We start from the raw sequence: 57,251 nt of genomic DNA, 5'->3' as shown, positions 1-57,251 counted from the left end.
CAGCCCTGAGCGAGAGCCAGCGCTCGATCATCGCTCAAGACTATGAGATGACGAACGAGCGCTCCGAAGTCATGGTTCGGAAGGCGCTGCTCTACTATTTCCTGAAGCGTCTCCGTCTAGATGTCGCAGACAAGCTGGACAATCCCCACGAAGTCCCGGTCGTGGTTGCCAACCGAGCTGCCTTTGACGCCGCGCTCGCGGAGGCGATGGCATGAAGTCGAACAACTTCGAAATACTACGTGACGGCTGGCCTGAACTTGCCGGTCTAGGCGCGTTTGCAGAGTCGTATGCTCACGCTGACCCAGCAAGCGCACTCGTCAAGCTCCGCCTTTTCGCGGAGAACCTAACAAAAGATATCTATCGCGAGCTCCGCCTGCCAAAGCCGGACTTGCCGACGTTTGTTGATCTCTTGAAGAACGACGCCTTTATCGCGATCACGCCGAAGGTTGTACTCGACAAACTTCACGCGTTGCGGATGCACGGCAACAAAGCCGCTCATGGCGAGTCCGTCAGGAGCCAACACGCACTATGGCTGCTCAAGGAGGCACACGATCTGGCCCGCTGGATGTGTGTCAGATACGGGCAAGCGAAAGCAGACCAGCTTCCCGCCTTCCAGCAACCGGCCAATCCGGGCCCAGTCGAGGAAAGGGAACGGCGCCAAATCCTCGAGAAGCTGGCGGCTCAGGAAGCGCAGATGGATGCGTTGCTTTCGGAGCTCGAAGAAGAGCGCTCGAAAGCAACTGCGGCCCAGAAGGAAGCGGCAGAGCTCAAACAGCTTGCAAGCTCGGCACAGGCTGCGGCCGATGAGCTTCAGTTTAGTGAGGCAGAAACCCGGACACGGCTCATCGACAGCATGCTGGCGAGTGTCGGCTGGGATATCGCAGAGGGTGTCAAAAGCACGGCTCAGGTCGGCAAGGAAGTCGAGGTCGACGGCCAACCCACGACCACAGGCACTGGTTACGCCGACTACGTGCTTTGGGATGACAATGGGAACCCGCTTGCCGTTATCGAGGCGAAAAAGACCTCTGTCGATGCGGAACTCGGTCGTCACCAGGCGAAGCTTTACGCAGATAGCCTCCACAATAGGTTTGGTCACCGCCCGGTCATCTTCTACACGAATGGCTTCGACATCTGGATTTGGGACGATGCCCAGGACTTCCCACCACGGAAGCTCTACGGCTTCTACTCGAAAGACAGCCTTCAGCATCTGGCCAACTATCAACGCCATCAAAAGAAGCCCCTCGACACAGTCGAGATCAGCGAACAGATCGTTGATCGCCTGTATCAGCTCGAAGCGATCAAGCGGGTTTCGGAGCGGTTCTCCCAGAAGCACCGTCGGGCATTGGTGGTGCAAGCTACGGGTACAGGCAAAACACGCGTTGCGATCGCTCTAACTGACCTTCTGATAAGGGCCGGTTGGGTCAAGCGGGTCTTGTTCCTCTGTGACAGGAAGGAACTTCGAAAGCAGGCTAAGAACGCCTTCAACGATTTCCTTTCCGAGCCCACCCGGATCATCACTTCGCGCGTCAAGACGAATGCCAATGAGCGCGTCTTCCTCGCGACCTATCCCGCGATGCAAAAGGTCTTTCAGTCGTTCGACCCCGGCTTCTTCGACCTCATCATCGCTGATGAGTCCCATCGGAGCATCTACAACGTCTACGGAGACATCTTTCACTATTTCGATTGTCATCAAGTCGGGCTGACCGCGACCCCGGTCGACTTCGTCACTCGCAACACCTTCCGTCTCTTTGGATGCGAGGGACAGCTTCCGACGTCGAATTATGATCTCGAACAGGCGGTACAGGCAGGCTACCTGACCCCCTTCGAGGTCTATGAGCACACGACCCAGTTTCTCCGCGACGGCATCACCCTCGACGGCCTTTCTCCTCAGCAGATTCAGGAACTGGAAGACCAGGGAGAGGACCCGGCACAGTATGACTTCTCTTCGGAGCAGATCGACAAGGTCATCTACAATAAGGATACAAACCGCACGATCCTGAGAAACCTTATGGAAAACGGGATCAAGGATGCAACGGGGCAGATTCTTGGAAAGACCATCGTATTCGCGCGCAACCACCAACATGCGATGCTGATGCGCCAGATCTTCGACGAAATGTATCCGCAGTACGCCGGCAAATTTTGCCAGGTGATCGACAACTATGACACCCGAGCCGAGCAACTGATCGACGACTTCAAGGGTGAAGGCACCAACAACGATCTGACCATCGCGATCTCGGTCGACATGCTCGACACCGGGATCGACATACCCGAAATCGTGAACCTTGTTTTCGCAAGGCCAGTCAAATCGCCCGTAAAGTTCTGGCAAATGATCGGCCGCGGTACGCGTCTCTGTCCAGACCTCTTCGGACCAGGCCAAAACAAGAGCGTGTTTCGCATCTTCGACCATTGGGGCAACTTTGCCCGCTTCGAGATGGGCTATCGACCCGCCGAACCCACGCAGAGCAAGCCGCTTGCCCAGCTGGTCTTCGAGGAGCGGCTGAACGTTGCCGATGTCGCCCTTCAGAAGAGCGAGATCGCGGCCTTCGACACCGCCATCGGACTTGTCGAGCAAGACATTAACGCCTTGCCGGAGGAGTCGATCGCGGTTCGAGAGAAATGGAAGGAGAAGCGCGCGCTATCACGCCCCGAGGTCTTGAAGGCATTCGCCCCGGCGACCGTCGCCAGACTACGCCAAGAAATCGCACCGCTGATGCAGTGGCGGAACATCCGTGGCTTCGGCGACGCTCTTTCGCTCGATCTTCTCATTGCTCGCATGCAGATCGCGGTGCTGCGTGGCTCAGGTGAGATTGCCGACCTGAAAATCGAGCTCCTTGACCGACTGTCATCCCTCCAGATGCACCTGAACCCGGTCCGCGAGAAGGCGGAAGTCATCAAGCGCGTGAAATTGGATGCGTTCTGGCAGGATGTAACTGTCGCTGACCTTGAGGACGCGCGTCTCCAGCTTCGCGGGATTATGCATCACCGGGCGAAGGGTGGCTCGCAGGGCGTTCCTCCAAAAGTGGTCGATATCACCGAGGATGCCAGTCAGATGCATCTGGCACGTCGGTCTGCGACCCTGAAATCCGTCGACATGAAGGCCTATCAGCAGATCGTTGAGGCGGAGCTCAAGAAGCACTTCGAGACCAATCCTGTCTTGAAGAAGGTCCGTGCCGGTGAAGCCGTGTCCGACCGAGAAATCGACTCGCTCGTGTCCCTCATACTCACCCAGCATCCGGATGTGCGCCGAGAGCACCTTGAGGAGTTCTTTAGCGAGACCGCCGGGCCGCTTTACCTCGCCATCCGCATGATCGTTGGGATGGACTCCGAGGCGGTGCGGGAAAAGTTCACAACCTTTGTCCAAAAGCATCCAAAGCTGAGCGCAAAGCAGACACGCTTTCTCGCGCTCCTGCAAAACCACATCGCGCGCTACGGCACGATTGAGGTTGAACGGCTCTATGACGATCCCTTCACCGTGGTCGATGCCGACGGACCGGACGGCGTGTTCGAGGACGAAGCCGACATTGCCGATCTCATCAACATCGTGCGCTCCTTCGGCACCGAGGTCGAAGAGCGCGAAGACGAAAACCCGAACGAAAGGAAACAATAATGATCACGGGTGATCTCAAGCGGCGTGTCGACGCGCTCTGGACGGAATTCTGGCAGGGCGGGATCACTAACCCGCTGACGGTAATCGAGCAGATCACGTTCCTGATGTACGCGCGCCTCCTCGACATCAACGAGGCGCGGGACGAGAACCGCCAGAAGCGGAGCGGTAAGCCGTTCACGCGCCGCTTCAAGGAGGACGAGCAGCACCTGCGCTGGTCGCAGTTCCGTCACCTGGGCTCCGACCAGATGCTGCCACTTGTGCGCGACCAGGTCTTCCCACATTTCCGCAGCACGGTCGCCAGCGGCACGGCATTCGCCGAGTTCATGAAGGACGCACAGTTGATGATCCAGAAGCCGGGGCTTCTGGTGAAGGCAGTCAACATGATCCACGAATTGCCGCTAACCGAGGGTGACACCAAGGGCGACCTCTACGAGTACCTGCTCAGCAAGCTGACAACGGCCGGCATCAACGGCCAGTTCCGAACGCCACGCCATATCATCCGACTGATGGTCGATTTACTCGAACCGAAGCCGACAGATGTCGTGGGCGATCCGTCCTGCGGCACAGGCGGCTTCCTTGTCAGCGTCATGGAATACCTGCTCGAAACCTATACCTCGCCAGAGGCGGTGATTGAGGAGACCGATCCGGACACTGGCAATGTCGAAAAGATCTATATCGGCGACAAGCTCGGCGACGAGGACCGCGCGCATATCCGCAGCAACATGTTCCACGGCTTCGACTTCGACGCGACCATGCTGCGGATCGCGGCGATGAACCTGATGCTGCACGGGGTGGATGATCCAGATATCCACTACCAGGACACGCTCAGCACCGGCTTCACGGACAAGTATCCGAGCCAGGCGACCGAGGGCTTCGACGTGATCCTTGCAAATCCCCCCTTCAAGGGCAGCCTCGATTTCGAGGACGTGCATTCGGGGCTGCTGCGCCAGGTCAAGACGAAGAAGACCGAGCTGCTCTTTCTCGCGCTGATCCTGCGCATGCTGAACACCGGCGGCCGGTCGGCGACGATCGTGCCTGATGGGGTCCTGTTCGGCTCGTCCGGTGCACACCGTCAGCTACGTCAGCTTCTGGTCGACCAGAACCAGCTGGAGGCAGTGATCTCGCTGCCCAGCGGAGTCTTCAAACCATATGCAGGCGTTTCAACTGGAATTCTAGTATTCACAAAGGGCGGGGCGACTAGAGACGTCTTTTTTTATGATGTCCAAGCTGATGGCCTATCGCTTGATGACAAGCGGGAGCCAGTCGCCGACAATGATATCCCAGACTGCCTAGATCGCTGGCGCTCTCGCGATCCGCAGAAGGACAGGGACCGTAGCTCAAACGCCTTCTTTGTTTCTGCACAAGAGATTAGAGACTCCGGATACGATCTCTCCGTGAGCCGCCACAAGGAACGTACTCTTGAGGACGTGGCATATGACGAACCGGACGTCATTCTAAGCAAAATGAAAGATTTGAACACCAAAATTTCAATCGATATTGCCGAGCTTGAGGACATGCTCGGATGAACATTCAGTTGAACGCGAACCGAAGTGGATGGAAGGTTGCTGACCTAGGTGAAGTTGCTGAAGTGGTAGGTGGTAAGCCTGCACCTCAGTCGAAAGATGCTTTCAGCACTGATGGCATCCCTTTCGTTAGAATGCGGGATTTGGGCCGCTACCACCTTACCTCAAATCTTACTCAAGTTGACGACCGGATTGATCGAGCGTTTGCGGGAACAAAGCGGCTGAAGCCAATACCGAAAGGCTCTATCTTGCTTCCGAGAAGCGGATCGGTTGCGTTGAATCATCGTGCCATTCTGGGCGTTGATGCCATTATAGTTAGCCATATTTGCGCATTGGTTCCTGATCTCGATGCAATAGACAACAGGTTCCTCTACTATTATCTGCGTACGGTCACACTCGAAAAAATCACAAAGAAAACAACGGGCCTCGATGCGATCAACTTTGAGGACTTGCGGAAACTTCCTATTCCGGTCCCGCCTCTTGATGTTCAGAGAAGTATTGCTTGCATTTTGGATAAAGCGAACTCCATTCGGGAAAGGCGTCAAAGCGCGATCAGTTATGTTGATGAATTTCTCAAATCCGAATTTGTGTCCCGTTTCGGTTCACCTCAAAGTAACAGCAAAGGACTGCCCAAACGTCCGATAAAGGATATTGCTAGCGTCGTAACTGGAAATACACCACCTCGAAAGGTTTCAGAAAACTACGGTGATCAAATTGAGTGGATCAAGTCAGACAATATCAACACGCCCAGCCATTTTCTAACACAGGCCATTGAGCGGCTAAGCGAAAGAGGCAGAGAAATTGGCCGGGTAGCGCCGAAGGGTTCCACTCTTGTGACTTGTATCGCGGGGAGCCCAAGGGTTATCGGAAACGCAGCATTAGCGAACCGCGATGTAGCGTTTAATCAGCAGATTAACGCTATGATCCCACACGAACACACTGACCCATTTTTTCTGTACTGTCAGGTCTTAGTGGGAAAATCGCTAATCCAAGCCGCTTCAACGAACTCAATGAAGGGGATGGTGAGCAAGGGAAAATTCCAAGAAATCGAGTTCCTTGCGCCAGACCAAGACGAGCAAGCTGATTTTGGAAGGTTTTTCTTGAGAGCGATCAAAATGTCTCAAAACCTGCAGGCAGATTTGGAATCCTCAGAGGAACTGTTCCAGTCGCTCTCTCAACGCGCTTTCCGCGGCGAGCTTTGAGGTGCTGCAATGCGTGTGACTCGGATCGAGATCGAAAATTTCAAGGGCGTTGGTTTACGGCAGAGGATCGACCTGAAGCCGATCACATTGCTCTTCGGCCCGAACAGCGCGGGCAAAAGCACGATCCTGCAGGCGCTGCACTACCTGCGCGAAGTAATCGAGCGCAACAACCCAGATCCGGACCAGACGATCGCCGGGGGCCTCACCGACCTCGGCGGTTTCGCGAACCTGGTCCATGGACATGAAACCGGCCGGTCCATCCACATCAAGGTGCATCTCGATATCGGTGACGATCAGGGCAGTGATCGCCTGCCGCTCAATTCCGGTGGCAACCTGCCAGACCCGCAGTTCACAAGCCTGCCGGTGCAATACATCGCCGGAGAGAACACCGAGATGAAAACCTACGCCGTCCTGCAGGAGGTGGGTATTGGCATCGAGGTGGCCTGGAGCGACCTGATTCAAGGCCCTTATGTCGCCAAGCTGACGGTCGACCTGAATGGTGACGAATTTGCCGCGCTCCGCTCCCCCCCACAGGAGGGCCAAGCCGAGCTGATCGACATCAACTGGCAGCACCCGATGCTGGAAAAGCTTGTCGATCCGGACGACGAACCGGAAGACTGGGATGAGGGTTTGCCGACGGCTCTCGGATATGATCCAGAGGCCGAGAACGGCGACCCTTTCAATACGCCGCTCGGGAACGAGCTCTACGAACTTTCGCGCCAGATCGTGGCGGATGCTCAGGTCAACGACCGCGTGCGGTTTCGGGTCAAGGTCGATACCGAATTCGGTGCGTTGCCCGATCTGGACCGTCCGCTTGCGCTCGACCTGGTTGAACTCGACAAGAACCTGATCCGGATGCGCTATGCGCGCGGCGCCTCCGTTCCGCGCCTGTCGGACAGCGACGAACTGCGCGCCGCCGACGAATTGGACCTGGAGACGAATCGCCGTGCCGGGTTGAGCGCGCTTCTGGACGAGATGGTTCTCGGCCCTGTCCGGATCCTGCGCGACTATCTAAAGTCGCTGACCTACATCGGGCCGCTCCGCGACATACCCAGCCGTGGCTACCGTCCACGCCTTTCGCCTGACGAGTCCCGTTGGGCGCAGGGCCTTGCTGCCTGGGACGTCCTTCACAACCAGACCACGGAGCAACTGCTTGAGAGCGTGAATGACTGGCTCTCCTCCGATCTGAAGCTGAGGACCGGCTACCAGCTGCAACAGACCGTCTTCAAGCAAGTCCCCAGCACCAGCCGGTTCCACCAACTATTCCAGCGGGGCATCGATGAAGACGACCTTGGCGACCTGCAGGAGCTCTACGCTTCGTTGAAGACCGTCAAGGAGTTCCGGTTGCTCGATCTGAACAAAGGGGTGCTGGTTGCCCCAAGCGACGTTGGCGTGGGCATTTCTCAGATGGTGCCTGTCGTTGTCGCGTGTTTGATGGATCCTGACGGCTTGATCGCGATCGAGCAACCCGAGCTGCATATTCACCCGGCCATCCAAGTCGGACTTGGTGATCTCTTCATCGAAGCGACGCAAGGCCCACAGCCGGCAGTTGGTCCCGAGCGCAGCCTTTTGATCGAGACGCACAGCGAGCACATAATGTTGCGGTTGCTGCGTCGCGTGAGGGAGCAGACGGAGAATGAGATACCGCCAGGCGTTCTCGGTCTCACAGCCGACGATTTGTCCGTTGTCTATGTGGAGAATTCGGTTGATGGGGTCCGCTTCCGTCCTCTCCGAGTGAGTGCCGATGGTGATTTCGCAGACCGATGGCCAAATGGCTTCTTCGCGGAACGGGCCGAGGAACTGTTCTGATGCTTTCGGAATACGCGGTAGAGCCTGCAGCCATCGGTGCGGACTGGCGAACCTTTAAGGACCTGATCGACCGCTTCGGTGCCGACAAGGGGCGGCTGATTTCGCGCTTCCCGACCAAGTGGGAAAAGAAAGTCATCGAAGCCGCAAAAGAAGCTGGCGTGTCAGATATTCGAATGACTGATATCGTCGAACGACTGCGCAACTCCAAGCACAAGGTCGTTGATTTCAGCCGCGCCTATAACCACGAGGCCGACTGGATCAACAACGCCCTACGCGAACACGGCACCCGTCCGTTCAAAGCGATAATATGTGACGCCGGAAAGGCTGCTTGCGCCGAAGGGTTGGAGCCGGACGACTGCTCTGACGCGCACGCGCTTTTTGGAGTAGCCACCAGTTGTAACGTGACCAGGACCGCAGATCAGATTGCCGATGCCCTGCATACGATTACTGCGGTCTCCAAAGAGATCGACATCGTCGATCCGTATTTCGATCTCCGTCCGACGAAGGGCAATTATCTTCCTACGCTAGTCTCACTGCTTACTAGGCTCGCTCAGGATCCAGGGCAGCAAAAAGCAATCAGAATTCACTTCCGTGATCACGATACGCGCCCATCGGCCGAGGTTCTCGCACGAGACGGATCCGCGCAGGTGAGAGGCCTGCTGCCACCCGGATATCACATAGAACTCTACGCATGGTCGGAGAAACAAGGCGGGGAAGACTTTCATGACCGTTACGTTCTGACCGACCTTGGCGGGGTCATGATCGGGGCGGGCCTGTCTGCGGACGGCCCCGGGGAATCCGCTGCTTTTACATTGCTCAACTTCGAGCACGCTCAAGGGCTTCGGAGTAGATTTGCTGTTGGATCAACGGCTTACTCCCGCATCGGATCGGCTGTCCGTATCGGTGAAGATGGCAGAACTGAACTGTTTTGATCGCGAGAGTTTGATTTATGTTCTACAGATGGGATTCGCACGTCCGGTTCCGTGGGATGAACTCAACTCTCTCGCAGCATCGCTTCCATGTCTTCTAAGCTATCGACTGCAGAGCGCATCTGCGCCTCATCATCCAGGCTCACTGCCTCGGCATCCACGACCTGGCCCCCAAAATCCATCTCAATCTGGCGCTGTTCCTCGGCGATGACGGCTTGAACGACAGGCGCGGTCTTCTTTGGAACGACATCAGTTTGCCCTGACGATTGGAACTCAGCAGCCTGGCGTGCGGCCTCAACATCGGCCTCGGGCCCACTTGGCCCGTCCGGCGGCGGAGTCATCGGCATGGCACGGACACTCAGCGGCAGAGTGCCCTGCGCCCCGCCTCTCCCCGGCTTCGGAAACGGCAACTCGCCTGATTGCGCCGCGTGGATCGCCTTGAACAGCCGATCGTCAAAATATTGGATCCGCTTTGCCCGGACCGGCATTTGCGCGTCGATGACCATGACGATCTCGTCGAGCGGCAGGCGGCGCGCTTCATCTTCAGGCAACAACGAGCTTTCTTCGGTCCGGGTCGACTGGCTGCGCCCTTCAAAGGGGTTCTTGCCGATGGACTGGGAGCGGGTGATGACGGTCTTCGTGGTCTTGCCGACCGCCTTGCTCAGCTCCTCGACGGTCTTTTCATCCGAGGGCGTGAGGTAGAGCTTCACGCCCGCGTTGCCCTGAAGCGCACGGCGGGTGTTCTCGCCGTAGATTTCATCGAGGGCGGGGATCGTTTGCGTGACGACGGCCAGATGGCCACGATAAGTCCGCAGGGTCTCGATGCTCTCGACCACGATGGGCATCTTGCCCAAGCGATTGAACTCGTCGAGCATGATCATCACCGGCCACGGCTCATCCGGCCCGGGGTCCTTCTCCTGCATGGCCGAGAGGAGATCGGAGAAGAAGAGCCGGATCAGGGGTGCGAGCGGCTTCACCATCAGCGGCTGGACGACGAGATAGACCGAAAAAGGCTTCTTGCGGATCGTTCGGAAATCAAAATCCGAGACGCTTGTCGCCTCATCGATGGCCGGGTTCTGCCATTGGTCGAGCCCCGAGGTCATCAGGAGCGAAACATAAGAGGTCAGCGTATCGTTGTTGGTCGAGGCCAGCCGCGTGAAGATCAGCTTGGCGGCCCTGTTGTCCACCTCATGGCCCCGCGCGAAATACTCCTTCTGCTTGTTCCCGCCCGAGGCGGCGATGCGGTAGATCTCGCCCAAGGTGGGGCGCTTGCGCTGGAAGGCCAGCAGTCCTGCCGCCACGAAGAGATCGATCCCGCCTTTGAGGAGGCCCTGCACCCGGTCATTGTCGCTCTGCAGGAACAGCGTCGCCAAGAGCTGTAGTTCCATCTGCTGGCGCGCGGGATCTTTGAGCTCGGCGATGCGCAGCAGCGGGTTGTAGCGATGCGTGCGCTTGCCCTCCCAATCGGTGGGGGCAAAGCGATAAACCTTGTCACCTTGTGCTGCGCGATGCCGGGCCGTCCCCTCGAAACACTCGCCCTTCACATCGAGCGTCACGGCGGAGCCTTGCCAGGTCAGCAGGTTCGGAATGACAAAGCCCGTGGTCTTGCCGCGGCCCGTGGGCGCCACAATCAGCGCATGGGGGAAGACCTTGGAGCAAATGTAATTGGCGCGGGAGCCAGGCGGCCCAAGTTTGCCGAGGATGAACCCGGTCCCGGGCGCCCCGAAGAAGCCATTGGCCTTCATCTCCCGCGCACTTTGCCAATGGGTCTGGCCAAAGCGTGTGAGGGCCGAGCCTGAAAGGGCGAGGCTCAGCATCAGGCCGGCGGCGGCGAAGCTGCCGATGATCAGGTGAATAAGTTGCGCGTCCTCCGGGCGGCGATCGAGGATCGCAATGTAGTTCTGCGCGATATAAGAAAAGTCGATCTCGGCGCCGAAGCCGAGATCCTGGTAGGTCAGCACCGCCGAGGCAATGGTATAGCCCATGGCCCCGGTCACCAGTGTTACCAGCAAGACCCCCGTTGCGATCCGCGCTTTTCCCATGGAGGCGCTCAATGGACCTGACCCCGCTCGGTCTCTCCATCCACGTCTGTCGCGCGGTGTTTTTCATATTCGGTGTCGGCAAGATCATCGACCACCTGGCGCAAGGCCTCCGTGTTGGCCGTCGCGGCATCCGATTGCAGATAGACCTTGGCGACATAGAGCCGGTCGAGGCGCTCCTCGAGAACCTTCTCCAGCGCATCCGCATCGCCGGATGTGAGCCGGTCGAGTTGGCGAACGTCCAGCACCCGCGCGATCTCGTCGCGGAAGGCGTCCCGCTCCGCCTCGGTCTCGAAGGGCGCGGACAACTCCCCCGCCCGCTCATGGTCCAAGACACGCGCAATCTCGTCTGCGAGGCGGTCGGTAGGGTCAGACTGCGGCGCAGTTTCACCGCGGGTTGCGAGGATGTCGTCGCGCGTGCCAGACCCGAGCCCGTCGCGCATCTCGGTTTCGCGACGGACCTGATTGATGGCCTCAGTGTCCCGGATCTCCACAACGGCGGCATAGGTCGCGCCGAGCCCACGGGCGAGGTGGGACGGCATGTCCGGATAGCGCGCGCGCAAGTCATCCGCGACCGCATCTGCAACGGGCGTGCGGAGGTCGCGTGCCTCCATGATCCGGTCAACCTCGCGAGTGATCTCGCTGGCGCGGGCCGCATCGGTAATGCTCTCCCTGTAGGGCGCGGACCGGTCGATCACATCGCCTGGGCGTGCGAGCAGCTCCGGACGTACCTCGAGATACGCGCGCTGCTCCGCCTCGATCCGGCGTTCCGCACGTGAGACAACCTCCCAGTCCCGGTCCTCGATCTGCTGCGCTGTCAGGCCGTTTGCGCGCATCTCCTGACGGATTGTCCCTTCCATCTCCCGCACCGCGCCCTCATGATAATGGAACCGCTCGCTGACCGGTTCCGCTTCCACGACACCATCCCGGCGCAGCACGTTCTCGCGCTCCAACAGCGTGCCAAGTTCGACGTGCACATCGTTGAGAATGTCGCGCGCCTGCTCCAGATCGGCGCGGCGTTCGAGGTTCAGATCGCGCGCCTCAGCCACTTTGGAGAGATCATTGGCGATCCATTGATGCTCGAGCGCTGCATTTGAGGCGCCCGTCTCGATCCGGGCCACCACTTCCGATGTGCTGATCCCGGTGCCCCGTAGTGCCGCGTCAATGCGCGATCTCAGATCGGGCTCTGCCAGACGCTCGCGCTGGCTGGCGTCGATATTGGCTTCGGAATAGATCCCGCCCTTCGAGGGGGTCTCTGACAGCGAGCCTGAGCGCAGCCCCAAGGGCTGCATGTGCTGGACCTGCGTCTGGATCTCGATGAGGCGCTTTTCCAGCACGGGACGTTCCGCGTCAGACTTCTCGGCGATCATGCCCTGCACCCGCGCCAGCTTCTCCGCATAGAGGCTTCTCAGATCCTCGAAACTCTGATCCTCGGCCATATACACATCTCCTGTTCGGTCCACCTGCCCGCCGCGCGCCAGCACCTCGCCCGCGCGGAAGAGTGCCGCGGCAATATCCTCGCGGGCCTCCCGGGAGGCCTCCGCGGCAAGCGAATGGTAGACAGTCCTGGTGTTGGCGATCTCCGCCAGCGTCCGCGTCAGGTCGATCCCCACACGTTCCCGCTCGCGGGGCGCGCGACCCTCTTCTTTCGCCGCATAAACCTCGCTGGTGCGGGGCGGATACTGCACGACGCCGCGATCCACCCGGCGCGTGGCTTCCAGCCGCACGCCGTACTTCTCCGCCTCCTCGACCATGGCGAGGCGGAAGTCGTCATAGTTGAAGCGATGGTTGCGCCCCAGAAAAAAGAACTCGCCTTCCTGCGAGCGGCGGTTCAGCACCAGATGCGCATGCGGGTGATCGCGGTCCTCATGCACCGCGATGATGTAGTCGAAATGCCCCGCATCGGTCTGGAAGAACCGCTCGGCCACATCCGTCGCAATGTCGCGCACATCCTCGCCGCGCGTGCCGATGGGGAAGGACATGAGCATATGGGTGGTCTGTCCGAGCTTGGGTTTGAAGCCCGCATCCCACCGCTTGGCAAAGCGCTCGGTCAGGTCCTTGATGTCACCCGCCTCGAGCTTCGCCTTGCCATCCAGAAACCCGCTCGAGTCGACGATATGGGTGGACTTGGTGGTGAGGTAATCGAGCTGGTTTGCGAGCTGTGATTTGGTATGCGTACCCCCGCCCCGGATCGCCTTGAAGACCGCTGGCCGATGCCCAGCTGCCGCGCGCGTAATCTGGGTCTGCTTGGCAACATGCAGCCCCTGCATCGAGCCCCGGATGCGGCTCCAGCCATCCCGGAACACCTCGCCCGTGACGGCATGGACGGCATCATTCAGCCGCATGGGCAAACTCCCTCAGCACGGCTGTGGCCTCAAGCTGCATCGCGTCCCGACGGCGGCGCAGGAGCAGATCGATCTCGTCAGCAGAATCCAGGATGAACCGCGCCAGCCCGCGCATCTGGGCAAGGCGCAATTCGGAGAACTCGGCACGCGTGCCTCCCCCGGCCCCCTGCTCCCGCCGGTTGGCCTGCGTCATCTGCTTGGCAATCTGCGCGACCCCATTCCCGACCTCGTGCAGAGAGGCCCTGTAGCGCGCCATCTCTGCTGCCATCTGCGCGTCCGGAACGAACACCCCGCCTGCCGCCTGAATGAGCCGCCGCAACCCCTCGGCACGGCTCTCGATCCCGGCCTCAGCGAGCACCTCGTCGAGCGCCGCGAGCTCTGCAGCCGTGACTTTCACACTGACCGCTGAGACCGGAATAGCGGTATCGGTCTGGCGCTCGGCATCGGCTTTCAAGACGTAGCGCACGGCGCGCGATGTGACCTCGAAACGCTCGGCCAGCTCAGACGTCGACACACCCTCCGCGGCCTCGCGGACGATCTGCATCTTCTCGATCTCTGTCAGGCGTTTTGTTCGGGACATGCGGAAGAAAGACCCCCTATTTCCTGCCACCTTCCACCAAGGCTGCCCCTACCTTACGATAATATACCAACCTGTCAATTATATACTTACGTCGCATTCAGTCTCAGGCAGCCTTGGTGTCCGCTTCCCCCGCGGCCCGCAGGGACGCGGCTCTGCCGCCCTCACCACCGGGTGCACCACCTGTCCTAGGGGTCCCGTCCACCAGCCCCGCCCGAGGGTCTGGCCGAACGCGCATGTGTTCGGACGGAACCGCGGGCGGGCGCAAACCCCACCGACAGGGCGGACAGGCAGGGTCAAGGAGGGCCAGATTTGGGTCCCCAAATCTCTGCCGCAAAAACCGGGAGGCCCTGGCCGATAGGTTTTTGTGGATGGCCCCCTTGAGGCTGACGGGCCGGTCTGTCGCGGCCTGGTCATTCCGGGCGGAGTGCGTCCGTTGAACGCGCAGGGACCGGCATCCCTGGAACAGGGATCGGGCCGCCCCAAGATCGTCCTGGGGCGGCCCATCCTCGTCAGAGGATTTAGTCCTGGGGATCTTTCGCGCTCGGTGGGAACATCACCAGCTCCGAGACCGCGACCGGGAAGTCGAGCTTGAGGCTGAAGAACTCCGAGCCGTCCCCGTTGCGGGTGTTGCGGAACATCGCACCCACTCGCTGAAAACGGGTGCGCTCCTGGCCATCGGTATCGGTGAACTTGACGGGGACGGTGGCGACGTAGTGGTTGGTCATTTGGATTACTCCTTGTTGCGATGGGGATCACCCGGCACGGGGGCAAGAGGCCCGGTCGCAAGCGCAAATGCGGAGGGTCCGCGACTCCGCCGTGGAAGCCGTATTTGTGCTTGCCGGAGCGAAGCGCAGGGCACGATTGGGCCGACCCCGTGCGATCCACATCTATGAGCAAAAAGGAGTGATCCGGATGATCCTTGCCATCACGCCGACGCCACCATCCGCGACCGCGTCCCGCCAAGCCTGGCCGGGGAGCTAACGGAGCCCGCCCGCGTGGGTGCGATGTTCCGCGACACCATCCGAGGGTCGAGCAGGGCTTCAGCCTCAAGTGCGGCGTCTCGACCCCTTGCGTCTTGCGCTGCTGACGATGTGCTAGGTGCGCACCATCCCGCTGCCCGAACCGATGCGGATGGGCCGAATTCTGACGGGCTGGGTAGAGGGATGACGGTGCTGGACGCCGTGAGCTGCCGATCAAGTGTGACCGATCGCACGCGCCATGAGACATGACGAAAGGGCCGCGCCAAGCGCGACCCTCTCAATTCAAGTCTCCGAAGTCTTCTTCGCCGGATCGGCGACCCGCATGACCGTCAGGCCTTTGGCTTCCGCCTTCTGCCCGAGGTTCAGGGGAACCCCATTGCTGCAATCACACTCCCAACCCGTCGAGGATTAGTTTCGTCTCAGGCATCCGCTTCAGCGAGTTGCCGATGTGCTCCCGCCAGCGCGGGCCAACCTCCAGAGCAGCGGCATAGGCGCGGGACAGATCATCAGGGCGGTCCTCGGCCATCGCTTCGATCAGGAAGGCTGCTTGCTCGCGGTCCTTCGCTGATTTGAGGCTCCCTGCCCCGTCACGCCGCCGATCAGCAACGATCAGTTTGTGGATCGCATAGCGCTCTGGACGCGGGACCTGCACGAGTATGCCGGATCGATAGATCGCCGCCGCATGGATCGGTTCGGCAATCAGGAAGTTGAGATAGTTCAATCCTTGGGCGTTCACGCCCAATGCTGGCAGATCACGGATGGTCTCATCCCCGAACGCCGGTGTGAGAAACTCGACCAACTGGCCACTCCCGCCCTGGGACCATCGCCAGGTCCGACCTTGGTCAAGAGCCGGTAAGGGATCAAATTTGAGCGCCGAGAAGGTCTCGGCCAGACCGGGGTCAACCTGATCCTGCAGCGCCACGCTGAGCTTTTCGAACTGGGCGATGTCGATGTCGCCGGTGTTGGCCATACCACCAATTGGCAGACGGATACCAAGCTCGCCTTCATAGAGGCGAAATGCATTGGTTCCGACGATGGTGCCACCCAAACGGAAAGTCCCGGCTGCGGCCATGGCCGACAGGATGGAACCGGTCGCCCGATCGGTGGGCGTCATGCCTTCGGCGCGCAGGAGCCGAACAAGCCGCGACCGTTCTGCCTGCCGATCCTTGGCGGTCGCCCGCAGCTCCTCGATCCGGTCGATACGTGCATGCGTCTCGTCACTGTCCTCGCCGATATAGATGAAGCGCATTTCGGTGCCGACACGGCGCGCCGCATACCAATAGGCCTTGTCGCCGCGCTCTTTGAGCGTCGGCTTGCCTTCGACACCGGACAAGGCGTCGTCCTTCAAAAGACGTACCAGATCGGTATAGGCGCTCATTGCGATGCTGCTGAGAGGGGTCATGCCAATCATTTCCAAGTTTTGCTTGGCACGCATATACCTATCAAAAAATAAAATTGCTAGGCAAAAGGTTTTTTTGGCACCGTCACGCCGATGAGAAAAGGAAAAAGGGCCGCCCGAAGGCGACCCTCTATGTTCACGTCTCCGCGGTCTTCTTCGCCGGGTCCGCAACCCGCATGACCGTCAGACCTTTCGCTTCCGCCTTCTGCCCGAGGTTCAGCGCGACCCCATTGCCGCCGAAGAGTACAACCCCCGTCGCCGCGAACTTGTCGTCCAGCATTTCGTCATTGCACTTGAACGGTGCCGCCCGTCCATGCGCGGACCAGCGCGGATCGAAGCGCGCCTGTGCTATCCCGCGTGCCCGGGCCCACCGAGCCGCAATCATCTCCGCCCCGTGCTTGCCACCCTTGTGGCAGAGGAAAATCTCCTGATTGCGGTTCTGCTTGATCCGTTCGCGAACCTTGTCGAGCGTGTTGAAGATCACATCAACATCCGTCCAGTCGGTGGCGCCTGAGACGATCAGGGGCACCCCCTCGACTTTCGACTTCTCGGCGGTTTCACGGTCGTGCTGCTCCAGCAGCTGCCGCGCCTCGAAGACCGCCCCGGTCTCTTGCGCCCGGACGCTTGCGCGCGACCCGGCTGCCGGGATGAAGGCGTGGCCCGTTTCGACCTCGTAGCATTCCGCCGCCGCCTCGCTCATTACCTCGATGGCGCTGACAATCTCGCGCAGCTGCACAAAGCGCGCCTGCGCCTCTTCGAGCGCGGTCTCGGCGATCTCCGATCCGTCGTGGGATTTTGCCAGCGCACCGATCTTGTCGGCGGTGCGGTCGACCTCCTTGCCGAGTGCCACCTTGCGGCGCTGCAGGATCGTCGCGAGCCCATGGGCCAGCGGTTCGATCTCTGCTTCAAGCCCGGTCCCGCGCAGCTGCCCGAGCAAAGCCTCGAAGCTCTCGCGGATGATGCGGTCGGTCAGGATGTGATCCTCGGGGATCGGCAGCTGCGCGTCCTTCTCGGTCAGCCCGAAAAGTTCGATCGTCTCGTAGGTGTTTGCGGTGTCGTAAGCCATGTCTGGTCTCCAGTGTTCGGTTCCTAGGCCACCACGTGAGTGTGGGGGGCATGGCCGAATGCCTGGTTTCCGAATCTGCCCGGGTCAGGGACGGCGCAGCCGCCGGCTTGCCGGGCGCAAAAGTTTTCTGCGCGCAGCACCGGACACATGCGCGCCCTCACGCACGGGACCATCCCGCGCCACATGCCCCGCCCCCGCCGAAAAGTTTTGCGATCCTTGACGCGGGCTGATTTGGGGGCCATCCGGAGGATATGCTTCCACGCTCATGTGTGTGTGTTTTGACGGTAGGTTTGCCCGACACGAGCAGGCAAACGGCCCGACCGGACGCGGGAGACGGATGGAGCGGCGGGATCGTTTTGGCCTCGGGCCAAAACAGACCAAAGCGCAATCCGGCGGAGCGGCCGGGGAGGAACGTGCTCGCGAGGCGGGCAAACCGGGACGCCAAGCGCAACGCCGCGGTGAGGCCGCATGGCCGAATGCGCGACGGACCGAAGGGCCGTTCTCCCCTGCGACACGCGAAGCCGAGCTGGGGAGGCCGCAAGGCTTAGCCCAAGGTCAATGTGCAGGTGACTCCGCTGCCGACTATAAGGATTACTTGTCTAAGCATTCGACGTGATGGGCGGGAAGCAGACTTTCGCTGCTATCGAATTTTGAGAAGTACCTATTTGAGATATGAAGAGTTCGTCCCAAACACCGGGACAAGCATCGACAACCTTGGCTTTCTATTTGGAGCCTGTACGTCCTTTGAGTCAGGTTACCCCGACGACGGACACTCACGACACAGGTTTGTCAAATATACAATCGCCTTAAGTTGGCCTTAGCTCACCAGGATGCTCTTACCTCCGTACTCGGCCACCGCGCCCAGCATCTCTTCGATACGGATCAACTGGTTGTACTTCGCCAACCGGTCCGAGCGTGCAAGAGAGCCGGTCTTGATCTGACCACAGTTGGTCGCAACAGCGAGATCAGCTATGATAGAGTCTTCGGTCTCACCCGACCGATGCGACATGACATTGGTCATGCGGGCGCGGTGCGCCATACCGACGGCCTCGAGCGTCTCGGTCAGAGTGCCGATCTGATTCACCTTGACCAGCATCGAGTTTGCGCATCCCCGCTCGATGCCCATCGCAAGACGCGCCGGGTTGGTCACAAACAGGTCATCCCCTACGAGCTGAATCTTGTCACCCAGCCGGTCGGTCAACAACTTCCAGCCGTCCCAATCATCTTCCGAACAGCCATCCTCGATCGAGACGATAGGATAGTCGTCGCAGAGCCGCGCGAGGTAGTCGACATTCTCCTCGGATGTCAGCAACAAGCCTTCGCCATTCATGTTGTATTTGTCGTCGCGGTAGTACTCAGTCGCAGCACAATCCATGGCCAGGTAGAAGTCCTCGCCAGGCTTGTAGCCTGCATTCTCAATCGATTTGAGGATAAAATCCAGCGCATCGCGGGTCGAGCCGATCTCTGGAGCGAAGCCGCCTTCGTCGCCGAGGCCGGTCGACATGCCGGCCATCGAAAGCTCTTTTTTCAGCGTGTGGAACACTTCCGAGCCCATGCGCACGGCTTCGCGTATGTTCGCCGCCGCAACCGGCACAATCATGAATTCCTGGATGTCGATCAGATTGTCGGCATGCTCTCCCCCATTGATGATGTTCATCATGGGCACAGGCAAGACGCGTGCCGAAGTTCCGCCGACATAGCGAAAGAGCGGTTGACCGGTGGACTTGGCCGCTGCTTTGGCAACGGCCAGCGACACTCCGAGTATGGCGTTTGCGCCAAGGCGACCTTTGTTTTCGGTGCCGTCGAGTTCGCACATGGCCATGTCAATGGCCACCTGTTCGGTAGCGTCAAAGCCGACGATGGTCTCGGCGATCTCTGTGTTGACCGCCGCCACTGCCTCTAGAACTCCCTTGCCCATGTAGCGCGCCATATCACAATCGCGGCGCTCAACCGCTTCGTGCAAGCCGGTGGAGGCCCCTGATGGCACGGCAGCACGGCCAAGCGTGCCGTCGTCGAGGGTGACATCGACTTCGACAGTAGGGTTTCCCCGGCTGTCAAGGATTTCGCGTGCGTGGATGTCGATGATGGAGCTCATGGTGTTTCAGCCTTGTTCATTTTGATCAGCGGAAGGTCGCGACACGGATGTTGTTGGTGCTTCCCACTTGCCCGAAAGGGACACCTGACAAGACCACCATCTTGTCCCCGACATTCGGTGCCAGAAGGCGCTGGCATTCCGACCTGGCTGTTTCGACCATGCTGTCATAGTCCTCCGCTGTCGCCTCCAGAACCGAGCGGGCGCCCCAGACCAAAGCCATTCGGCGCGATACGGATTGGTCGCGAGTCATCACGATCAAAGGCAGTTTTGGACGTCGTGCCGCAATGCGCAGGCCTGTCAACCCTGACATGGAATAGGCCATGATGCACTTTGCGTGCAGTGCGCATGCGAGCGTTGCACCAGTATCGGCAATGGCATCGGCATCCGTCTGTGATGGCTCGCGCGAGGCTGTCATCGCCTTGGTGTAAAACGCATGACTTTCGGTTGATCGGATGATCCGGTCCATCACCTCGACGGCCTCAGACGGATAGGCTCCGGTCGCGCTCTCCGCCGACAACATCACGGCATCGGCACCATCATAGATTGCGGTGGCGACGTCTGACGCTTCGGCGCGGGTGGGCGCGGGGGAGGCTGTCATGGATTCCAGCATTTGCGTGGCCACGATCACCGGGCGGCAGGCGCGGCGGCACAGCGCGATGATTTCCTTTTGCCGCGCGGGCACGTCTTCGGGCGGGATTTCCACGCCGAGGTCGCCACGGGCAATCATGATGGCATCGGACCGGTTGATGATCGCGTCGATGCCGTCGAGCGCGGATGGCTTCTCGATCTTCGAGATCAGACCAGCCCGGCCGTCGATGATCCGGGCGATTTCATCGAGATCGGAGGATTTCTGCACGAAAGACAGCGCCACCCAGTCGACGCCGTGGGCAAGGCCGAACTCAAGATCTGCTCGGTCCTTTTCGGTTAGCACCGGCAAGTCGAGCACGCAGTCGGGCAGGTTGACCCCTTTGCGGTCGCTGACCTTGCCGCCTTCGATGACTTCGGCCTCAAGTTTGCCCGCCTGCTTGTCGGTAATTCTAAGTCGCACGCGCCCATCGTCGATGAACACCCGATGGCCCAGCTCAATAGCCGCGAATATCTCAGGGTGAGGCAAAGGCAGACATGTATCGTCTTTGGCCGTTTCAACGGGTAGAAAGCATACCTTCTCATGTCGGTCGAGAATACGAGCGCCACCGGCAATTCGCCCAAGTCTGATCTTCGGTCCCTGCAAATCCTGGAGGATCCCAATCGGCACGCCGACCTCGCTTTCCAAAGCACGGATTGCTGCGATGGTGGTCGCATGAATGTCATGTTCGCCATGGCTGAAATTCAGCCGGAAGGTATCAACCCCCTTGTTGAACAGGCTGCGTAACATGAACGGCGAGGCGCTGGCTGGCCCAACGGTTGCAACGATCTTGGCGCGTCTTTCGCGGATCATGGGATGTCCTTCGGTTAGGCCTGAGCAGGCGTCAAAGCACCACGACGGCGCGGAAATCATTCACATTGGTTAGGGTCGGCCCGGTGCGAATCAGGTCACCAGTGGCCTCGAACAGCGAATAGCTGTCGTGGTTCCTCAGATTGACAGTGCCATCCAGGCCTTTTGTTTGCGCGCGCTCCAGAAAGTCTGGGCCGATCACAGCACCAGCGGCATCTTCGGTGCCGTCGATTCCGTCGGTGTCCACCGCCAGGGCGTGAATGCCGGGATGGCCGTTCAGGGCAATCGCGAGGCTCAGCAGGAACTCGGTGTTCCGTCCGCCGCGCCCCGAGGAAGTATCGCCAATGGACACGGTTGTCTCACCCCCTGACAGCAAGACCACCGGGGCACGCGCTGGCGCAGCGTGACGGGCAACAGATTTCGCGATGCCCGCCATGGCAATGCCCAACTCGCGCGCCTCGCCTTCCAAGGCGTCCCCCAGCAGAACCGGCGTCACTCCAGCCTCTCGCGCCACCGTCGCTGCGGCCTCCAGCGACATCTGCGGTGTCGCGATCATCCTGAAATCGACCTCGAAATCAGTGGTTTTCTCGGCTTTAGCTAAAAGGATTTCACGCGCAGTCAACGGCAGGTCCGGGCCAAGCCGGTCGACCAGCTGCGAGAGGTCGTCGCCCGAAGAGGGGTCAGGCACAGTCGGTCCAGACGCAACAGCCGCAGGATCGTCGCCAGGGACATCGGAGATCGCAAGAGTCACCAATCTCGCTGGACTTGCAGCCTGAGCCAACCCGCCACCCTTGATCTTCGACAGCCTGCGCCGAACGCGGTTCATATCGTCGATGGTCAGGCCGGATTTCAGCAGCAGCTTGTTGACCGTGATCTTCTCTTCCAAGGTCAGCGGCGGTGTCGGCATCGGCATCAGCGCCGATCCGCCGCCCGAGATTAGCGCAATCACCAGATCGCCCTTTCTGGCGGCTTTTGCCGTTTGCAGAATGTCGCGTGCCGCTTCCAAGCCTGCCGCATCGGGTACGGGATGGGAGGCTTCTCGCACCGAAATGCGATCGGTGGGGACCGCGTGGCCAAAGCGGGTTACGACGATGCCCGAAAGCTCGACATCGGGCCAGGCTTTCTCCAGGGCACGCGCCATAGCCGCGGCTGACTTGCCCGCGCCGATGACGATGCAGCGACTCGTGGGCTTTTCAGGCAGGTGCCGTGCCAGAACCATCGCCGGGTCAGCTGCCGCGATGGCAGCCGTCATCATGCGGCGCAGCAGCGCCTTTACATCGTCCTCGGTCATTTGGCTGTCCTCAGATATTCTCGCCGCGGATCGCGTCGCAGACCGCATCAGTGACGTCCTGAGTGGTCGCTGTGCCGCCCACATCCGGGGTCATGATGCCTTCGGCGCACACCTTTTCCACGGCGCGCATCAGACGTTCCGCCGCAGCGGTCTCGCCCAGATGCTCCAGCATCTGGCTTGCGGTCCAGAAGGTGGCAACTGGATTGGCGATCCCCTTGCCGGTTATGTCGAAGGCCGAACCGTGGATTGGTTCGAACATTGACGGATAGCGGCGCTCGGGGTCAATGTTGCCGGTGGGCGCAACGCCGAGAGACCCCGCCAACGCGCCGGCAAGATCAGACAGAATATCTGCGTGCAGGTTGGTGGCCACAATCGTGTCGAGCGATTTCGGGTTCTTAACCATGCGAACGGTCATGGCGTCGACCAGCATTTTGTCCCAAGTCACATCCGGGAAATCCTTGGATACTTCCAGCGCAATTTCGTCCCACATCACCATGCCGTGGCGCTGTGCGTTGGACTTGGTCACGACAGTCAGGAATTTGCGAGAGCGCGACTGTGCCAGTTTGAAGGCATAGCGCATGATCCGCTCTACGCCGACGCGGGTGAAGATCGACACTTCAGTCGCCACTTCCTCCGGCATTCCCCGATGGGCGCGACCGCCTACGCCGGAATATTCGCCTTCTGAGTTTTCGCGCACGATCACCCAGTCAAGATCGCCCGGGCCAACTCCGGCCAGCGGCGAGGAAATTCCCGGCAGGATCTTAGTTGGGCGCACGTTGGCGTATTGGTCAAAGCCCTGGCAGATCGGCAGGCGCAGACCCCAGAGCGTCACGTGATCGGGCACGTCCGGCGCGCCAACCGCACCGAAAAAGATTGCGTCGAAATTTTTCAGCTGTTCGGTACCGTCCTCCGGCATCAATGCCCCGGTCTTCTTGTAGCGCTCTGAACTCCAATCGAACTCGGTAACATCGAACGCAAAACCGCCGTCACGGCGTGCCAACGCTTCCAGCGCCTGGTGCCCGGCGGCGATGACTTCGGGGCCGATACCATCGGCGGGAATGGAGGCGATCTTGTAGGTTTTCATTTCCTGGGTCCGTTCGTTGAGTTCCTGCGACTGCACTGATGCGCCATTTGCAGGGGCTGTTTGCTGGATCGTCATCTTATCTCCTCCTGTGTGACGTCAGTCCGACACTTGACATGACGCTACAGCTCTGGACTTGCCGCCCTCAATCTGCGTATGATTATATACAGATGTGAAATAGTGGCTATTGGAGCCGCGAGATTGGATACCGACCAGATCAGATGCTTCCTTGCGGTCGCGGAAACCTTGCATTTCGGGCGGGCCGCGCAATCGCTCGATATGTTGCCTGCCTCTCTGGGACGGCAAATTCGCTTACTTGAGGACAAGCTTGAAACGCGACTGTTCCTCCGGACCACGCGCAGCGTATCCCTTACCGAAGCGGGCACCAGCATTCTCGAAGAGGCTCGCGCTCTGGTCGCGCAGGCTGAGCAATTTGAAGAAAAGGTGCGCAACGTGCGCAAGTCAGAGACGCCGGTCCTGAAAGTTGGCGCCATCGATAGCGCGGCCGCAGGATTGATCCCGCAACTCTTGAAGCTGGTGCGTGAGGAGCAACCTGATCTCGAAATCCAGCTCTTCGAACAGAAGACCATCCACCTCTTGCCGAAACTGCTGAGCGGCTCGCTCGATATCGCTTTCTGTCGACCTCCGGATGTGCGCGATCAACGGCTCAACTTCCGGACGCTGTTTTTCGAAACCGCCGTAGTCGCCTTGCCAGAGAACCATCGGTTGGCTGATCAAAGCAGTATTGCGATCTCTGATCTGGCAGACGAACCTCTGATCGTGCCGGATCGCCGGTCCCGTCCACATTCGCACGATCTGACAATCAAGCTCTTTGTCGATGTCGGACTGACCGCGCGCATTGCCCAGGTGGCCGAAGAAAAGCAAACCATCGTCAACCTGGTCGCGGCGGGGACAGGCCTTGCCATCGTCCCGCGCTGGACGTCGCGGCTTCAGGTTCCCGGCGTCTCCTTCGTTCCCCTGTCCATTCCCGATGGAACGACGCGGTCAAAACTGATCCTCGCGGCGGCATGGACGCGCGGTACAAGAGATTCGGCACGCGACGCATTTCTTGCCGTGCTTGAAAGCCGTCTGCCAGAGTTGGAAGCTACGGCCTGATTATTTCATAATTGAATATAAAATTTGGCGCATAGCCCAAGGCCGCCCATCCCCGCATGATCTGTTTATTGTTGCGGCCCCCAAAATACGGGGCGCATCGGAGGACTCATCGGAGGAGGAAGTTCCATGAAATTCAAGACCATTTCCGCAGTCGCGGCACTGTGCGCCACGATCGCAATGCCCGTCGCCGCACAGGATCGCGACGGCTGGCCGAACAGCATCACCATCGGCACCGGCAGCCAGGGCGGCACCTATTTCACCTATGGCAGCGGCTTTGGCGCCATGCTCAGTGAAGTTCTGGGCCTGAACGCGGGTGTGGAAATCACCGGTGGCCCGGTTCAGAACGTGACGCTGGTGGAAACCGGCGAGCATCAGCTTGGCTTTGTCACCCTGGGCCCGGCAGACGAAGCGCGCCGCGGCGAAAGCCCGTTGATGCCCGGCGTCCCGCACGAGAATGTGCGCGCCCTGTTCCCGATGTACCAGACACCGCTTCAGGCCGCAGTGCTGGCCAGTTCTGACATCCAGAACTTCCAGGACCTCGTTGGTAAACGGATCGGGGTCGGCCCGGCGGGCGGCACCTCGGCGACCTACTGGACGCGCTATTTCAACGCCACCGACGACACCGCCAACATCTCAAACGCTGGTGGATCGGACACCGCAGGCCAGCTCAAGGATGGGCTGATCGACGCCTTTGTCTATGCCGCAGGTCTGCCCACGGGTGCCTATGCACAACTCGCCGTGGAAAACGACGTCCGCTTCCTGTCGATGGGCGACGAGACGTTGGCGACGATCAAGGAACTCGCGCCGGCGATGCAGGATTTCAAGATCCCGGCCAACACCTACGAAGATCAGCCCGAGGACCTGCGCACGGTGTCGCTCTGGAACTTTGCCATCGCGCATCAGGACATGCCGGAAAGCCTGGCCTACGAGATCACCGCGATTGCGATGGAAAACCACGACCGCATGGTTCAGAACCACGCCGCCGCCAAGGAAACGCTGGCGGAAAACGTTCTGAAGAATGCCGTCATTCCGTTCCACCCCGGTGCCGTGCGCTGGTTCGAAGAGAACGGCTACGCGATCCCGGCGGACCTCAAGTAAACGTCCTCGCGTTTGCATGACACGGGCGGTCGAGTACGCTCCTGCCCGTGTCCCTTTTCAATCCCATTTCCCGGATGGCACATCATGTCCAATGCTCAACACCAAGAAGGCCCGTCCAGCGCGGATCCGGATCTTTCGCTGATCGAACAGGAAACCGCAAAGGCAAGCGTCGATGAAGATCCGCTTGCCGGTAACCAGCGGGAATTCACCGGCACGCGTAACCTGGTGGTTGCCGCCATGTGCGTCGCCTACTCTGTCTTTCATCTCATGGTCATGAACGTCTATCCGCTCGAGACCTGGGCCTACCGCCTGAGCCATGTCGGCGGGGGGCTCTTTCTCGGCTTTCTGCTGTTCGGCGCAAGCGCGTTGTCCGAAAACACCCGGGACGAAAACCGCAACCCGGCATCGCTGGCTCTGCTGGGATTTGCCGCTGCGGGAATTGGCTATGCGCTTGTCGCTGTTGCCGCGATCTGGATCAATGGCACTCTCATGGGCGTGGCGCTGCCCCCTGCCTGGGCCATGTCCACCTTCGGAATTCCGCTGGCCGCGGGTTCGGCGCTGGCCATCCTGCATGGCTGGCTTTTCCCGCAACGGGACCGTCACGCATTTTCCGCCGGAGACATCCTGCTAGCCGTCGCCGCGCTGGTCGCGACCGCCTACCTGATCTTTTTCGCGCGCCAGTTGCAGCTGCGCGCTGGCATGCCCATGGCGCTGCCCGGAGATATGTGGGCGGCGATCACCGGCGTGATCCTTATCATCGAACTGACCCGCCGCCTTGCAGGTATGGCGCTGGTGATCATCGCGTCGATCTTTGTTGCCTATTCCTTCCTCGGCCCGTGGCTGCCGGGAATCTTCGAACACCGCGGATATGACGCTAAGCGCTTCTTCTCCTACATCTTCACCGACAACGGCATCCTTGGCGCACCCATCGCGATTTCGTCGACCTACATCATCCTCTTCGTGATCTTCGCCGCCTTCCTGCAAACCACGCGGGTCGGCGAATACTTCGTCAACCTCGCCTTTGCCGCTGCCGGTCACAAGCGCGGTGGCCCGGCAAAGGTGGCGATCTTCGCTTCAGGCCTCATGGGCATGATCAACGGCACTTCGGCCGGCAACGTGGTGGCCACCGGATCGCTGACGATCCCGATGATGAAAAAGGTGGGCTACAAGCCGCAGACCGCCGCATCGGTCGAAGCCGCAGCATCGACTGGTGGGCAGATCATGCCCCCGATAATGGGCGCAGGTGCCTTCATCATGGCCGAAATCACCGGCATTCCCTACATGGAAATCGTCTCTGCCGCGATCATTCCGGCGGCGCTTTATTTCATCTCCGTTTACTTCATGATCGATCTGGCGGCCCAGAAAGCGAACCTCAAAGGTCTCCCGCGCGATCAACTGCCCAAGCTTGGCGCGTTGATCCGCCAGATCTATCTTCTGACCCCCATCATCGTGCTGATATATGCCCTCTTCGCTGGATACTCGGTGATCCGTTGCGGAACCCTGGCGATGATTACGGCCGCCGTGGTTTCCTGGCTCACGCCGCACCGGATGGGGCCGAAGCAGCTGTTTAACGCGCTCGACAATGGCGCGCGCATGGTTCTGCAACTGGTGGCGGTCTGCGCGACCGCGGGCATCATCGTGGGTGTCATCGCCCTGACTGGTATCGGCTCCCGCTTCTCGACAGTTCTGCTGGCGCTTGCGGACCAGAGCCAGATCTTGGCGCTGTTCTTCGCCATGGTCATTTCCATCGTGCTAGGGATGGGAATGCCCACAACCGCAGCTTATGCTGTCGCAGCAAGTGTCATCGCACCGGGCGTCGTCAATCTTGGCGTAGAGCCGTTGATTGCTCACCTGTTCATTTTCTACTTCGCTGTGATGTCGGCGATCACCCCGCCTGTCGCCCTGGCGGCTTACGCCGGATCTGCGTTGGCAGGGTCCGACCCGGTAAAAACCAGCGTCGAGAGTTTCAAGATCGGCTTAGCGGCCTTTGTGGTCCCTTATATGTTCTTCTACTCCCCTGCGATGCTGCTTGAAGGCACTTGGTTCGAGATCGGCCACATCGCTATCACTGCGATTGTAGGCGTCTATCTTCTCTCCTGTGCCGTTCAGGGGTGGTTCATCGGACACGCAGGTGCTGTCGTTCGGGTTGCCCTTCTGGCAGCGGGTTTGTCAATGATCGCAGGTGGCTGGCTGACGGACGCCTTTGGCCTTGGCCTTGTTGTGCTTATTGCGGTCCTGCAGAAGCGCATTCTGACAGCGAAAGACCTCGCGCACGGCGCAGATTAGTAAAACCGAGGCGGTCGAAATGTTGACCGCCTCGACCACACAAGTTCCAGAGAAGTTAATGGGTCCAGATGATCGCGAACGTCTCTCCAGTCACCAGTAACTTACGTCACAGCTTTTTTGGGTGATGGTGGTATTGGTTAGGTTTATATATGGCGATTTCCGCATTGTTGGGTCACTGCCAAGACGCTTGAACCTAGATTCAGCTTTCCTGAAGTTTTGCTGACCTCCTTGCAGTCGCAAGACTTCAGAATTTTCGTGCAGCGCTCGATAAGACCATGTCCGCTTAGGATCGTAAACGCTCATTTCTTGCGAGGGAGTGAACTGGTGCTATGTCCGCTGACCTGGTCATTGCCCTGTTGAAAATTCTGCGCAGTTCACGAACGGCTGGTTTGGAGAAGCTGCGTTGCAGCGCTCGTCGATTATGTGAACGGCAAGTCTGGGCCGGCAACGACAGGTGGCCCGCTTCAGTCCAGATCGACGCCGCCGAGGCGCGGCGCATGGACATGCGTTTGCACAAGCAATGCAGCGGCCGCGCCGGCCAAAGCGCCGAACAGATGAGCCTCCCACGAGACGCCAGGTTGACCCGGAAGAACGCCCCAGAGAATGGAACCGTAGAGCAAACCGACCACCAGTGTCGCGCCCAGCGTGATCAGTGAGCGATCCACGAGGCCGCGCGCGACGAGGAAGCCAAACCAGCCGAAGACGAGCCCTGACGCGCCGATATGGATGGCCGAGCTTCCGAACAGCCAGACAAAACCGCCGCCGAGGCCGATCACCACGGCGTTCACCGGCAGCAAGGCTCGCGTGGTCGTTGCCACCAACAGCCCACCCATCACCAATAGCGGCGGCGTATTTGCCATAAGGTGCGCGAAACTTCCATGCAGGAGGGGCATGGCGATGACACCATCCAATCCGCTTACGTGCCGGGGGATCAGGCCGAAGGCCGGGTTCAAGCCGTAACCGATAATCCAATTGAGGAGGTGAACCGCCCAGAGCAGTGCGACAAAGGCGACAAGCGCCGCGGTGCGCCGAAAGAAGGCGCGCATGTGATCCCGGTTAATCATGTTGGCGACAGTAGACGTCCCCACAGCGCCTTCAACGGCTTTCGCGCGCTGCACAGGGTGCCACCGTTGGGAAAGGGGGTTTGAGGCGGCCAACCTCGGTACGGCTCAAGCCAAGAGAATGGCTTCGATCTTACACAGTGTTCCCCAGTCGCAGAGGCATGATTTCACGCTCGGGACGCTTCAGGGCTTCGGCGTATTTGCGGGCGTTGTCGTCAATCGTGCCGTTCCAAAGCTTCGAGACGAACGCGCGGGCGTCTTGGACCGTCATGTCCTTCAGCGAAGAGGACAGCGCCATGAAAAGCTCATCCTCGCTAATCGCAGCGGCGCGGTGCATGGCGTCCGCGTAAAATGACGGGTCGTTCAGGACCTGTTCGTTTAGCGGCATCAGCGCAAGGTTCTCTTCCGGGATCGCCATGAAGATCGTGTCCTGCAGGTCGGTCAGATACGCACGCCGCGATGTGGACACCGGCTTTCCCGCCGCCTTGGCCTCCAGAAATGCCTGCCTTGTCCTGTCGAGCTTTGCCCTTGCATGGGACATGATGACGGCGCGCTGTCGGGCGGGTAGCGCAAATCCGGTGCAGCGCTCGATATGGGCGAGGAGATCTGCAACCTCTGCCTCAACATCAAAGCTGTCAAACCATGGAACCGTCCCTGATCTAGCCGCCACGCGCCCGCCCTCAATATTGCGTTAATATATTATTGTATCGCATTTGCACCTGATCGCAAGCGGGTGGCGTCCTTCACGCCAACGGACATGGGAAAAGGGGAACCGTGGTCCCACGGCTCCCCTTTGGGTTCACCCCTCGCGTGCCAATTAGGCGACCAGCGAGAGCCCCGCGCCTGCATCCTGCGGCTGCTCACCGCTGTCGATGAACGGGAGGATCGAGAAGGTCTGCCCACCGCGCTGTTCTTCGTTCTGCACGGCGTTGACGCGCAGATCGCCATCGGGCGTGTTGATCAGCAGCGACAGGTAGTCATTGCCCGTGCGGCTGCTTTTCGCCATCCACGCCGAGCCGACGCGGATCGGTGTGCCCCGGGGCGAGCTGACCTCGATCCGGTAATCGGGGTGGGTCTCCTCGGATTTGTAGCTGTTCTCGATCAGCATGAACTCCAGATCGAACATCATGTTGGCGATGTAGCCGGTGAAGGCGTTGTCGGCGTCCATGGCGGTGAGCTCGCCCGAGATCGAGCCGGATTTCATCAGGCCGTTCGAGACCAGCGGGATGATCTCGAACGCGCCGCTCTGGGCCGCGCGCGCCTCTTTCGTCTGCACCGCGTTGACCCGGAACGGACCCAAGCCGACATCGATCTGCATCGAGATGTAGGGGTTGCCGCTGGTATTGCCGGTCTCGTTCCAGGCCGTGCCGATGCGCACCTTACGGCCCGATTTGTTGACTGCCGTCACGTCAAAATCCGGGCTGCGTTCGGACATCTTCGGGCGGTTTTCAAGCTGGATGGCGATATCGAAACGTGTCGAATGGATCATGCCGGTGTACTGAGCGGCTGCGGTCTCGACGTTGCGGGTGAGGGTTCCTGCGAACATGGGATAGTTCCTTCTTGGATTGGCCGGTGCCTGACGTTCTTGCCAGCGCATCCGGGATTGCTTTCTCGACCCCTTGAGGGATCACAAATCAGAAAGCTTGCTTTCCTTTCAGCCCCGCACACGGGTCAGAGCTGCCGTCCGAGTGGAAATGCCCCCGCGCCTCCGAGTGCAACGCGTCGCCCTGCCCGTCTGGCCTTGATTGGCAGACCGGATTTTCCGCGCCGTCCTCCAATCGCGCGATGAAAAACTCCGCCTCTTTTCCGTTCAACCGGTGCCCGCCCCGGTCGGTCAGACCGATGCAGCTACCATTCGGCACATAGGTGATGAGGTACTGACCAAGCCGGTCCTTGTGGACAATGTAGCCGGTATTGGCCCAATGCACTGTCTGGCCGGCATCGACGGCCGCCTTGATGTCATCGAGTGTCATGGGGTCCTCTTTAAGAAGAATGGTGGGGAAACGACGCAAGAAGCCCGGTTACAACCGGGCTTCCGTGCAGCATTCGTTTGGCAATCGGCCGAGAGCTGTCAGGCACCTTGCGTGGCTTGCGTCGCGCGCGCCGCCATCCAATCCTTCAGGCCAAGAACCGTTCTTCCGGCGGCGACCTCGGAGGCCCAGGCAACCCTTGGGTCGCCGCAGGGCTCATCGCCAGAATGCCGGTCGATATGGCCATTGGCCATCCATGGCTCAGGCTGGATCCGTCGCAGCCAGTCCGCCATGCTCGGAATGCGGCCCTGGCAGTCTTCACGGATATGCTGCTCGCCGATCCAGCGCACGGGGATGTCCCGACCTGCGCTATTGGTCAGGGTCAGGCCGAAGACACGTTCGGCCTCGAACAGGCCTTGGGCGTGATGGCGCAAAGCTCTGTGCGTGAAGAGCGCGAGGTGCTCTTTCGAGGCGTCAAACCAATCGTGCACAGCCTGATAGTCGGACGGCACCCCGCCGAATTTCCGGGCAGAGCTTTCAGCATGATGAAGCGGATGGGCCATCTCACAGCCCCTCGTCATAGCTGTGCGAGCATTCGACATAGCGGTCCGCGTGATCGAGGATGACGCTGTCTAGTGCTATGTCCCAGGTCAGCGTGCCATAGCCGCCCTCGTTGTTTTCGAACCCCGGGTGATGGTGATAGGCGAGCGACCAGGCAAAGTCGCCAACCTCTGTGGCAAGCGGCTCCGGCAGTTGGATCTCTGCAGGCTGCACCGTCACATCCTCGACATTGCCGGAGTCGCCATAGCCTTCGTATTCGGCAGTGACCTCGCTGATGCCAAGCGCACGTAGTTGCGCGAGTAGCTCCGTTCGGGATGCCTTCAAGGTGGTTTCACGCTCTGCGCGCCACTGAGCCGCCATTGCGGCATAGTCGATCTGGGGGTTGGTCATGGGTCTGTCCTCTTATCTGAATTTGGGGGGGCCAGGCGTGGAATTGGTCTGCGCGCGCCCGGTAAGCGCAGACCGGGCAAACCCCGATCCGCGACGCCCGGCCCAAAGCCCTCTTTGACTTTTCAGGCGGCTTGTTCTGCAGCTCTAGCGGCTCCCTGCCCAACGATCCGGGCCAGAATGCGGCCCGTGTCGATCCCGTCCCCATGCGGCAGGAACACCCGCAGCTGGAAGGCGATGATCTCGGTGAAACACCCCATTGCCTTCAGACCGTCGATCATGCCCTTGTCCGCGCCGCCCAGCTCGAGGCGCATCGCGCCCGCGACCCGGCGACGGGTCAGGGTCAGACCCCGGCCCAGATTGAGTGGCGCGGTGGTGCCGAGGGCGGCGGTCAGCATCTCCTGCGGTGTTTGCGGATTGGGGTCGAGGAAGCGGGCGCGCAGCGCGGCCGCCCCTTCCTCGCTCAGCGTACGCCCGATCATGGCGGTCGCCCCATCGGGCGTGACCCGGTAGATGCGCTCATTCGTGGTCGGAATATCCTTCCAGATCGGCAGCAAAAGCCCGGTCAGCAGGTAGAGCTTGGTCGTGGTGGTTTTCGGCAGGGACGCAGCCTCGGCATCCCAAAGCCGTGCGAACTCGGGCCTGCTGATCTCTTCCCAGGCCGAGGACTCGAACCGCGCCTCTTCGAGATAGCTCGACCCGTTTGGCCGCAACACCTTGCGCATCAGCGTGACGATATCCTCGTCATACATCTGCATGGGCCGCGCCGAGATGAGCGCCCCGCGACCGGAGGCGCGATTGACCATCGGCAGCTTGTCGGGATTGCGCGACATGGCCTCTTTGGCGCCCAGTACATGGACTGGGTCGGTGACCTCCAGTCCGATGATCCGCGTCACCGCGCCGGATTTCGGGCAGGTCCAGAGATCTTCCGTGGAGACCTGTTCTATCTTCTCGCCGCGCAGGGTTTCCACGCCGAGATCGAGCGTGCCCGCCGCGCGCGCCCGCTCAGACTGATCGGCAATCCGCCTCATGAACTCGGCAAAGAGCGCGTTCTGCATGTGGATGGGAAGGGCAAGCACCCGGTTCAGAAACCGCTGGATCGGCGGAAGCTCTTCGAGAAGCACACCGTCCTTGTCGATCAGACGCAGGGCTGTCCAGTCGGTGAAGCTCTCGTAGCTCATCGCCTCGGCGCGCCCGGCGGCAAGATCGGCGAAATACCCACGCAGCGCCGCGCGCGCGATCGGACTTTCGAGATTGTCCTCCTCGCGGAACATGCCCTGCGAGCCGGTCTCGCGCTGACCCTTGGTCAGGGCCCCCAGCTGGTCGAGGCGTTTGGCTATAGTCGACGTGAAGCGTTTCTCACCATGCACATCCGAGGTGCAGACCCGGAAGAAGGGCGCGCTGACCTGAGCCGAGCGATGCGTGCGCCCGAGCCCCTGGATGGCCGCGTCGGCGCGCCAGCCGGGCTCCAGAAGATAGTGCCGCCGCCGTTTCTGGTTCTTCGCCGTTTGGGCCGCGTGATAGGACCGGCCCGTGCCGCCTGCATCGGAGAAGATCAGGATATCCTTTTCGCCGTCCATGAAGGCTTGGGTTTCGGATGAATTGCTGCTGGCGGCGCGCTTTTCGATGAAGAGATGACCATCCTCGGCCTTGAGGGGCCGGATGGACCGCCCCGTGACTTCTGCGACGGCCTCGTCGCCAAAAGCCCAGAGGATCTGATCGAGCGCCGAGGGGATCGGAGCCAGCGTCATCAACTCCATCATGGCCGCGTCACGCAGAGCGAGCGCCTCGCGCGAGACGACCAGCGCGCCAGTTTCATCGCGGAGCGGCTCGGCCACCATATTGCCATCGATCTCCACGAGCTTTTGAGCATGGATTGGGAAGGCCTGTTCGAGGTAGCCGAGAACATAGTCGCGCGGCGTCAAGGCACCCTCGACGAGTTCATCCTCGGGATCCATCGTCTCAAGCCGGCGTTTCAGCAGACTCTCGCCCGTCGAGACCACCTGGATGACGCAAGCCTTGCCCGCCGCCAGATCGTCCTCGATGGCGCGGATAATGCTTGGAGCCTTCATGCCCATCAGGAGATGGTTGAAGAAGCGCTGTTTCGTGCTCTCGAAGCGGGACTTGGCCGAGGCGCGTGCGGTTGACGCATTGGTCTCGCCCGAGGCGTCGTTGACGCCGGTCGCCGTCAGCGCGGCTTCGAGATTGTGGTGGATGGTGCGAAACGCTCCAGCGTACGCGTCATAGACCTCGATCTGGGCCGGAGTGAGCGCGTGTTCGAGCACGTCATACTCCACCCCATCAAAACTGAGGGCACGCGCCGTGTAGAGCCCGAGCGTCTTGAGATCGCGCGCGACCACCTCCATGGCGGCGACACCGCCAGCTTCCATCGCCGACACAAAGCTCTCGCGGCTCGGGAAGGGGTATTCGGGGCCCTGCCCCCAGAGCCCCAGCCGCGCGGCATAGGCCAGGTTGTGCACGCTCGTGGCACCCGTGGCCGAGATGTAGAAGACGCGAGCGCGGGGTGCTGCCAGTTGCAGCCGCAGGCCAGCAAGGCCCTGCTGGGAGGGTTTGACCCCCCTGCCCTGATCGGACCCTGCCGCGTTCTGCATGGCATGGGCTTCATCAAAAGCCAGCACGCCTTCAAAGTCTTCGCCCATCCAGTCGAGGATCTGGCTGAGCCGCGTGGTGCCGCATTTTCCCGCCGAGCGCAGCGTGGCGTAGGTGACGAAGAGGATCCCGTCGCCCATCGGGATGGGCTGGTCCGGTTTCCATTTGGAGAGCGGCTGGATGTCGGCTGGCGAGCCGCCGAGATCGGTCCAGTCGCGGATCGCGTCCTCGATAAGCGTGGCGGATTTGGAGACCCAGATCGCCTTTCTGCGCCCGGCCAGCCAGTTGACAAGGATGAGCCCCGCGCATTCGCGGCCCTTGCCGCAACCGGTGCCGTCGCCGAGGAAATACCCGAGGCGATAGGCCCGTGCGTCCGGGTCATCATCGGCGCGCGTCAGCTTGGTCTGGTCGTCATCGATGGTAAACCGCCCTGGCAGATCGCGCCCATGGGCATCATGCGCCATGATGATGGTCTCGAGCTGCGCCTCGGAGAGATGTCCCTCCTCGATCAACCGTGCGGGCAGGCGCAAGTCATCACGGCCCGTATTTGAGGGCATGGGCGGGGCAACCGAGGCCATGGCGATGCTTTCAACGAGCGGCGTGGGATGTTCCTGCGCATCCGCAATCTCGATCCGTTGCGGACGGTAGCGCGCATAGATGTCCGAGATGGGCATGTTGTTGCGCGGGGTCTGAAGGCTCGTGAAGCTGAGCGGACGGACGGCATTGGCCCGGGGTTTGGAGGCGGCGACAGGCGCAGCAGCGGTCTTGCGCGGGACAGATGATCGAACGGTCGGCCGAGCATGAGGGATCGCCGCTGCCTGTTGTACGGTGCGCATCTCGGGCCGGGTCGCGGCCACGGCGTCGACAAAAGGAAGGGCTTCATCCAGATCCCGCACAGGGGCGCGGATCATCTCGCCGTCCTCCTGCACCTTGTCGAAGACCATGAGCTGGGTTTCGACAGAGGTGCCGAGCTTGCGATAGACCTGCCCCGGCATCGTCAGCACCAATCGTGGCGTCAGGAGACCGCAGGCGCGGGACCAATGCGCGGCATCGCGTTCGGGCGTGAACCCCGGCGGCATGATCGCCACCAGCCGCCCGCCCGGTGCCAAGCGCTTGGCAGCCGCGATAAGATGCTTGGCGGCGATGTGCTTGTCGCGGGAGCGATCAACCGAAGAGGCGAAGGGCGGGTTCATCACCACCGCGTCGGGCAAATCCGGCGTCTGCAGCAGATCGTCGATATGCTCGCCGTCATGGCCAGTCACCTCGCTGCCGAAGACCGCGCGCAGGAGGCGCTGGCGAAAGGGGTCGATCTCGTTGAGCAGAAGCGTGGCACCGGCCCGGGCGGCGAAAGCTGCCAGGGCACCGGTGCCAGCCGAGGGCTCCAGCACGGTCTCGCCCTTGCGGATCGCCGCCGCCCGCACGACCAGCGCCGCAAATGGCAGCGGCGTGGAAAACTGCTGCAGCCGGATCTGCTGCTCGGAGCGGCGGGTTTCCGTCAGAAGCCGCGAGGCAAGCAGCCTTGCAGCGGCGATGTCACCTGCCGCGCCGTCCCCACGCAGCAGCACCTGAACAGCCGCAGCCTGCATCAGGTCATATGCCATGCGCCAGTCCCAGGCACCGCCGGCATCGCTGCCATGGAACGTCTCGCGCATGATACGCGCGAGCGCTGAACTGCGCAGGGGCTGGTTGTCGACCTCCGCGCCGAGATGCGCGAGGGCAGAGGCGAGATCAGGGTGGGAGATCGAGAGAGCCGGGTTTGCCGGTTTGGGCTTGGTCATGGGGATTTTCCTTTGGATCAGGGTCTGAATTCCAAAGGACAAAAAGCCCGCTTTCGCTTTTCAGGGTGACGGGGGTCAGACCGCGCCGACCTCCAAGGCTTGGTCAGGACTTGGGTTCGACCCGCCGCTTCGCATCAATCAATGCCTGTGCGGCCTGCATCACCTGAACCTGTGAAGTTTCGGCGCGTGCATCCTCAAGCGCGGCCTTTACCTTCATGCGAAACCACGTGTCATACGAATTCGCTTCAGCGGCCACGGAAATGCTCCTCGAGCCCGATATCCAGCAGCTTGCCGAGGTCATCGGGCATGTCTGCAACGTGCACAGCAATTGGGAAACGGTGCCCCGTCAGGTCAGGCGCGCATTGCTCCTCTAGCCCGAGGTGCTGCCTATCCTTTTCCGCCTCAATCATTGTGCTTTCTCCGACCGTATTATCAGCCGATGCTACATCTTCCAGCGGGGCGTCGTAAACGATAATGCCAAAGGGTCAGAGCAAGCTGGCCCACTTACCGATCGGGCACCGCTTCAAGGGAAGTTTCGAACCGCTTGCCCGCCGCTGCAGCTTCTTTCAAGAGCGCGTCGAAATTGTCAGGTGGATTGCCATCTTCCAACATCCCTTTGAACGTCGCATAGGCATCCGTCTTGCTGCCGTAGGCGCGCAGGGTCTTGTCGTCGTTCACCCAGGCCACCACGATGACCTTCGCATCGCTGTTGAACCGATAGAACAGCCGATACTGCTGGAAGAATTTCGCCCGGAACCAGTGCTTGCGGTGATCGCCGAGTGTGCCGCCTTGCCGGAAGGCGGCGGCACCCGGATCTGCCGGTATGGCCTCGGTGACCAGCTTGAAGATGGCGGCCAGCCGTTTCGTGGAATTTTTCTTGCGCCAGGTCTTAGGATCGCGTGCCTTACGCGCCTCGACCTCTTCAATCAGCCCTTCGAGCTGATCCAGAAAGAGCGGATGCGCATAAATCGACCATCCGTTTACGACAAGGGGCGCTTGGGCGGGCACGCTATCGCCGCTCATTCATCCTCGAGCGATAGCGGCGCATCGAGATCGACGTCAACGTCTCCGACCAGTGCTGCAAGACGGTCATGCAAAGCCCCATCGAACGCCCGAATGCGGTCCGGATGCGCCTTGATATCGGCCTCGACAAAATCGAGAAAAGCTCCGAGCACGGGATCTTCCTCGTCGCCGCGCACGGGCTCGATATAGACCCTGCCACTCGGCTCGGTACAGTAGCGAATCTGGTCGCCCTTGCCCAGCTTGAGCTGCTTGCGCACACCCGCCGGCACGGTCGTCTGATATCGATCCGTGAGTTTCGAGACATCTTGTGCGAGCGCTGTCATGGCAGTCTCCTGAAAGAATGGGGGTCTTTGCTGCCTGCGATAGGTAATGCATTTGCATTGCCCTGTCAAGACAAGCCGCAGGATCTGCTGTCGCCGGGCAGGTCGATGAACCGTCCGGCGTAGGACCTAATCTCGCCCCGCCAGGAACTCCGCCAGCACAGGACTGGCCGCGCCCTTCGCGGAGCTGAGCAGCTCCGAGCCCGCAAGCGAGGCCTTCGACAGGCGTACGAGCCCACCGGTTTCCTCGATGCGGTAACAGCGGCGCTTTTGCCGACCCCGCCTGTAGTGGGTCGCGGTGACGATCTGGCAGGTGCTGCCATCGGTGAGTGTCACGGGCGTGGCGAGCCTGATCTTGTCGCCTTCCTCGTAGTCCGGGATCGCAGCCCAGTCCCGGCAACGCTGACGCCAGTCCTGGGCGTAGCTGTCTGGGTCTTTCAGCTCGGACAGCAGGGCCAATAGGCTCAGTGGCGCGCGGGATTCGACCGGTCCCGCGCTTTCCTCCATGTCCTTGTAGCCCCAGCAGCCGTCATCGTATCGGGTGAGGAAGACAGCCCCGAAGGTGATCGAGCCATCAGCATCTGTGACATAGGTCGTGTCCTCGACAGGGGTGCCGTCAAGATTGGTGACCTTTGCCGCCGCATACCAGGTTGAGCCGACCTTGCAGGCTTTCACCAGTTCGGTTTTGCGCCTGTCGCCCTCGAAGGTGCAGAGCCGGGTGATCTCCGCTCTCTCATCCGCGTAGGTTTTAACGCGGCCGTCGGTGTAGAAAAGCCATCCCATTAAGCCGCCCTCCGATCATCAATCTCCATCAGGGCATCGAGCGGCACGCGGTAGGGCTGCATGGCGTCGAAATCCTCGCAGCGTTTATGGGAATATGTCGAAGCACCAATACCCTGCCGCGCTGCGCGCTCTCGAGACATTGGTGCTGCTTCATCATCTTCGTATTCCCAAAACGCCGAATTGCCGCAGTTCTGCACGATCGCGAAGGTGTCGCAGGCATCCTTGAGGATGACACGGAAGGTGCCGCCGAGGCCCGAGGGCACCTCGTAGGTTCCGCCGATGAGGTAGTCCGAGGCGCGGCGCACGAAGACGCGGATGCTGTGGCCATCGGTGGCGAGCCGGATGGCCCCTCGCCCCCGGTCGATGAGCACCTGCACATCGTCGAGGATGTCGGTGTAGAATTGGCCGGTCAGATCACGAAAAGCCATGCGACGCTGCGCCATCCAGTCGGTATCCCGAAACGGGTTCATGCCGTCGGCGAAGGCAAAGGAGGGATCGGCCTGCTCGGTGGTGACGATGCGGGTGGTCGTGCCATCGATGCCGTTTGAGCGCAGATGCACACCATTGCCGACGATGAGGATCAGGGCGGGCCTGTCCACAGGCCCGTTCCAGTTGGGCAGGAAGGTTTTGCAGGCGCGCGCATGGGCGATCTGCGCCGCAACTGCGGAGGCAGAGAACTTGAGAATAGCCATGGGGATGTCTTTCTGTTCGGTTTGGAATGGTCGACCCGCGCGGGGAATGCCTCGCGCGGGTCGCGTGATGGCTCAGGCCGCTTGCGCGACCTCGCTGTCAGGCTCCGGGGTTTCCGCAGTGGGCTCCGCCTCATCAGAGGCGTCCCCGGCGGTCTGCATCATCGGCGGGCACCAGGCGGCCACGGCAGCGCGCTGCGCGTCCGTGAGTGTAGCGAAGGGTTCGGCGAAGAGCTTGTCGCAGAAAGCGACGATCTCTTTCTTGCTCGACGAGGCCAGCGTCATCGCCTCCTGGGCCAGACCCAGATCTTCGCCGAGGATCTTCAGGAGCCAGGCCTTCTTGAAGCGGTTGAAGAGCGCCGCATTCGGCGTCCAGTAGGCGCGGATGTCGGGCATGATCTCGATCTCGAACGCATGCATCAGGCTGTCGCGCCGCGGGTCCCGCGCGAAGCAGGACTGCGTGGTGCTGGCCGTGGCATAGGCCACGAGCTTGGCCTTCTCCCCTGCATCGAGCGCGCGAAACGCCGCGAACTGATCGGCGGGCGCGCGGGCGTCATCGAGCCACGAGAGGTCAAGCGCATCATGCACCGCCGCCACCTGCTCGAGCGAGGCGCCATCGATCTCGTCCATCTTGGCGTGGCTGCGGTATTCCTTGCGGGCCTCGACCTTGATCGCCTGCGTGACACTCATGCCGCTGGCAAGAACGTCGCTCACTAGCTTAAAGAGCGTCAGATCGAGCGTGGCCTCCGGATGCAGCGCCATCGCGGCGCCAAGGGCCATGGCCCGCTCGGTCTTGAGGTCCTCTGCCAGCGAGGCCGGGTAGGTGATTTCGTCGGCGTCCGGGGGCTCCTCCCCGGTCGGGCTAGCCGAGGAGCCGCGCGCGCCTTCCTCTTTCACGGTGTCTTCCGGGCGCACGAGGCCCACATGGAGGGTCACCTGACCGCCCGACCAGGACGCAATCACACCAGCGCGGGCGAGGTCCTCGGTGCTGTAGGCCTCCTGCAGATCGCGGGCTTCCTCTTCCAGAGCGTCCACGCGCTCGTAAAGCGCGTTGTAGGCTCCGTCCTCGAGCCCCTCATCCTCCATCTCGAGCTGCAATTTCTCAAGCTCGGCGGTGATCTCATCGATGCGCTTCTGGGTGGCCTCATCGGGCTCGATCGGGCCGGGATAGACGCGGCCATAGTCCGCCATGGTCGCGTAATCATAGCGCACCATCGCATCGGCCCAGGCAAAGCCCAGCCTCATACGGGCCTCTTCGGCAGCGGCACCGAGCTTCTCGAGCAGGATGGTCTCGACCAGCGCCGCATCCTCGAGCACGGAATGCTCTTCCAGAAGATCGGCCGCGACAGCGCCGCCCCGCGCCTCGTAATCCGCGCGCACGAAAGCCCCGATATCATCGCTGACCTGCACGCCGCGGGACTTGAGCGCCTGTCGAACGGTATAGGCCTGCAGATAGCTGCCGTCTTTCGTGAGCGCCTCGAAGACCTCGCGCTGCACCTCCTGGCTCGGGTGCTCGGCGAAGGCCTTCATCGTATCAAGCGTGATTGTCTTCGCTCGGGCCGCGGCGCGGATGTCGAGGTGGATCAGCCCGTAGCGCAACCGGCCTTTGACGGCGACGACGGTCGTACCGAAGGTCTTCGCGATCGTCTCGGGCGTCTGGCCGTCGACCTCCATCATCCGGGCGAAGGCCTCGAACTCGTCGATGGCATTCATCGGTGCCTGGGTGATGTTCTCGGCCAGCGACAGTGCCGTGGTGACGTCGCAGTCTTCCGGCACGAGGCGGCAGTCGACCTTGGCTTTCGCGGTGAACCCCTTGGTGGTCTTGTCGGCGATCAGCTCCTTCAGGGCTGCATGGCGCCGGCCACCGGCGAGGACAGCATATTTGCCGTCAAGCTTCTGGACCAAGAGCGGCTGGAGCAGGCCAAGCACAGCGATGCTGGCCTTCAGATGCGCGATGTTCTCGGGGTCATAGGTTTCCGGAGAGTTGCTGCGCACATTGGCGGGATGCGGGACCAGATCGCCGATGGCGACGGTAAGGGGAGCAAAGCTTGTGGTCATGGGATATCCTTCCAGGTGGGTGAGGTGTGGCCCGCGCCTTCATGCGCGTGACCAATCCCCGGCTTCAGGGATCACCACGACAAAAGGCCCACTCTCCCTTTGAGGGGTCAGTGGGCCTTCATTGCTTGACGTATAAGGCTTGGGGGTGTCCCCTCGCCTACCAGTCGCGCGCCAACATGATGGTCAGCACGCGGACGGTGGTGGCGGGATTGTCCGGGGTCTCAGCCCCGTAGCGGAAATCCGAATCTGCCTCATAGAGATCGATTTTCCAGAACACGGTCTCGCCCCGGATCTCGACCGCCCCAAAATCGTGCCAGCCTTCCGGGTCATTCTCAGGCTCGAAGGTGTCGAACGCACCGGTGGCCTTCACCGCCTCGGCCATGAAGCCGTCACCGGCCTCCATAAGCGAGCGGGTGACATGCATCCGGCCCTGGATGGGCTGGGCGGGCGGCACTCCAAGGCACGCGAGCTTGCGAAACGCGTCGTTCTGCGCCGCGATCACGGTCGGATCCGGACGGTCTGGCTGGGATTGAACGGTCATGGACATGGGGATCTCCTTTGAGAACTTGAAACACCCTTCTCAAAGCCCGCTTTTTCTTTTCCGCTTGGCATAAGACCCCGTCCAAACCTGCCCGAACCAAACAGTTCCGATAGTCCGCTCAGCGGGAAAACAGTGCTTTCGCTACGACTGGGTCATTGGCAGCTTCAGGGTCTATTCTAACTAAAGGCATCCAATGCCAGATGAATGAGGCCATGCTTTGGAGCGTTGGCTGGCCAAGCTGCAAAGACATCAATCGCGCGTAATTTCCAATCCGACAGAACATATTGCATTGACCCTGCTTCAACATCATCGCTGGCCAGAAAATCCGGAACGATTGCAAGTCCTAGGCCCGCGCGAGCAAAACGATAGAGCGCCTGGGCATCGTTTGCAAAGATATGCGCTTCCGGTTTGATAGTTGCTTGATTGACGCCAGTTTTACGGAATTCCAAGGGCACGTTCTGCGCAGGTGTCAATGCCAGCCAGTCCCAATCTACAAGGTCCTTGGGATCATCGGGAACCGGTCGCGATGAGAGGTATTCAGCGGACCCGACCAACTTGCGATTGACCGAAAACAGTTTGCGTGTGGTCGCGGAGTTTTGCGCCTTCGGCCCCATTCGGATTGCAATATCGAAGCCATCATCGATGAGCGCGCGCCGCGTGTCTGAGAAGTCCAGAAACAACTTGATCCGAGGGTGCGTTTTAGAAAAGGCGGCGATTTGCTCTGTGAAATGCGATTGTGACAGGACGGATGGAATTGTCATGCGAAGCTCACCGCTTGGCGCAGTTGCGGACACCGACAGATCAGCCAACTCGCCTTCGACGGCCTCCAGCATCTTTTGCGCTGCAGCCAGAAGCCTGTGGCCCTCGCGCGTCAGCGTCAGCTTGCGGGTCGAGCGATAGATCAGCGCGACGCCAAGGCTTTCTTCAAGCTGCGAGATATGGTGACTGACCACCGAGGGCGACAGCCGTAGTTCCCGCGCAGCACCACGGAATGATCCATGGTCAATCGTCTTTGCGAAGATTGCCATCTGCCGCAGTCGGTCGATCATTATGCAAGTAATCCGAATAGTTAAACTTATCTATCCTATCTTATGCTGGTATCTGGATTTGTCCATCTTGACGGGAGGAGGCCCGCAACCCCGCGCGGCACCGTCATTGACCGACCAGGAGATACATCCATGAACGCATTCAGAACAACTCTGGCAGCGACCGCGCTTGGCCTGACAGCCATCGCAACCAGTGCAGCCGCAGACGACATGGCGACCGTGCAGACCTTCTATGATCTGCTTAGCAACCCTGGTTCGGAAACGCATGTCGCGGCATTCCTTGGCGCGACGTCCGAGAGCTGGGAAAGCGTTGGCGACTATTCCGGCGAGAACGAGGGGCGCGACGGTTTCGTCGGCCAGATGGGGTTCTTCAGCCAACTCATTCCTGATCTCGACTGGTCCGTGCAGGCGATGCATCAGGATGGTGATTTCGTAACCGTGCGCAGCCGCGCGACGGGAACGCCTACAGGCCCGTTCTTCGGTGTCGATGGTGAGGGACGTAGCTTTGATATCCTGACGATCGATATCCACGAGTTGTACGACGGTGTGATTGTCCGCACCTACCACGTCGAAGACTGGGCCAGCGCACTGCAACAACTGCGCGGACAGTAAGCGTCGGCCAATTGGAGTATCAAAATGCACAGACGACAGCTTCTGGCCGCATCCGCAGCCGCAGTAACTGGGTTCACCCTCGTAGCGCCAGCGACCGCGCAGACCACCGACGACGCAACCCAAGCCTCGTTCGATACGGTCATGGCCTTCATGGGGGCCATGGGCGGTGGTGACATGGATGCCATGGGCGCGCTTATGGCCGATGACATGGTTTGGCAAAACGAAGGTGATCCCGCCTTGCCATGGATCGGCACATGGGAAGGCAAGGAGACGATCTTCGGCTTCCTTGGCACGTTCTCACGGAATGTTCAGGTGACCCAATGGGAAAATCAGGACGCCTTCGCCTCCGGCGACACCGTGGCCGTGTTCGGGCGGATGAAATTGCGGCTGACGGCCTCCGGCGCGGAAACCGACGCGTTCACCTTTGCCCTGCGAGCCAAGGTGCGTGACGGACAGGTCGTGCTCTGGAACTGGTTCGAGGACACATATGCCGTAAGCCAGGCGTTCCACGCCGCTTAAGCCAGACAATCAACGCTGCGGCCGGGACCATGAGGATATCGAGATGCCAAGCCTTTCAAACCTGCTTCTGATCTCGGCCGCAGTATCGCTGCTCACTGCAGTGGCGCCCGCCTCCGCTCAGAACGTGACTTTCCCGATGCGGGATGGCGCGCGTCCGGACACCACTGACGGCGTGCCGCACGTGCAGATCGGCGTATCGCCGGTCCCTGAGTTGTCGGAAGAAATGCTGCGTCAAGTCGCTGAATTTCCCGGGGTTGTTCTTGGGGCGACCCGCGTATCACTCCCGGGTGCGGTCGGGTTTCAACTGACGAGCGACGTGTCGATCGCGCAGCCGCAGGCCATCGTTGGCGGGCGCGAGTTTGCGCATCTTCACCCTGATGGCAGCTTGCATGCCTCGCTGCACCCAGACACAGCTCTTGCCGCGAAAGACGCCGGTTGGGCCGTGGCACATCCTTGGGCCGACCAGCGCGCGGGTTGGGAGGGGTTCGTGATGATCTATACCCCAATGACTGAAGCCGAATTGGACGTGGTGCTGCAACTGTTGCGAGGGTCGTATACCTACATCACTGGCGAGGCCTTGCCGTAAACGTAGCGATAGCAGCCATTCGCATGCCGTGCGGCATTGGTCATTGTTGGCTCATAGCTGCCATTTTCTGCTTTGCAGCAAAGCATAGTCAAGCAGCCTGCGCGCCCTCCCCCGCCCTGCCCGTCTCGGATCTGGCGATCAGGTAATCGCAGGCCCGCTGCGCGTCCGCGGCGTGCCGGAAGATCGCGCCCTTGTCCGACCGAAGGACGCGCAATTATCGCGAGGACGGCATAATGCGGAGGAAGTCCGGCAAGCCCCTTGTTTCTCGGTGCTTCCGGCATTTTTCCTCCGCATTATCTGTAGCGCCGATCAGAGTGTGTCCAGCCAGTCGAGCACGCTTTGGTCGCGCCGCCACGAGGGCGAACTACTGGTCTTCGGTTTTTCAACTCGCTCCAGCGCCTTGCGTTTGGTTTCCAGGTTGGCCTGGGCGTAGTGGTTTGTGGTCTCAAGGCTGACGTGACCAAGCCAGCTGCGGATCACCGTGACGTCGACGCCGGCGGCTACCAGATGCACGGCCGTCGCGTGCCGGAAGCTGTGCGGTGTCACATGTTTTCTCGCCAGCGTTGGCACGGTCCTTTCAGCCGCCCGGACATATTCCGCCAGCTTGAAGCGCACACCCGAGGCGCTGAGGGGGTTGCCGTAGCGGTTCACAAAGATAGGCTCATTGGCTGGCCTCGGTGTTCGTTCAAGTAGCGACCTCAGCAATACGACCGTCTCCGGCCAGAGCGGACTGATCCGCTCTTTGCGGCCTTTTCCGTACAATCGCACGCAGGCGGGTGCCTCAAACCTGATGGCCTGCGCGCAGAGATCAAGCGCTTCCTGGATGCGAGCGCCGGTGTTGTAGAGGAACGACAGCAAGGTATGGTCCCGCTGGCCGATCAACGTGGACCGGTCGGGTTGAGCCAGGATCGCCTGCACTTCTTCGGGCTCAAGGTAATCCGGCGCGCGGATCGGTGCCTTTTTCGTGGGCACATTCATGACGTCCGCGCATTGGGCCATCAGTTCCGGTTCGCGCGTCGCCACAAAGCCGAAGAAGCTGCGCAGGGCAGCGAGACGGCAGTTCCGGGTGCCGATGGTGTCACCGCGTTCGATCTCAAGATGTTGCAGGAAGGCGATGACCTCCGCCGCGGTCAATTCGCTCAGCGCTAGGCGAACAACCGGCTTGCCACGCCGGGCCGCGACAAAGCGCAGAAAGAGCCGCCAGGTATCACGATATGACTTGATGGTGTGCACAGAGGCGTTGCGTTGCTGGACCATCCAGTCAGTGAAGAACATGCGCAGCAATTGGGGGAGCGGATCAGATTTCATGATGCCACCTCCGCCGGTTCAGCATTGCCGGGCGTGGCGAAGGCCCGGAACCTCTCACTGGCTTCGTGCAACAGCTCCTGGGTCACGGTGATGTAGACCAGCGTGGAGTTGATGTCGCGATGGCCGAGATATGTTGCAAGATACGGCAGCTTTTCCTGGGGATTCACGCCTTGCCGGTACCATTCGAGGATTCGGTGAACGACGAAGGTGTGGCGTAGGTCATGGATGCGCGGCCCAGTTTTTCCCGTGGCGGGTTTGAGACCTGCCATGCGCAGAATGGCAACCAGATGATCGCTAATAGTTGCCCGAACGTAATAACGGTTATTCTGATCGTGCCAGAACAAGCCAGCGTCAAGGCTGCGAGACACGTTGGCCTTCTGCCGCGCTTCGAGAAGCGCGCGCAACGCATCTATCGCGCTCTCCGACAGCGGCAAGAGGCGGGACTTGAAGAACTTCGTTTCCCGGATCGCGATGGTCCCCGCCTGCATGTCAACGTCGCCAAGCGTCAGCCTTGCAATCTCGCCAATTCGCAATCCGGCGCAATAGGCCAGAACCAGCATCGTATAGAGATTGATCGGACGCGACGGCGCGCGCGGCGACGGGTAGGTCCGGGCGATTGCAAGCAGTTTCTGGATGTCCTCGGGACTGTAGATATGCGGACGCCGCCAGCCGCGAGCGACCTGCTTCACTGGCCGGTTGTCCGGTCGCCGTTTGGGCCGTGATGGATCGCCGTGGCACAGTGCATTGTTCAGGATACGGGCCAGTTTCTCGCATTCGGCCGGATGGTTCGCGGTCGCCTTCGTCCTTCGGTAGTGCTCAAGCAGGGTCTCCGGTGGTTGACCATCAAGATCGGGTCGTTGCTGCAAAAAGCGGTCGAACCTGCGGCAAATGACGTCGGCCGCCTCATACCGGTAGCCCCGGCGCTGCATCCGTTCGACATGGTCGCGCATCAGCCCTCCCAATGAACTCTCGAACGGTCGGGGTTGTCGCAACACCTCGAGTGCCTGATCGGGATCAGGGGCCATCAAAGCCCGTATGATGCCCGTGTCACTGCGGGCATTATAGTTACGGCGAAGGTCGGAGATCGGATTGCTGGCAATTCTTCCATCATTCGCCAGAGCATCAAGGAAACGGGCGACAATCCGGGCGCGGTTTTGCACCGTTGAATGGGCCCAGACCTCACCGCGCTCGCGCAGCCAGTATTCAAGTGCTTGCCGGTCGGTTGCGCCAAACCGCAACACCACCTGCCAGAAGCTGTTCAGCGCCTGGCGATAGTAGATTGGCGTTATCGCGTAGTGCAATGGGAGCTGAGCGATGTAGTTCTCGATGATCACATCGCCATCTTCAGGCCAGCGCGTCATTGTCTTACCTCCCGGCCCGGAAGGTCGATGGCAATTGCACGCAGGTCTTCCGTGGCAAGCTTGAGATAGGGAGCTGTCGCCTCCAGGGAACGGTGGCCCAGCACATCGCCAATGATCTTGCGCGGGGTGGATGCCCTCAGCATGCTGACTGCGCGGGCGTGACGGAAGATGTGTGGCCCTCGCTTGCCAGCAAGCTCGATCCCGGCGGCAGCGAGACGACGCTTGACCACGCCATAGAGGCCGCCCGCCTTCATCGCCTGATAGGGCGCCCGGCTTCGTACGAAGATGGTGCGCGCATCAGTATCCGGACGGCCGCCTTGCAAGTACCGCAGGATCGCTTCCCCCACGGGTTCCATCAAGGGCAGAACAGCCATGGTATTGGTCTTGGAACGCTGCACCCGCAGGGTATCGACACGCCAGTCGATATCGCCGATTTGCAACCGGCCGACCTCGCCTGAGCGAAGGCCATACTTGGAAAGGAGTTGAAGAATGGCGTGATCGCGCAAACCCAAAGGCGAGACGTCCTGCCCCGCCACCTCTAGCACATGTACGATCTGTTCGGCGGTCAGGATCGACGGAATGCCCTCGTAGGCGTAGAGAAGCGGCGCGATCACATGACCCGAGAGGTCATCCAGATGCAGCTTGCTCCGGTGTAGATGTCGCAGAAAGCCGCGCAACCGTTCGGCCACATCCTTGAGCGATTTGCGAGTCAGGCCCGGCGCCCTGATGTCCATGTAGGCATCGATGTCGCGCACGCTCAGATCGGCAAAACCGGCTTTTCCGTTTCGCTGGATGAACCATTTGCAAAAGTGGCGCGCCTCCCACATCAGCGCCGTGATCGAGGGCTCGGCCAGACCACGTTCGGCCCGCAGCCATCGCTCATACTGATCGCAGATCTCGTGGGCGAAGCGCTCCGCTTCGGTCATGGCAGGCGGCGCTGGCGGCCATTCTGACAAAGCGGAACGTAGCAAAGCGTGAATGCCCGACCGCGGAATTGATGCCCAGCTGGACCCCGGTGCGCGCCCGCGATCCAGTTGGAACTGCCGGACTGCGTGGCGCAGGTATTGTGCGACAAGGTCCGGGGTGACGTCGCGCAGGTCAATCGCGCGCTCCTCCAGATAAGCGAGGAATTGACCCGCGTAGAGGCAATAATTGTGAATGACAGTCGGGCTATAGCGCTGACGGCGCAGCATGTCGCGAAGCTTGGAAAGCTCCTCAGATTGGGATGATGACATTTGGTTCTCCTTGGTTAGTTGGGCCAACCAAGGGAACCTCCTGTCTCAAATAATGCGCAGCAAGGGCAACAGCACCCCAGCCCAACACATTGAAATCAAACGGGCTACGAAATTCCCCTCCGCATTATGCCGTCCTCGCGATAACTGCGCTAATGATGAGCTCATCATTACCGCAGCCAGTTGTGGAGATAGGCAGCATTCATCTCGAGCGTATGCGCCGTGAAGCCGAGCGTCTGACCCAGGAACACCGAGGTCAATTCCGCGACGATCTCCTCGCGCGCATAGGACGTGTTGCCAAACTTCGAGAACCCGAAATCACGGTTCAGCCGATGCGGGGCTTTCGTGGCATGGGCCAGCTCATGGGCCCAGACCCCGTAGAAATTGCGCGGGTCCTGGAACCGCGTGATGGACGGCATGTAGACCTTGTCCACGGGTGGCAAATAGTACGCCTCCGTGCCCGTGAAGACGGTCGTGATGTCGATGGCATCGAAAAACGCCTGCATGTGCGGGATTGGCTCGGACCGCGGATGCTCGGGCACGGGCTCCGGGTCCGGAAAGAAGCTGTCGGGCAAGCCCTCGATCTGGCAGGCATTGAACACGCGGTAGGATTTCTGAAAGCGGAAGATGCGGGCCTCCTCGGAGCGATCATCCCCGTCGCTGCGGTCATGCTCATATGCGCCCGCGTCTTTCCGGCTTTGACCGTAATAAACGACGACAGAGGACTTCTCGCCCTTGCGGACCTTTGCGTCCAACGCATTGGCTTGCGGCAGCGTCATCCAGAAGGGAGAGCTGTGGCCCGCCATCACGGTCCGCATCGTCAGCAGGAAGTTGTTCACCCCTTGGTAGGGTTCTCCGCCCACGCGCAGGGGACGAGAGCTGCCACCTGCGGTCCATGGCTTGCGCCACGGCAGGACGCCGCGCTCGATGATGCGGATGATTTCGTTTGTGATGACCTCGGAGGCATCGAATTCGGGCGTGCGGGATCGGGCCATGGCTGGCCTCCTTTCGAGTGTTGGTGAGAGGGAATGGTGATCAGGTTGACTGGCGGGGGCGCGGATCGTTGGCGATCCTGGCACCGAGGGCTTCGACCATGTCGATGTAGGTGGTCAGCGAGACGGACCTGCCAGGACCGCAAGGGTCAGGGTCGACCGATCCGTCCCGCGCCACGCACGGCAAGTTCGCGAAGGCGGTGACATCGGTGACGGATCGGATATCGATGAACGGCGTTCCTCGTGCGACCGCGAGGGCGGCCAAGGGAAAGCGCTCGATCGGCGCGAAGGTCGACACGGTGGTCCAACCGAGATGGAGGAATGTCCCACCCTCCCCGCAGATCACATGCGCGTTTGGCAATGACGCCGCCTGCTTCAGATAGCCGAGATCACGCAGGACGGTCTGGCGTTCGAGCCGCTGTGCCAGCGCCGTCTGGCCAGTTCGGCGCAGCTCTCTATGCCGCCACCAGGAGGCGGCGGTTGCGCGGAGCACGCGCAAGACACCTGATTGCATAGGAATGCCCTTCATCCGGAACGGCAGACCGGAACCCGGCCCGGACCCATCTGAGGGACCCCAAAGGCCCTCATCCGTCAGTCACAAAACCCGAAGAACACTTTCTCTTTTTCCGGCCCCTTTGGGCACACAACAAAACCGAAAAGCCCGGCCCTTCTGCCGAAGCCATTGATTTCATGCAGCAATTCCAGATCGGCAGGCAAGATCGGCAACGCATATCGGCAAAACCTTGCTTGAAAGTACGAAATGTGTTTATTTTTCAATTACTTTGCAAACATGGAAGATCGGCAAAAATGCTGGAAACACCCGCCAGGATCGAACCCTGCTTCTTCGAGGAGCATATTCCCACAGAACTGGCAGACCTTTCGGTCGACATCCAGAGGGAAGCCACCGGGCTGGGACAAGGGTTGCATCCTGACAGCGCAGCCGAACTTGCCGATCTCGTCCGTGTGATGAACTGCTACTACTCCAACCTGATCGAAGGACACAACACGCGCCCCCGCGACATCGAAAGGGCGCTGGCTGGTGCCGAGCTTGAGGAAGAAACCCGTCCCCTCGCCCTTGAGGCCCGGGCGCACGTCATCGTTCAACGGGCCATCGACGAGATGCATCGCAAGGGCACCCTGCCCCGCCCCACATCCGTCGAATTCCTGACTTGGGTCCATAAGAGCTTCTACGACGAGATGCCGGAAGAGTTTCGGGTCATCGAACATCCCGACGGCACACAAGAGCCCATCGTTCCGGGACGCATGCGGCAGGATGATGATCGGGAAGTTGCGGTCGGGCGCCACCTACCTCCTTCATCGTCGCGCGTCGCGGCATTCATGGACCATTTCGACAAACGATTTCAGATTGCGGCGCGGTCTTCGAGCGGACGGATCATCGCGATCGCCTCTGCACATCACCGGCTCAACTACATCCACCCTTTCCCGGATGGTAACGGCCGTGTCAGCAGACTGATGTCTCATGCCATGGCCCTCACAGCGGGGATTGGTGGCCAAGGGCTCTGGTCCGTATCACGTGGGCTGGCCCGCGGGCTAACCGATCGGGGCGAGTACAAGCGGATGATGGATCTGGCCGACAGTCCACGCCGCGGAGACCGCGACGGACGGGGGAACCTGTCAGAAGCAGCACTGAAGACGTTTAGTGAATGGTTCCTAAAGGTGACGCTCGACCAGATCACCTTCTCAGCAAGATTGTTCGATCTCGGCGGACTGGACCAACGGTATCGTCGTCTTGTTGCAGATACCATCGATGACAAGCGAGCGCCGGAACTAATCTCGGCGGTTCTTCGGCATGGCGCACTGGAACGTGGCGACGCGCAGATTGTGCTCAAGACGTCCGAGCGTACGGCACGCAACACGCTGAGTAAACTGACCGCCGCCGGATACCTGATCTCCGTCTCGCCGAAGACTCCAGTTCGGTTGGCGTTCCCGTTGGATTATCGAGAGCGGCTCCTTCCAAACCTGTTTGGAGATGGTGACCTGACTGTGTGATTTTCGTTAGTCCGCGCTCTGCGCAGGAAAGCGCGCCCAGGGAGAAAGTGGACGAATCCCCTAAGCAATTAGTTCACAGCTGTGAACCTGTCTTCTGCGCGACGAAACAAGACGCAGTTCACAGCTGTGAACTTTTCATGCAGCGTCCTTTCTCATAAGGGCCATGATCATGGGACCACAGGAGAATTCACCGAGCGCAGCCTTTGCAGACAGCGACCGCAAATACCCACCAGGTGACCGGATGTCGCCGAAGCGTTCCAACATTGCCAAGATGACCACCGATGCCTCTTCCGGGCCCATGTACTTTTTGGCCTCATCCCACGCTGAAGGAGAGACGCCCATCATAGGTCTTATTACATCGGCAACCCTTACCAGATCATGCCAGTGGCGCACAGGTCGTTCAGCATAAGTTCGGTATTCAGAGCAAGCGGCCAAAACGAGACCGAGGGGTATTCTAGGTAGATTGTTGTCGACCGAGACAGGCTCATCAGTACTACCCTCTGCAACCAGTGCTGTCGCCGGATCGGAGGCGCTGCCCTCGCCCTGCGCTTTTTCTAAGCGTGGTTCAAAATCATAAGAGTCTTTATTTGAATTCTGATAGTGCTGCTCATTTGTGACTTCATTGGTGCTCATATCTTGTGATTGCACTGGTTCCAACAGGTCCCGAATGGCGTTGAGGGCTTCGGACAACGCAGATTCCATCTGCTGCAACTCTGCAAAGTCGAGCTTGCGGCGAAGGTCACGCGCCGTCAGGACGCATAGGTCGGACGCCTGGTCCCAGATGGCGCGGTCAGGGCGCAGAGAGCGGCCGTAGTCGACGAGACCCGCTAGATCACGGCGCATGAGGCTTACAGTGGTTCTAAGCCGCTTGTAGCGCTCCTCCGCAGCACGGACAGCCTCTGCGGCTTCGCACACTTCGACGAAGCGTTGGGCGAGGGGGGCCAGATCGAAGCCGAAAGCGATCTTTTCGTCTCCATATCGGCGCGTGTAGCGTTTGCCGTTGGGACTGTCGCGACGCACGACGAAACCGGTTTGCACCAGGTTCGCCAGATGCCGCCGCATGGTCGAGCAGGGCATACCGTTCAGGCGCTCACAGATAGCCTTGTTGGACGGATGCACGACAGTTTCACTATGGTTCCCGCCAACGATCGTGGCCTGATGGAAACTTACCAATGCCTGAAGCACGCTCAAATCACGGTCGGACAAGCCGAAGGCGATACGGGCAGCGGCGAGTTCGCGAAGTGCTTCCCATTTGTTGACGCCGGAAGGGGGGAGGTCCTGTTGCACCGCTGCCTGATAGTGCAGAATGGCAGCATTTATGGGTCGCCTGAAAGGCGTTACGGGGGTGTAGTCCATTTTACATTCACGAAGACAAAGAAATCACGGTCCGCGAATCACTTAAGACTTGCGAAAAACGGCGTCCGAGACTAACTTGAAAGTGCTAAGAACAAGTCAGGGTCTCGTAGGGCGGTCGCTTTGCGGGACCTTTTCTTTGGCTTTTTCGTGCCTCCTGTTTTTGGTTTCTGCTCTTCCTCAGTCTTCTGAACGCTGCTTCCAGCGTTCGTGAAGTTCTTCAATCAAATCATCGGCTTCAGACTCTACCCAGTCGGCAAACTTACTATTCTGCAACTCGATCGAGATCCCTTTGGCGGTGCGTTTGAGCGTGCCGCCACGTTTGCCCCCAATCCTGAGCGGCTGACTGGATGCAGCAGAAGGGGAGGGGGCCTTGGCCGGTTTGACTAACCTTGTGACAACCTTCGACACGGCCTCGAACGCCTGCACAGAGGGATCGTCGGTCGCAGGCCCGGCATCAATCACCATGGCCACATCGGCCTTGCCATGGGTTTCCTCAGCAAGGCGGATCAGGCTGCCCCGATCCAGGTCGTTGTCCGCGATGGCACGGCCCACGGCCTCCCACCGGGGTCGGCCGATGCCGTGTGCAGCACCGATGGCGCGGATGAGGTCTGTACCGACCATGTCGGCGATGGCGATGGCCATGGACACCGAAGATTTGGTCACGGTCAGAACTTCTGCAACCTGTGATTGATTTCCAAAGCCCGACGATACGAGTTCTTGCGCAAATATCGCCTTTTCAATGAAGGACAAATCGCGGCGCGCCATGTTTTCGGAAATCTGCGCACGCAGGGCACTGTCATCATCCAGATTTGCGACCAGTGCGCGCACCTTGGCGACCTTGTCGGACTGGCGGATCGCCTCGAGCCGGCGGCGACCATAGACGAGCAGATAGCGGTCCGTCTCTGACGGGTGCCGGCGCACAAGAATTGGTACGGTCTGACCATTCGCCTCGATTGCGGCGCGCAGATCATGCACATCCGCCGGATCAAGCCGGTCGGCCATTCGGTCGTCGACGATACTGGCCGGGTCGAGTTCCCAGACATGATGTGAATCGACCGCATCACGGGCCGAGCGCAGGGCGCGGTTGGACGTCATCATAGGGGTTACGGCACCAGCCTGAGGGGTAGGGTCCGGGCCACCGGCTGCCGCGAGATTGTCGAGCATCGACATCCGTTTTTTCTTGCCACTCGTCATGCCCGCCCCCACGTTTTCTGAATAAGATCAGCGACTTCGTCGTTCAGCGCGTTCAGGCTTTCAAGGGCGCGATCGTAGGTCGTGCGGGTAAAGGCGCTCCGCTCGACTTCGTATAGGGTTTGCTTTGTCAGACCTGCATCGGAGATCGCCGTGGATTTGAGCATTGGCGAGTTGAGCACCGCATCGCCATACATGGTGCGCAGAAAGGCGACGATCCGGTTTTGTGGTGCATCCTGAGGTTCATAGCGTGTCAGCGCATAGCGCATCCAGTCGTGGGACATGTCCGCACCGCTTTCGGCGATCACGTCCATCAGATCAGCCGTCATGCGCAGAAATTGCGACATCGACATCACGTCGAGCATTTCCGGATGAATTGTGACCAGCACGCCGGTGGCGGCCGAAAGTGCGGACATGGTGAGAAAGCCCAGTTGCGGCGGACAGTCGATGACCACAACGTCGTAATCGCCGTCAACCTGCGCCAACGCCTCTTTCACGCGGAAAAAGAACAGGCCTGCGTTGCCTTGTGAAAGAGCACGCGGCGTTTCGTGTTCGAACTCCATCAGTTCCAGATTGCCTGGGATTAGGTCGAGGTTCGGGATATAGGTCTTGCGGATGACGGCGCGGATCGGCTCTGGGTCGTCATAGCGGATCGCGTCATAGAGCGTGCCGCCATCTGTCAGATCGAATTCGGGCTGTACGCCATGTAACGCCGTGAATGAGGCCTGCGGATCAAGATCAATGCCCAGGACGCGATAACCGCGCAAGGCCAGCCGCTGTGCAAGGTGTGCCGAAGTCGTGGTTTTGCCCGATCCACCCTTGAAGTTCATCACACCGATGACTTGCAGGTGATCGCCGTCACGCCGTCCGGGGATATAGTCTCCAGGCTTGCGCGCGGTCTTTTCCAGCAGGACACGCAGGGCCTGAATGTCCTGCGCGGAATACAGGCGACGATTGCCGGCCGTCAGTTCAGGCGAAGGGCCCTTGCCATCAAGGTTGATTTTGCGCAGGTATGAGTCGTTTACACCAAGAAGCGCTGCCGCCTCGCCGGAGGTGAATTTGCGCATTTCCTTTGTGGCGTCAGGGGGAAACAGGCTCTCGCGTTGCGAATGCAGCTGGTTGGCCAGCCACTCGGAATGCTGGCGGATGACCGCGTTCAGGTCCTGATGCACGAAAGTCTTGTTCATCTGCCCTCTCGATCCGCGCTACGCATCTTTGGCGTGTTCACGGTTATTGACGTTTTTTGCCTCGTTTCCGTGACTATTGCCGTAAGAGTTGGATTCGCGCAAGTTTTTTCCACATCTTGTGTGATCTCACCGTCGAAACACAAGCCCGTTCGCCGTCGTCGTCGAATGCTGATCTTGGCAATTGCGGCAGGATGATATACATATAGGATCGTATATCCACCTGGAGGAACGACACCATGCAAGTTGCAAAATGGGGGAATTCGCTCGCGGTCCGGCTGCCTGCCGAACTTGTACGCGAACTTGGCCTTAAAGAGGGAGACCAAATCGATCTGATAAAGGACGACGGTACTTTGCTTGTCCAGCGCCAACCTCGCGCCGATGAAGTCCTGCAAGGGCTAAGGCGGTTTCGCGGAAAGCTATCCAAGGGCGCACGCCTGAGCCGCGACGCTACGCATGAGCGCTGAATTCGCGGATACAAATATCGTTCTTTACCTTCTTGACGACGGCCCAAAGGCGGATCGGGCGGAAGACATCCTGGGGCAGGGGCCACGGATCAGTGTGCAGGTCCTGAACGAAGCGATGGTCAATTGCAGGAGGAAAGCCGGTCTCAGTTGGGAGGAGACCGGCGCTTTTCTTGCAGGGGTCCAATCCTTGTGTCCAGTCGAGGACCTGTCTGTGCAAACCCATCTTGTGGGCCGAGCTTTGGCAGAAAAATACCAGCTGTCGGTCTATGACGCGATGATTGTGTCGGCCGCTCTTATTGCTGGATGCACGACTTTGTGGAGCGAAGATATGCACGACGGATTGCTGGTCGAAGATCAGTTACGCGTCGTGAATCCATTCACCTGACCAGAAAACGGGCTGCAACCTTACAATCGTTCCATGAGTTGGAAGATTTGCAAGGTTGTGTTTATTGCGCGCACTTCAGCAAGCCCAACTTCTCCGCGCGTTCCAGCAGCATCCTCACGGACGACGGCTGCCAGCTGGCGCGTCCGCGCGGAGTGCGTTCGCGCATGGATTCCAGACGGTCACAGATCTTCTGGAGCGTGATGTTGGGGTCCGCGCCCTTGATCGCTGCGACAATCGCCGGCAGGCGATCGTCGGTTTCGCGGCGTCTGGCGCGGCCAAGCACTTCATTGGGCAGAAACCCGTCGCGCACATAGGCTTTCACTGCGCGCAAAAGGCAGCTTTGCGTCCAGTGGCGGTCGTGGGGCAGGGGGCCATTGATGATCCGCAGCACATCTTCCCAGGCCATATCGGGTCGAAGTCGTCGGACTTGTGGCACCCAGTCTTGAGCCGTCTTGTTCAGCCGGTCCATGTAGCCGTCTTGCCGCGCGAGCCGCACCTTGCGTAGCGCCGCTGGATCGCGGGCGCGTAGGCCCGGGTTCCCGCCGACCCGGCCCTTTGCACGGGCGCTCGCCAGCCCCGCCTTGGTACGTTCGCGGATCAGTGCCCGCTCGAACTCGGCCGCGGCGCCCAACACCTGCAGCGTGAACTTGCCTTGCGGGGATCCGGTGTCGATCGGGTCCTGAATGGAACGAAAGAACGCCCCCTTGGCCTCAAGCCGTTCGATCACCTCCAGCAGATGTGACAGAGACCGCGCAAGCCGGTCGATCCGAACGACAACCAGCGTGTCGCCCTTGCTAATGCGCTCCAGCAAGCGGGCAAGCACCGGCCGCGCACGATTGCCGCCTGAGGCGTGTTCTTCATGGATTTCGACGCATCCCGCAGTTTGCAGGGCCTCAGACTGGGGCAGGGGGGTCTGATCCTCTGTCGATACGCGGGCGTAGCCTATCAGGGGCATGAAAACGGGGCCGTTTGCAATTACATATACCGCTACTAAACGACCGTTTGAAAACGAATGCAAGGGCGCTCTCTGTGGCCCTGCTCAACGTAAAGCCCTTGGTTTCTATGCAGCGAGCGCGATCAGAGAGCCCTCGTCGACCATCGCCTGTGCGTGCTATATAAGAAGCGTGGGTGCACTCTGACAAAACCCTTGGGTAAAATGCAAAACTCCAGTATTTTGCACATATGAAGCCTCAAGCACCTGCCTTTCATGATGAATCTGAAACTCTCTTCCTCGACGCTGAGGAGGTGGAACAGTCGCCCGAGTGTCGCGTTTAGTTCCCGATTTCAATTGAAGCAGTAAGCTGAAACTGAAGCGCTGGAATTTCACCTTAGCGCTTCAC

The 57,251-nt window shown here is 60.3% G+C and carries 49 protein-coding genes and 4 pseudogenes (1 of these 53 running past the window's edge); 15 read left to right on the top strand and 38 right to left on the bottom strand.

From position 1 onward, the window contains the following. The 6 genes in view from ACOYQJ_RS21085 to ACOYQJ_RS21060 are tightly spaced (at most 9 nt apart) and all read left to right on the top strand, a layout consistent with a single transcriptional unit that may run on beyond the window. Positions 1-215 carry the end of a BrxR family helix-turn-helix transcriptional regulator gene (locus ACOYQJ_RS21085; protein WP_422907968.1) on the top strand. 643 nt of this gene lie to the left of the window's left edge, so the window shows 215 of its 858 coding nt (coding positions 644-858); the start codon falls outside the window, past its left edge; it ends in the stop codon at positions 213-215. Continuing rightward, positions 212-3,607 (top strand): DEAD/DEAH box helicase family protein, encoded by a 3,396-nt coding sequence (locus ACOYQJ_RS21080; RefSeq protein WP_422907967.1) that lies wholly within the window; start codon positions 212-214, stop codon positions 3,605-3,607. Before ACOYQJ_RS21085 ends, ACOYQJ_RS21080 begins: the two co-directional genes overlap by 4 nt. Continuing rightward, positions 3,607-5,133, top strand: coding sequence for a type I restriction-modification system subunit M (locus tag ACOYQJ_RS21075; protein WP_422907966.1), 1,527 nt, complete (start codon positions 3,607-3,609; stop codon positions 5,131-5,133). The genes ACOYQJ_RS21080 and ACOYQJ_RS21075 overlap by 1 nt, the downstream gene beginning before the upstream one ends. Beyond that, positions 5,130-6,332: a restriction endonuclease subunit S gene (locus ACOYQJ_RS21070; RefSeq protein WP_422907965.1), complete on the top strand. Its 1,203-nt coding sequence runs from the start codon at positions 5,130-5,132 to the stop codon at positions 6,330-6,332. The genes ACOYQJ_RS21075 and ACOYQJ_RS21070 overlap by 4 nt, the downstream gene beginning before the upstream one ends. A 9-nt stretch (positions 6,333-6,341) precedes the next feature. After that, the gene (locus ACOYQJ_RS21065; protein ID WP_422907964.1) at positions 6,342-8,141 is read left to right on the top strand and encodes an AAA family ATPase; all 1,800 of its coding nucleotides are present in this window, start codon (positions 6,342-6,344) and stop codon (positions 8,139-8,141) included. Next, positions 8,141-9,073 carry a hypothetical protein gene (locus ACOYQJ_RS21060; protein WP_422907963.1) on the top strand — a complete coding sequence of 311 codons (933 nt, stop codon included), beginning with the start codon at positions 8,141-8,143 and terminating at the stop codon, positions 9,071-9,073. Before ACOYQJ_RS21065 ends, ACOYQJ_RS21060 begins: the two co-directional genes overlap by 1 nt. Positions 9,074-9,135: 62 nt before the next feature. On the opposite strand, the gene ACOYQJ_RS21055 is transcribed toward ACOYQJ_RS21060, so the two are convergent. From ACOYQJ_RS21055 to ACOYQJ_RS21005, 11 genes and pseudogenes are all read right to left on the bottom strand, one after another. Further along, positions 9,136-11,112 carry a type IV secretory system conjugative DNA transfer family protein gene (locus ACOYQJ_RS21055; protein ID WP_422907962.1) on the bottom strand — a complete coding sequence of 659 codons (1,977 nt, stop codon included), beginning with the start codon at positions 11,110-11,112 and terminating at the stop codon, positions 9,136-9,138. Positions 11,113-11,120: 8 nt separating this feature from the next. Continuing rightward, on the bottom strand, positions 11,121-13,454 hold the full coding sequence (locus ACOYQJ_RS21050; RefSeq protein WP_422907961.1) for a relaxase/mobilization nuclease domain-containing protein: 2,334 nt from the start codon (positions 13,452-13,454) through the stop codon (positions 11,121-11,123). Next, the gene (locus ACOYQJ_RS21045) at positions 13,441-14,034 is read right to left on the bottom strand and encodes a transposase (RefSeq protein ID WP_422907960.1); all 594 of its coding nucleotides are present in this window, start codon (positions 14,032-14,034) and stop codon (positions 13,441-13,443) included. The genes ACOYQJ_RS21050 and ACOYQJ_RS21045 overlap by 14 nt, the downstream gene beginning before the upstream one ends. Before the next feature lie 518 nt (positions 14,035-14,552). Then, positions 14,553-14,759 carry a hypothetical protein gene (locus tag ACOYQJ_RS21040; protein ID WP_007120662.1) on the bottom strand — a complete coding sequence of 69 codons (207 nt, stop codon included), beginning with the start codon at positions 14,757-14,759 and terminating at the stop codon, positions 14,553-14,555. Positions 14,760-15,296: 537 nt separating this feature from the next. Then, positions 15,297-15,395: pseudogene (locus ACOYQJ_RS21035) on the bottom strand (DUF2493 domain-containing protein); the annotation flags it as partial. 4 nt (positions 15,396-15,399) lie between these two features. Beyond that, positions 15,400-16,416 carry a nucleotidyltransferase family protein gene (locus ACOYQJ_RS21030; protein WP_422907959.1) on the bottom strand — a complete coding sequence of 339 codons (1,017 nt, stop codon included), beginning with the start codon at positions 16,414-16,416 and terminating at the stop codon, positions 15,400-15,402. Positions 16,417-16,549: 133 nt separating this feature from the next. Continuing rightward, positions 16,550-17,479 (bottom strand): DUF2493 domain-containing protein, encoded by a 930-nt coding sequence (locus ACOYQJ_RS21025; protein WP_422907958.1) that lies wholly within the window; start codon positions 17,477-17,479, stop codon positions 16,550-16,552. Positions 17,480-18,296: 817 nt separating this feature from the next. Next, entirely contained in the window at positions 18,297-19,574 is a 1,278-nt protein-coding gene (eno, locus tag ACOYQJ_RS21020) for a phosphopyruvate hydratase (RefSeq protein ID WP_422907957.1), read from the bottom strand. Between the two features lie 25 nt (positions 19,575-19,599). After that, positions 19,600-21,012, bottom strand: a complete 1,413-nt coding sequence (pyk, locus tag ACOYQJ_RS21015) for a pyruvate kinase (protein WP_271421647.1) — start codon at positions 21,010-21,012, stop codon at positions 19,600-19,602. A 31-nt stretch (positions 21,013-21,043) separates the two neighbouring features. Next, positions 21,044-22,300, bottom strand: coding sequence for a glycerate kinase type-2 family protein (locus ACOYQJ_RS21010; RefSeq protein WP_271421648.1), 1,257 nt, complete (start codon positions 22,298-22,300; stop codon positions 21,044-21,046). Positions 22,301-22,310: 10 nt separating this feature from the next. Beyond that, positions 22,311-23,384: a tartrate dehydrogenase gene (locus tag ACOYQJ_RS21005; protein ID WP_242110469.1), complete on the bottom strand. Its 1,074-nt coding sequence runs from the start codon at positions 23,382-23,384 to the stop codon at positions 22,311-22,313. Between the two features lie 198 nt (positions 23,385-23,582). On the opposite strand from ACOYQJ_RS21005, the gene ACOYQJ_RS21000 reads away from it, so the two are divergent. The 3 genes from ACOYQJ_RS21000 to ACOYQJ_RS20990 all read left to right on the top strand — a co-directional run bounded on the left by ACOYQJ_RS21000 (position 23,583) and on the right by ACOYQJ_RS20990 (position 27,881). After that, positions 23,583-24,497 (top strand): LysR family transcriptional regulator, encoded by a 915-nt coding sequence (locus ACOYQJ_RS21000; protein ID WP_271421649.1) that lies wholly within the window; start codon positions 23,583-23,585, stop codon positions 24,495-24,497. A 126-nt stretch (positions 24,498-24,623) separates the two neighbouring features. Next, the gene (locus tag ACOYQJ_RS20995) at positions 24,624-25,595 is read left to right on the top strand and encodes a TAXI family TRAP transporter solute-binding subunit (RefSeq protein ID WP_422907956.1); all 972 of its coding nucleotides are present in this window, start codon (positions 24,624-24,626) and stop codon (positions 25,593-25,595) included. 84 nt (positions 25,596-25,679) lie between these two features. Next, positions 25,680-27,881: a TRAP transporter permease gene (locus tag ACOYQJ_RS20990; protein ID WP_422907955.1), complete on the top strand. Its 2,202-nt coding sequence runs from the start codon at positions 25,680-25,682 to the stop codon at positions 27,879-27,881. Positions 27,882-28,345: 464 nt separating this feature from the next. Here ACOYQJ_RS20990 and ACOYQJ_RS20985 read toward each other — a convergent pair whose 3' ends face one another. The 17 genes and pseudogenes from ACOYQJ_RS20985 to ACOYQJ_RS20905 all read right to left on the bottom strand — a co-directional run. Next, on the bottom strand, positions 28,346-28,927 hold the full coding sequence (locus ACOYQJ_RS20985; RefSeq protein WP_422907982.1) for a rhomboid family intramembrane serine protease: 582 nt from the start codon (positions 28,925-28,927) through the stop codon (positions 28,346-28,348). A gap of 148 nt (positions 28,928-29,075) precedes the next feature. After that, positions 29,076-29,612, bottom strand: coding sequence for a hypothetical protein (locus ACOYQJ_RS20980; protein WP_422907954.1), 537 nt, complete (start codon positions 29,610-29,612; stop codon positions 29,076-29,078). Positions 29,613-29,759: 147 nt separating this feature from the next. After that, the gene (locus ACOYQJ_RS20975; protein ID WP_422907953.1) at positions 29,760-30,488 is read right to left on the bottom strand and encodes a DUF736 family protein; all 729 of its coding nucleotides are present in this window, start codon (positions 30,486-30,488) and stop codon (positions 29,760-29,762) included. An 88-nt stretch (positions 30,489-30,576) separates the two neighbouring features. Further along, positions 30,577-30,915, bottom strand: a complete 339-nt coding sequence (locus ACOYQJ_RS20970) for a hypothetical protein (protein ID WP_422907952.1) — start codon at positions 30,913-30,915, stop codon at positions 30,577-30,579. A 98-nt stretch (positions 30,916-31,013) separates the two neighbouring features. Next, positions 31,014-31,475, bottom strand: a complete 462-nt coding sequence (locus ACOYQJ_RS20965) for a DUF6915 family protein (RefSeq protein WP_422907951.1) — start codon at positions 31,473-31,475, stop codon at positions 31,014-31,016. Between the two features lies 1 nt (position 31,476). After that, on the bottom strand, positions 31,477-31,863 hold the full coding sequence (locus ACOYQJ_RS20960; protein ID WP_422907950.1) for a DUF6878 family protein: 387 nt from the start codon (positions 31,861-31,863) through the stop codon (positions 31,477-31,479). Positions 31,864-31,985: 122 nt separating this feature from the next. Beyond that, entirely contained in the window at positions 31,986-36,248 is a 4,263-nt protein-coding gene (locus ACOYQJ_RS20955) for a strawberry notch-like NTP hydrolase domain-containing protein (RefSeq protein ID WP_422907949.1), read from the bottom strand. Positions 36,249-36,351: 103 nt separating this feature from the next. After that, complete coding sequence (locus ACOYQJ_RS20950; RefSeq protein ID WP_422907948.1) at positions 36,352-36,504, bottom strand: antitoxin PaaA2 family protein; 153 nt, start codon at positions 36,502-36,504, stop codon at positions 36,352-36,354. After that, complete coding sequence (locus ACOYQJ_RS20945) at positions 36,494-36,658, bottom strand: hypothetical protein (protein ID WP_422907947.1); 165 nt, start codon at positions 36,656-36,658, stop codon at positions 36,494-36,496. The genes ACOYQJ_RS20950 and ACOYQJ_RS20945 overlap by 11 nt, the downstream gene beginning before the upstream one ends. A 94-nt stretch (positions 36,659-36,752) precedes the next feature. After that, the gene (locus tag ACOYQJ_RS20940) at positions 36,753-37,271 is read right to left on the bottom strand and encodes a type II toxin-antitoxin system YhaV family toxin (RefSeq protein ID WP_055296362.1); all 519 of its coding nucleotides are present in this window, start codon (positions 37,269-37,271) and stop codon (positions 36,753-36,755) included. Beyond that, positions 37,268-37,594: a type II toxin-antitoxin system PrlF family antitoxin gene (locus ACOYQJ_RS20935; RefSeq protein WP_375700422.1), complete on the bottom strand. Its 327-nt coding sequence runs from the start codon at positions 37,592-37,594 to the stop codon at positions 37,268-37,270. The genes ACOYQJ_RS20940 and ACOYQJ_RS20935 overlap by 4 nt, the downstream gene beginning before the upstream one ends. Before the next feature lie 126 nt (positions 37,595-37,720). Further along, the gene (locus ACOYQJ_RS20930) at positions 37,721-38,374 is read right to left on the bottom strand and encodes a DUF6927 domain-containing protein (RefSeq protein ID WP_422907946.1); all 654 of its coding nucleotides are present in this window, start codon (positions 38,372-38,374) and stop codon (positions 37,721-37,723) included. Then, entirely contained in the window at positions 38,374-39,066 is a 693-nt protein-coding gene (locus ACOYQJ_RS20925; RefSeq protein WP_422907945.1) for a regulator, read from the bottom strand. Before ACOYQJ_RS20925 ends, ACOYQJ_RS20930 begins: the two co-directional genes overlap by 1 nt. Positions 39,067-39,138: 72 nt before the next feature. After that, on the bottom strand, positions 39,139-41,121 hold the full coding sequence (locus ACOYQJ_RS20920) for a ParB/RepB/Spo0J family partition protein (protein WP_422907944.1): 1,983 nt from the start codon (positions 41,119-41,121) through the stop codon (positions 39,139-39,141). A 157-nt stretch (positions 41,122-41,278) separates the two neighbouring features. Further along, entirely contained in the window at positions 41,279-41,668 is a 390-nt protein-coding gene (locus ACOYQJ_RS20915; protein ID WP_422907943.1) for a DUF3768 domain-containing protein, read from the bottom strand. Positions 41,669-41,838: 170 nt separating this feature from the next. Continuing rightward, positions 41,839-42,495 (bottom strand): substrate binding domain-containing protein, encoded by a 657-nt coding sequence (locus ACOYQJ_RS20910; protein ID WP_422907981.1) that lies wholly within the window; start codon positions 42,493-42,495, stop codon positions 41,839-41,841. 39 nt (positions 42,496-42,534) lie between these two features. Further along, positions 42,535-42,690 (bottom strand): annotated as a pseudogene (locus ACOYQJ_RS20905) (helix-turn-helix domain-containing protein); the annotation flags it as partial. A 150-nt stretch (positions 42,691-42,840) separates the two neighbouring features. Here ACOYQJ_RS20905 and ACOYQJ_RS20900 point away from each other — a divergent pair. From ACOYQJ_RS20900 to ACOYQJ_RS20890, 3 genes are read left to right on the top strand one after another with little or no spacing between them, the layout of a single operon-like run. After that, positions 42,841-43,320, top strand: coding sequence for an ester cyclase (locus tag ACOYQJ_RS20900; protein ID WP_422907942.1), 480 nt, complete (start codon positions 42,841-42,843; stop codon positions 43,318-43,320). A 24-nt stretch (positions 43,321-43,344) separates the two neighbouring features. Beyond that, the gene (locus ACOYQJ_RS20895) at positions 43,345-43,839 is read left to right on the top strand and encodes a nuclear transport factor 2 family protein (RefSeq protein WP_422907941.1); all 495 of its coding nucleotides are present in this window, start codon (positions 43,345-43,347) and stop codon (positions 43,837-43,839) included. A gap of 43 nt (positions 43,840-43,882) precedes the next feature. Continuing rightward, a complete protein-coding gene (locus ACOYQJ_RS20890; RefSeq protein WP_422907940.1) occupies positions 43,883-44,425 on the top strand; it encodes a luciferase domain-containing protein in 543 nt (180 codons plus the stop codon). Positions 44,426-44,513: 88 nt separating this feature from the next. On the opposite strand, the pseudogene ACOYQJ_RS20885 reads toward ACOYQJ_RS20890, so the two are convergent. The 6 genes and pseudogenes from ACOYQJ_RS20885 to ACOYQJ_RS20860 form a co-directional block, all read right to left on the bottom strand. After that, positions 44,514-44,639 (bottom strand): annotated as a pseudogene (locus ACOYQJ_RS20885) (ArdC family protein); the annotation flags it as partial. A gap of 95 nt (positions 44,640-44,734) precedes the next feature. Further along, positions 44,735-45,733 (bottom strand): site-specific integrase, encoded by a 999-nt coding sequence (locus ACOYQJ_RS20880; RefSeq protein ID WP_422907939.1) that lies wholly within the window; start codon positions 45,731-45,733, stop codon positions 44,735-44,737. Beyond that, positions 45,730-47,094, bottom strand: coding sequence for a tyrosine-type recombinase/integrase (locus tag ACOYQJ_RS20875; protein WP_422907938.1), 1,365 nt, complete (start codon positions 47,092-47,094; stop codon positions 45,730-45,732). The genes ACOYQJ_RS20880 and ACOYQJ_RS20875 overlap by 4 nt, the downstream gene beginning before the upstream one ends. Next, entirely contained in the window at positions 47,091-48,329 is a 1,239-nt protein-coding gene (locus ACOYQJ_RS20870; RefSeq protein WP_422907937.1) for a tyrosine-type recombinase/integrase, read from the bottom strand. Before ACOYQJ_RS20870 ends, ACOYQJ_RS20875 begins: the two co-directional genes overlap by 4 nt. 170 nt (positions 48,330-48,499) lie before the next feature. After that, positions 48,500-49,321 (bottom strand): annotated as a pseudogene (locus ACOYQJ_RS20865) (ArdC family protein); the annotation flags it as partial. A gap of 40 nt (positions 49,322-49,361) precedes the next feature. Then, complete coding sequence (locus tag ACOYQJ_RS20860) at positions 49,362-49,832, bottom strand: hypothetical protein (RefSeq protein ID WP_422907936.1); 471 nt, start codon at positions 49,830-49,832, stop codon at positions 49,362-49,364. 293 nt (positions 49,833-50,125) lie between these two features. On the opposite strand from ACOYQJ_RS20860, the gene ACOYQJ_RS20855 reads away from it, so the two are divergent. Then, positions 50,126-51,328, top strand: a complete 1,203-nt coding sequence (locus ACOYQJ_RS20855; RefSeq protein ID WP_422907980.1) for a Fic family protein — start codon at positions 50,126-50,128, stop codon at positions 51,326-51,328. A 135-nt stretch (positions 51,329-51,463) separates the two neighbouring features. On the opposite strand, the gene repC is transcribed toward ACOYQJ_RS20855, so the two are convergent. The 3 genes from repC to repA form a co-directional block, all read right to left on the bottom strand. Next, on the bottom strand, positions 51,464-52,684 hold the full coding sequence (repC, locus tag ACOYQJ_RS20850) for a plasmid replication protein RepC (protein WP_422907935.1): 1,221 nt from the start codon (positions 52,682-52,684) through the stop codon (positions 51,464-51,466). 177 nt (positions 52,685-52,861) lie between these two features. Continuing rightward, a complete protein-coding gene (repB, locus tag ACOYQJ_RS20845; protein WP_422907934.1) occupies positions 52,862-53,878 on the bottom strand; it encodes a plasmid partitioning protein RepB in 1,017 nt (338 codons plus the stop codon). Then, complete coding sequence (repA, locus tag ACOYQJ_RS20840) at positions 53,875-55,062, bottom strand: plasmid partitioning protein RepA (RefSeq protein WP_068293325.1); 1,188 nt, start codon at positions 55,060-55,062, stop codon at positions 53,875-53,877. The genes repB and repA overlap by 4 nt, the downstream gene beginning before the upstream one ends. Before the next feature lie 236 nt (positions 55,063-55,298). Here repA and ACOYQJ_RS20835 point away from each other — a divergent pair, with 236 nt between their 5' ends. Both ACOYQJ_RS20835 and ACOYQJ_RS20830 read left to right on the top strand, forming a co-directional pair. Next, positions 55,299-55,526 carry an AbrB/MazE/SpoVT family DNA-binding domain-containing protein gene (locus ACOYQJ_RS20835; protein WP_422907933.1) on the top strand — a complete coding sequence of 76 codons (228 nt, stop codon included), beginning with the start codon at positions 55,299-55,301 and terminating at the stop codon, positions 55,524-55,526. Next, positions 55,516-55,911, top strand: coding sequence for a PIN domain-containing protein (locus ACOYQJ_RS20830; protein WP_068293322.1), 396 nt, complete (start codon positions 55,516-55,518; stop codon positions 55,909-55,911). Before ACOYQJ_RS20835 ends, ACOYQJ_RS20830 begins: the two co-directional genes overlap by 11 nt. Positions 55,912-55,972: 61 nt before the next feature. Here ACOYQJ_RS20830 and ACOYQJ_RS20825 read toward each other — a convergent pair whose 3' ends face one another. Next, entirely contained in the window at positions 55,973-56,866 is an 894-nt protein-coding gene (locus ACOYQJ_RS20825) for a recombinase family protein (RefSeq protein ID WP_422907932.1), read from the bottom strand. Between the last annotated feature and the right edge of the window lie 385 nt (positions 56,867-57,251).

It is taken from the genome of Pacificoceanicola algae, from assembly GCF_049341065.1.
GTDB lineage: Bacteria > Pseudomonadota > Alphaproteobacteria > Rhodobacterales > Rhodobacteraceae > Pacificoceanicola.
The sequence above is the reverse complement of the archived record's forward strand: the minus strand, read 5'-3'. Positions and strand labels throughout refer to the sequence as shown.

Bases quoted from the DNA above. Each gene is read 5' to 3' on its own strand.
- ACOYQJ_RS20870 (WP_422907937.1), bottom strand. From the start codon at position 48,329: ATGTCATCATCCCAATCTGAGGAGCTTTCCAAGCTTCGCGACATGCTG.
- ACOYQJ_RS20875 (WP_422907938.1), bottom strand. From the start codon at position 47,094: ATGACGCGCTGGCCTGAAGATGGCGATGTGATCATCGAGAACTACATC.
- ACOYQJ_RS20895 (WP_422907941.1), top strand. From the start codon at position 43,345: ATGCACAGACGACAGCTTCTGGCCGCATCCGCAGCCGCAGTAACTGGG.
- ACOYQJ_RS21060 (WP_422907963.1), top strand. From the start codon at position 8,141: ATGCTTTCGGAATACGCGGTAGAGCCTGCAGCCATCGGTGCGGACTGG.
- ACOYQJ_RS21030 (WP_422907959.1), bottom strand. From the start codon at position 16,416: ATGACCCCTCTCAGCAGCATCGCAATGAGCGCCTATACCGATCTGGTA.
- ACOYQJ_RS20890 (WP_422907940.1), top strand. From the start codon at position 43,883: ATGCCAAGCCTTTCAAACCTGCTTCTGATCTCGGCCGCAGTATCGCTG.
- ACOYQJ_RS20990 (WP_422907955.1), top strand. From the start codon at position 25,680: ATGTCCAATGCTCAACACCAAGAAGGCCCGTCCAGCGCGGATCCGGAT.
- ACOYQJ_RS20960 (WP_422907950.1), bottom strand. From the start codon at position 31,863: ATGACCAACCCCCAGATCGACTATGCCGCAATGGCGGCTCAGTGGCGC.
- ACOYQJ_RS20920 (WP_422907944.1), bottom strand. From the start codon at position 41,121: ATGACCACAAGCTTTGCTCCCCTTACCGTCGCCATCGGCGATCTGGTC.
- repC (WP_422907935.1), bottom strand. From the start codon at position 52,684: ATGGACTACACCCCCGTAACGCCTTTCAGGCGACCCATAAATGCTGCC.
- ACOYQJ_RS21045 (WP_422907960.1), bottom strand. From the start codon at position 14,034: ATGTCCCGAACAAAACGCCTGACAGAGATCGAGAAGATGCAGATCGTC.
- ACOYQJ_RS20935 (WP_375700422.1), bottom strand. From the start codon at position 37,594: ATGACAGCGCTCGCACAAGATGTCTCGAAACTCACGGATCGATATCAG.
- ACOYQJ_RS20915 (WP_422907943.1), bottom strand. From the start codon at position 41,668: ATGTCCATGACCGTTCAATCCCAGCCAGACCGTCCGGATCCGACCGTG.
- ACOYQJ_RS20900 (WP_422907942.1), top strand. From the start codon at position 42,841: ATGAACGCATTCAGAACAACTCTGGCAGCGACCGCGCTTGGCCTGACA.
- ACOYQJ_RS20970 (WP_422907952.1), bottom strand. From the start codon at position 30,915: ATGACACTCGATGACATCAAGGCGGCCGTCGATGCCGGCCAGACAGTG.
- ACOYQJ_RS20925 (WP_422907945.1), bottom strand. From the start codon at position 39,066: ATGGCTATTCTCAAGTTCTCTGCCTCCGCAGTTGCGGCGCAGATCGCC.
- ACOYQJ_RS21055 (WP_422907962.1), bottom strand. From the start codon at position 11,112: ATGGGAAAAGCGCGGATCGCAACGGGGGTCTTGCTGGTAACACTGGTG.
- pyk (WP_271421647.1), bottom strand. From the start codon at position 21,012: ATGATCCGCGAAAGACGCGCCAAGATCGTTGCAACCGTTGGGCCAGCC.
- repA (WP_068293325.1), bottom strand. From the start codon at position 55,062: ATGAACAAGACTTTCGTGCATCAGGACCTGAACGCGGTCATCCGCCAG.
- ACOYQJ_RS20835 (WP_422907933.1), top strand. From the start codon at position 55,299: ATGCAAGTTGCAAAATGGGGGAATTCGCTCGCGGTCCGGCTGCCTGCC.
- ACOYQJ_RS21075 (WP_422907966.1), top strand. From the start codon at position 3,607: ATGATCACGGGTGATCTCAAGCGGCGTGTCGACGCGCTCTGGACGGAA.
- repB (WP_422907934.1), bottom strand. From the start codon at position 53,878: ATGACGAGTGGCAAGAAAAAACGGATGTCGATGCTCGACAATCTCGCG.
- ACOYQJ_RS21005 (WP_242110469.1), bottom strand. From the start codon at position 23,384: ATGAAAACCTACAAGATCGCCTCCATTCCCGCCGATGGTATCGGCCCC.
- ACOYQJ_RS21010 (WP_271421648.1), bottom strand. From the start codon at position 22,300: ATGACCGAGGACGATGTAAAGGCGCTGCTGCGCCGCATGATGACGGCT.
- ACOYQJ_RS20955 (WP_422907949.1), bottom strand. From the start codon at position 36,248: ATGACCAAGCCCAAACCGGCAAACCCGGCTCTCTCGATCTCCCACCCT.
- ACOYQJ_RS20860 (WP_422907936.1), bottom strand. From the start codon at position 49,832: ATGCAATCAGGTGTCTTGCGCGTGCTCCGCGCAACCGCCGCCTCCTGG.
- ACOYQJ_RS20940 (WP_055296362.1), bottom strand. From the start codon at position 37,271: ATGAGCGGCGATAGCGTGCCCGCCCAAGCGCCCCTTGTCGTAAACGGA.
- ACOYQJ_RS20985 (WP_422907982.1), bottom strand. From the start codon at position 28,927: ATGCGCGCCTTCTTTCGGCGCACCGCGGCGCTTGTCGCCTTTGTCGCA.
- ACOYQJ_RS20995 (WP_422907956.1), top strand. From the start codon at position 24,624: ATGAAATTCAAGACCATTTCCGCAGTCGCGGCACTGTGCGCCACGATC.
- ACOYQJ_RS20965 (WP_422907951.1), bottom strand. From the start codon at position 31,475: ATGGCCCATCCGCTTCATCATGCTGAAAGCTCTGCCCGGAAATTCGGC.
- ACOYQJ_RS20830 (WP_068293322.1), top strand. From the start codon at position 55,516: ATGAGCGCTGAATTCGCGGATACAAATATCGTTCTTTACCTTCTTGAC.
- ACOYQJ_RS21040 (WP_007120662.1), bottom strand. From the start codon at position 14,759: ATGACCAACCACTACGTCGCCACCGTCCCCGTCAAGTTCACCGATACC.
- ACOYQJ_RS21065 (WP_422907964.1), top strand. From the start codon at position 6,342: ATGCGTGTGACTCGGATCGAGATCGAAAATTTCAAGGGCGTTGGTTTA.
- ACOYQJ_RS20880 (WP_422907939.1), bottom strand. From the start codon at position 45,733: ATGAAATCTGATCCGCTCCCCCAATTGCTGCGCATGTTCTTCACTGAC.
- ACOYQJ_RS21050 (WP_422907961.1), bottom strand. From the start codon at position 13,454: ATGCGGCTGAATGATGCCGTCCATGCCGTCACGGGCGAGGTGTTCCGG.
- ACOYQJ_RS20975 (WP_422907953.1), bottom strand. From the start codon at position 30,488: ATGTTCGCAGGAACCCTCACCCGCAACGTCGAGACCGCAGCCGCTCAG.
- eno (WP_422907957.1), bottom strand. From the start codon at position 19,574: ATGAGCTCCATCATCGACATCCACGCACGCGAAATCCTTGACAGCCGG.
- ACOYQJ_RS21070 (WP_422907965.1), top strand. From the start codon at position 5,130: ATGAACATTCAGTTGAACGCGAACCGAAGTGGATGGAAGGTTGCTGAC.
- ACOYQJ_RS20910 (WP_422907981.1), bottom strand. From the start codon at position 42,495: ATGCTGGAGGCCGTCGAAGGCGAGTTGGCTGATCTGTCGGTGTCCGCA.
- ACOYQJ_RS21025 (WP_422907958.1), bottom strand. From the start codon at position 17,479: ATGGCTTACGACACCGCAAACACCTACGAGACGATCGAACTTTTCGGG.
- ACOYQJ_RS20945 (WP_422907947.1), bottom strand. From the start codon at position 36,658: ATGATTGAGGCGGAAAAGGATAGGCAGCACCTCGGGCTAGAGGAGCAA.
- ACOYQJ_RS20930 (WP_422907946.1), bottom strand. From the start codon at position 38,374: ATGGGATGGCTTTTCTACACCGACGGCCGCGTTAAAACCTACGCGGAT.
- ACOYQJ_RS21080 (WP_422907967.1), top strand. From the start codon at position 212: ATGAAGTCGAACAACTTCGAAATACTACGTGACGGCTGGCCTGAACTT.
- ACOYQJ_RS20825 (WP_422907932.1), bottom strand. From the start codon at position 56,866: ATGCCCCTGATAGGCTACGCCCGCGTATCGACAGAGGATCAGACCCCC.
- ACOYQJ_RS20855 (WP_422907980.1), top strand. From the start codon at position 50,126: ATGCTGGAAACACCCGCCAGGATCGAACCCTGCTTCTTCGAGGAGCAT.